The following is a 57,671-nucleotide window of genomic DNA, read 5'->3' on the forward strand; positions in this document are numbered from 1 at the left end:
GAAATGGAAACGCGGATGATGGACTGGTTACGCCACGCCCTTGATCTGCCCGAGGGGTTTGCGGGTGTCATCCAGGATTCCGCCTCGTCCGCCACACTGGCTGCCGTGCTAACGATGCGGGAGAAGGCATTAAAATGGCAAGGCAACAAACAAGGTCTATTCGAGCAAAAGCCCTTGCGCGTCTATTGTTCGGCCGAAGTGCACACTTCGGTTGATCGCGCCATCTGGGTGGCAGGGATCGGGCAAGACAATCTGGTGCGCATTCCGATCAAGGGCGACTGGCGCGGGATGGATCCCGCAGCACTGGAAGCTGCAATTCAGGCTGATTTAGACTCTGGTTTGCGGCCTGCAGGTGTTATTTTGTGCGTGGGCGGCACGGGAACGGGGGCGACTGATCCTGTAGATGAATGCCTGAAGATCGCTCAGAAATACGGGCTTTATTCCCATGTTGATGCCGCCTGGGCCGGGTCGGCGATGATCTGTCCGGAATACCGACATTACTGGCCCGGTGTGGAGCAAGCCGACAGCATCGTTTTTAACCCGCATAAGTGGCTAGGCGTGCAGTTCGATTGCTGCGCACATTTTCTGAAGGATCCGGATGATCTGGTGCAGACATTGGCGATCAGCCCGGAATACCTCAAGACCCATGGCAAGGACGGTATCATCAACTATTCGGAATGGTCTGTTCCACTTGGCCGTCGGTTCCGGGCGCTCAAACTCTGGTTCGTGATCCGGGCATATGGTCTGGAAGGGTTGCGCCAACGCCTGCGCAATCACGTAAACTGGTCCGTGGCGCTGCATGACCGGTTGGCGGCAGAGGCGGACTTCGAAATCGTAACTCAGCCGATGTGGTCGTTGTGGACTTTCCGTTACAATCCGACCGGCCATACGGATCTGGACGATCTGAACCTGCGTTTGGTGAATGCCATTAACGATGATGGCCGCATATATCTGACGCAAACCCGCGTTGATGGCGATCTGGTGATCCGGTTTCAGGCCGGTCAGTTCGAAACCACTGAAGAGGATGTTCAAATGGCTTTTGACGTCATAACTGAAATCGCCCGCTCGCTAAAATAGACAGGAGACCCGACCATGCCAGCCCAGAAAAATAGCTTCAAACAGGCTCTAAAGCAGGGCAACCGGCAAATCGGCTGTTGGATGAGTTTCGCCGAAACCATCACCGCCGAGATTATGGGAACTGCCGGGTTCGACTGGCTGGTCATCGACGGTGAGCATGCGCCGAACGATATCCGCTCGATCCGGAATCAATTGATGGCGCTAGCTGCCAGCGCTTCGCATCCGGTCGTGCGAGTTCCGGTCGGGGACACCGCTTTGATCAAAATGGTGCTGGATGCCGGGGCGCAAACCGTTCTGGTACCGATGGTCGAAACCGTTGATCAGGCGCGGCAACTGGTACGTGACTGTCGTTATCCGCCAACAGGCGTGCGCGGCGTTGGGGCCGGTGCGGCCCGGGCGACAATGTATGGCTCGATCCCCGAGTACATCCAATCCGCCGACGACCAAATCTGCCTGTTGGTTCAGGTAGAAAACCGCGCCGGGATGGAAGCTTTGGATGATATCCTTTTGGTGGAAGGTATTGATGGGGTGTTCATTGGCCCGGCAGATCTGTCGACGGATATGGGATATCAGGGAAACAGCGCGGCTCCAGAAGTGCGCGCCGTCATTTCGGATGCCATAGCTCGTATAAAAACCGCAGGCAAAGCGCCCGGAATTCTGGGTACCAATGACGAGGCATCGCAAGCCTATTTTGACATGGGTGCTCAGTTTCTGGCCGTTGGTATTGATGTGATGTTACTCGCTCAGACATCGCGGGCTCTGGCGGCAAAATGGAAAGCGAAATAGCACTTCAGGCGTGCATGACGGCGGCCGCCTGTGCATAGCCGCCCGAAGCACCATCGACAAAGTGGACGTGATCGTCGCGTGTCGCCGAAGGGACGATGCATGTCATCATCGCCTCGTCCTGGGCATGTAGCCCATAGCGAACCTTGCCCTGCCCCCGCGCCTGTTCAAGCATCATCTTGATTTGTGACAGCGTGGCTGGATCGCAATCCAGCGTCATTTTCAGCCCGTCATCGAATTTTCGATAATCGGCGTTGCGGCTGACCATGCGCTTGTAGTGTTCGGGTTCGAAATTTCCCAACCGCTTGCCGGACGTGAACAACAGCGCGATCAAAAGGTTCTGCCCCAGCAGCTTGATCCGTTGCAGCAGCAGGCTGCGTCCAGCCCTGGACACACGGGCGTCCAGTCCAACATCCGGTGGCGGCCAACTAATTGGTGGGCCATTCTCTGGTACCGGATGTCCCGACCGGTCCAACTCTTCCGAGGCTGACAAAACCGAACGGGCGAGATCGGCAAAGTCGCTCTCGGTTGCGTTTGCTGTGGGCTGAACCACGACCGAGACGATCTGACCGTTGCGTGCTTTGCTGTTGGACCACCGACAGGACAATCCGGTCAGGTCAGGCTGCGCACCGGGATCAGCAGGCGGAACCAAGAAGTTGCCAGCCTTCATCTGCGCCTCGGCCCAGGCCAAACCGCCACCCGAGAACATGGCGTAATCCACCCCGTCAGAAGGCGCATAACGCGCAACCCTCAGGTCTTTTCCCGCCTTGCGAATTTCAGCAACCGGCACCAACGCCGCGCGCAGCGAGATCGAAAACTCTTCGCCCGCCCAGCGCCTGAGGTCCGCCAACACCGCCTTGGCCGTATCAATCTCACTTGCGGGCACGGCAAAACCGGCACCGTCGCCACCGAAAACGTAAGGAAATTCCTTGCCTCGCATCGCGTTGATCATGGCCGAGATCACTGCGGCGCCGACCATGTTCACTGTCTTGTACCGCCCTTTTGAAATCTCACCGGTGGAATCGACGATATCTGCCACGCCCAGCGCCCAGTCACCTGGAACCGCGGAGAACCGCGCCGGATCCACTAGGCGGGTAAAGTCCCGCAACAGCGGAAGACTGTCATAGAACGCGGCCTGAGCGTCTTTCATTGGCACCTCGGATGTTCAATAAGCTCAAGGATAGCCCGAATGTGATCGTTGTCCGGTGAAAACAGTATAGCACACGTGCTTGTGTGTGGCACCGCGACGTGCCAAGCATTTCTCCGCTGGATGGGGAGAGGGTTTTCATGAAAGCAGGTCTGGTGGTGTTGTGCCTGGGCTATGTGCTCAGCCAGTTCTTTCGCGCCTTTCTTGCGGTGCTTAGCGTCGATCTGGGGCGCGACATCGGCGCCACCCCCGAGGATCTGGCCTTTGCTTCGGGCCTTTGGTTTCTGATTTTTGCCGCCATGCAACTACCAGTAGGCTGGGCGTTGGATCGGGTCGGACCGCGCCTGACGGCGGCGGTATTGCTGATGGTTGGGGGGGCCGGCGGAGCCGCGCTGTTCGCTGTGGCCAGCTCACCGTTTCATATTGCCATCGCAATGGGCTTGATCGGGATTGGCTGCTCGCCGGTCCTGATGGCGTCTTACTACATTTTCGCCCGCGAATTCTCACCTGCGCGTTTTGCCACCTTGGCCGCGATCATGCTGGGCGTCGGATCGGTCGGTAATCTGGTAGCTTCGTACCCCACAGCGTTGGCGGTTGAGCTGATGGGATGGCGGGCAACGATGGTGGCACTGGCGGTGTTTTCTGCGGCCATCGCTCTGGGTATCTGGTTCAGCGTGCATGACCCGAACCGCCTTGAGACCGAACACAAGGGATCGGTGCTGGACTTGCTGAAAGAGCCCGCTTTATGGGCGATCCTGCCGCTGATGCTGGTGGCCTATGCCCCGTCGGCAGCAACACGCGGCCTTTGGGCGGGGCCATACCTGAGCGATATCTTCGGCCTTGGCACCACCCAGATCGGGACGGCGACCCTGATCATGGGCGCAGCCATGATTGCCGGAACTTTTGCCTACGGTCCACTGGACAGAATGTTTGGTACACGAAAATGGGTGGTTTTCGGCGGCAACGCGCTGGCTGTGGTGGGTTTGTTCGTGATGTGCCTGTGGGTCGACAACATGGTTTGGCTGTCAGTTGTGCTAATGGCAGCGATCGGGTTCCTGGGGGCCAGCTTTCCGGTCATCATGGCCCATGGTCGTGCCTTTGTGCCGCCACACCTGATCGGGCGCGGCATGACCCTGTTGAATCTGTTCGGCATCGGCGGAGTTGGTCTGGCCCAATTCGTCACCGGGCGCATCCACGCCGCCACGGTGGACATAAGTCCAACCGCGCCCTACACAGCGATATTCGGCTTTTTTGCCATTACGCTAGCCATCGGCTGCGTGATCTATCTGTTCAGCCGCGACAGCGTCGACTGACGCTGGAACCGCCAGGAGTATCTCAGTGTCCGACCCGCGCGTCATTGCCCCCAATCTCAAACGCAGGCTTTCGGGCGTGACAGCAACGATTGCGCGTTTAGTGCCGCTGCAGGTGCAATGGATCGACATCGTCGCGACCGGGCCGGGCTTGCCGGATGACATCCCGCATATCCCGCTGGGCCGACTGCCCTTTCTGTCGCGCAAAACGCTGCGCGTCTGGCACGCGCGTCGCAATACCGAGATGCTGTTGGGACTTGTCTTGCGCAACATCTTCCGGCTGCGCCTGAAACTGCTGTTCACCAGCGCCTCGCAACGGGCTCATTCAGGCTATACGAAATGGCTGATCGACAAGATGGACGCGATTGTCGCGACCTCGCGCAAAACTGCCGGCTATCTTGAGCGAGACGCACAGGTCATCATGCATGGCATCAACCTACAAGATTTCACGCCGCCTGAGGATAAAGCCGCAGTTCGCCAACGTTTGGGTCTACCTGGGGGGCTGCTGCTAGGCTGCTATGGCCGAATCCGCCATCAGAAAGGCACCGATGCCTTTGTCGATGCGATGATCGACCTGTGCGGTCGTTTCGATGATGTGCATGGCATCGTAATGGGCCGTGCCACGGAAAAACACACCGGCTTTCTGACCGAGCTGAAAGATAAGGTCGCCAAGGCGGGCCTGTCTGACCGCATCCTGTTCATGCCCGAAGTCACCGTCGATCAGATCGCCGAGTGGTATCAGGTGCTGGACCTTTTCATCGCCCCCCAACGGTGGGAAGGCTTCGGTCTTACACCCCTCGAGGCGATGGCCTGTGGCGTGCCGGTTGTTGCAACCGATGTAGGCGCGTTTTCCGAGATAGTCACCGACGCCTCGCTGGGTCACGTGGTTAAACCCGGCGACATCCCGGCATTGGCTGATGCGGCCGCAGCCATGCTGGCCGACCGCGAATCCCTTGCGCGTTCCGGCATCGCCGCCCGCAACCATGTCGAGCAGAATTTTGACATCAATGGCGAAGCAAAAACGCTCGTTGCGCTCTATGAACGGCTCCTAAGCGACGCCTGACGCGCCGGACTGCGTAAAATCGGCGTCATTACGGGAATAATGCCCCGAAAACTCTTTTTTCTTCGCCGCAACGCAGCTATGAACGCGCGTCCTTAACTTTGGAGACATGAAATGGGCTATCGCGTCGTAGTCGTCGGCGCCACGGGTAACGTGGGCCGCGAAATGCTGAACATCCTGGCGGAACGCCAGTTCCCCGTCGATGAACTTGCCGTGTTGGCAAGCCGTCGTTCGCTGGGCACAGAGGTAAGCTTTGGCGACACGACACTCACTACCAAGGATCTGGACACGTTCGACTTCACCGGCTGGGACATGGCACTGTTTGCCGTGGGTTCCGAGGCGACCAAAGTGTACGCCCCCAAGGCGGCGGCCGCCGGCTGCGTGGTGATCGATAACTCGTCGCTGTATCGCTATGACCCGGACATTCCGCTGATCGTACCGGAATGTAACCCCGAGGCGATCCACGACTACAAAAACAAGAACATCATCGCCAACCCCAACTGCTCGACCGCGCAGATGGTTGTAGCGCTGAAGCCGCTGCATGACCGCGCCAAGATCAAGCGCGTTGTCGTGTCGACCTACCAATCGGTTTCGGGCGCTGGTAAGGAAGGCATGGATGAGCTGTGGGATCAGACCAAAGCGGTCTACAATCCCACCACGGACGTTCCGCCAAACAAGTTCCAGAAGCAGATCGCTTTCAACGTCATTCCGCAGATCGACGTGTTCATGGAAGACGGCTCGACCAAGGAAGAGTGGAAGATGGTTGTGGAAACCAAAAAGATCGTCGATCCGTCGATCAAGGTCACAGCCACCTGCGTCCGCGTTCCCGTGTTCGTTGGCCACTCTGAAGCCGTGAACATCGAGTTCGAAGAATTCCTGGACGAAGACGAAGCGCGCGACATCCTGCGCGAAGCACCGGGCATCATGGTGATCGACAAACGCGAACCGGGCGGCTACGTCTCGCCGATCGAATGCGCGGGCGACTTTGCCACCTTTATCAGCCGTATCCGTCAGGACTCGACAATTGAGAATGGCATCAACCTGTGGTGCGTCAGCGACAACCTGCGCAAAGGTGCTGCGCTGAACGCAGTGCAGATTGCTGAACTGCTGGGCCGTGAGGTTCTGAAGAAGGGCTAAAACTTTTTCATAGAATTAATCCTCAAAAACCCCGTCATATTGTAGGCGGGGTTTTTTTGTTGAATTTTTCAAGTCACTTAGGCACCAGATACAACGCGCTATGTCGCCTGCGTTCTGTCTGCGAAAGGCCCAATTAACGCCGCATTGTGAAACTATTTTCTCAAAAACGCTAAGAAAGTTCTGGTTTTGGACACATTAAATTCGTTTCTTGAGAGTGTTTTTAGCGCGCCGATCGACCTGAACGTGCGGTATTCTATCTTTTACATCTGCTGCTCTGTGATCATCGCATACTTCATCTGGCGTAGCCGTGGCGGTTCAGAGAGTTTCATAAAGTGGCTGGCCCCTAAACATGTCTATTCGCATCGGTCCAACCTGCTTGATATCAAGCTATTTTTTGCCAGCCGGGCGGTTGCTGCGCTAGGCGTTTTTGGGGCGTTGTTTTTTCCAACAACTATGGCCTATGCGCTGCTCAATTTGCTCGGCGGTTCCAAATTTGAGCCAGCTCAGCCTGGTTGGGCACAAACTGTTCTGGTTACCCTCATAATTGTTGTCTCGAGTGATTTCTGTAAATACTGGGCGCATCGCGCTCACCATGAGATGAAGTTTCTGTGGCCGTTCCACGCAGTACATCACTCGGCGGATGTTCTTACTCCGCTTACAGTTCAGCGGGTACACCCCATTGAGCCCCTATTTCGAAACGTCCTGATTTCAATTGTTGTGGGCATCGTTCAGGGATTGTGCCTTTACGTTTTTGTTGGAGAAATCAATATTTTGACGATCGGTGGCGCCAATGCGCTGTACTTCGTTTTCAACGCACTGAGCGCGAACTTTAGACACAGTCATATCTGGATAAGCTACGGCCGCGTAATCGAGCATATTCTAATTTCACCGGCACAACATCAAATCCATCATTCTGTTGCCGTCAAACACCACGACAAAAACTATGGCTCTATTTTCGCGCTTTGGGATTGGATGTTTGGGACGCTGTACATCCCAACAGAACGGGAAAAGCTCACATTTGGTGTATCGGATGGAACCGGAAAGCCAATCGATCAACCTTATCCCTCGCTGATTGCGGCACTCGTCCTTCCATTCAAAGAGAGTTGGGATGCGATCAAAGGGCGGATTAGTACAGGCACTGGCATGACGCAAACCGTCGCGCCAAACACAGAAGCGATACAGCCAGGTTTTTCCCTATGGTTGGACTTTCTGCGCGCGAGCGCTGCGCTAACCGTCCTGTTTGGCCATATGGCTCACATACGATTCACCCGTGGGGACTATTACTTCTTGCGGGATTGGAACGTTGCCAGCGATGCTGTTGCAGTGTTCTTCGTTCTGTCTGGCGTCGTGATCGCCTATGCGGCAGGTCGGGATCGGACTCTTGGACGATACGCATTCAATCGCCTGACTAGGATTTATTCAGTGCTCATTCCAGCACTTATCCTGACAATTGTTTTTGACGCGATCGGTACGCGGGTCGACATGACCGCATACCCGGATTTGTATTATTCACCTCTGCCATTGGGCGAGTTTTTGTGGCGAGGTTTGACTGTCACTAACCTTTGGACCGGCATCTCTGATTGGGTAAGGTTGGGAACAAACGGACCAATATGGTCTCTGAGTTACGAAGTCGGGTTTTACTTGCTGTTTGGCAGCATCATCTTCCTTAAAGGCCCACTGCGCATTGTCATCGTTGCTTTGATTGCCTTACTGGTTGGAATACCGGTGTTGGCAATGTTCCCAGCTTGGTTGATAGGGGTTTTGGTTTGGAAAATGGCTCCGGACACCCATTCGACTCATGCGCGTTCAAAAGCATGGTCTATGGCCGTTGGCAGCATCCTGTTGTTGATTGCATTGAAGGTGACCAATGTACCCGAGTGGTTAGCAAACTTCACGTTTCAACTGTTTCAGCCACACAACTATCACGCAATACTTGTCTACTCCGATGAAGTACTTTGGAACTCAGTTATAGCCTTCTGTATTGCGGTCCACCTGTACGGTGTCCGCGTGCTTACCGAAGACTTGCCAATGCCAGACGATAGTCTTATCGCCCGCAGTGTCCGCTGGATCGCTGGGGGCAGTTTCTCGCTTTATCTCGTGCATTACCCGACATTGCATCTTCTTGATGCCGTTTTGCCGGAAGAACTGCCCGGATACGATCTCTGGCTACTTGGTCTTACACTGACGATCTGTTTCGGGTTTGCCGCACTTTTCGAGCGACCCCTGAAGCAATACAGGGCAACCTTGAAAAGAGCATGGAGCTGGGTTTCATCCAATCCCTTGTCTCAGTTCAAGACCGCACAACAGTCTCCTCAATCCGCCGAGAACCGGTAATGTCAACTTGTTGCAAAGTAGATTTTCGCAAACAATCTATCCCTGCCCCTCGACCAGTGCCTTGAGGTTGGTCAGACCGCGCTCATAGTCTCCGCCGACCCATTTATCCATCATCAGGCCCATCCAGCGTGACATGGGGTTCATGCCAAGATCGGATTCGAACCCCCAGGTCACCTGAGTCTGTTCTCCCTCAGGCGTCAGATCGAAGGATGCCGACGCAGTCCCCATCGGGCCGAAATCAAGCGCTGTTTTGACAGTCTGGTCCGGAACGCTTTCTACGATTTCCTGTGATCCGGTGCCAACCTGCGGGTGTTCAGATGTCCAGTTCAAGGTGTTGCCGACGCCCGCTTCGGGCCCGCTATAGGACAATTGGGTTTCCGGATCACGCGTGAGCCAAGGCGACCACTTTTCAGTTTCCTGCATCGAATTCACGTATGGAAAGATCGCGTTGGCGGGCGCGTTGATCGTGATGCTGCGGGACAGTTCGGCCTTGCCCGGCAAAAGGTAAGATACGCCAACCAGAATCAGAATGAGAACAAGCAGAGTAACGAGAATACGTTTAATGAATCGCATGACACGCTCCTGATAAAATAACTATGGTTTCGATCATAACAAAAAATGGCGCGAAATCAGAGGCCTGATCCGCGCCATACGATTTCTTTCGACCGCTTGTCAGTGCGATGCTGCGTCTAACCCAACGCTTTCGTCACGGTTGATAAGGCAAGGATGAGTGGTGCAGGACGATAAGCAGCCTGCCTTCGGCGTCTTTCTTGTAGCCGAAACTTTTGTCTACCTGAGTGACGTTACCATCCTTGTCTGTCAGCATGACGGAACCCATCCACATGGCAACGTCGCCTTCAACAAACGAGGCAGCAGTCACGCTTTCCATCGCGCGCCAACCTTTGATACCAAACCCGCCATCAAGCGGATATTCGGCGTCATGGCCTACGAAGTAAGCAAGCGCACCGTGGCGCGTTGGGCGGAAAGTCTGGTCCCCCGACGCCATCGTCGGCTTGAACAACACCGGTCCCAAACCATAGCCATAAGCGGCATCCAGAACGTCTTCGGCAACCGGACGGGCTGCATCGATACCGCCATCTTCATACGCTTTTGAAATGGCAATCAAACCTTCGCCCCAAGCGTTCCGGGCAGCGTTCAGTTCGTCTGTCGTTATCGGCATAGTCCTGTCCTCTTGTATCCGCACTTTCCTGGATGGGTACTTGCAGCAAGTGAGCACCAAAACAAGGGTGGGACATTGAAAGCTGTTCGTGTGTCTGTCGGTTGCTTTAAACTGAATTCACGGAAAATTCGACCCATTTTCAATCACCGACGCAAGGTTTTGCAAAGGATTCCACCATCAATGTGCAGCTATGCCGTGGGGGCGTAGAAAATTGGGGTAGATGTGGTGGATAAAGTGATCACGCTTGAACAAAAGGAAACCGTTCGACTGGATTCGGACCGTTTGAACGCGCTGTACCGCCAACTGGGCGACAAAAACGCACTGGACGTATTGTGCCGTACGGTCGAGGAACTGGCTGTGCGCCTGTCAAATTGCGAGCGGCTCTGGCGGCATCGCGACTGGGGCGGGCTGCGCAAATGCGCGCGGTCTCTGGTGGCGATCGCCGAACAGATCGGCATGACCGCACTCGCCCGTGTCGCTGGTGACGTGGCGCAAAATGTCGATGCAGGGGATGCGGTCGCAACCGGGGCCACCCTGTCGCGCCTTATCCGTGTGGGTGAGAATTCGCTGACTGTGATCTGGGATCAGCAGGATCTTTCCGTCTGACGGGACTTGCGGACGGATCGTGGACGGCTAGGCTGGGGCGCAAATCGAACCAGCCGAGATGTCCATGACCCTGTCCTTCGCTTCGCCCTCTGAGCCCTCTGTTCCGCTGCATGTCATATCACAGCCGGATCTCGAAGATTGGTTGAAGGATCGGCCAACCCACGTGGTGTCATGGGTAAAGGCCAGCGGGTTCACCGGAGCTATGGGGCAGACTTTGCTAATCCCGCAATCAGATGGCACGCCCAAGATTGCCTTGGCGGGATACGGCAAAAGCAGCGGTCGTGCGCGTAAGCGGTTCCCGTTGGCTGCCGCGGTCGAAACCTTACCAAAAGGGTCCTATAACATCGCATCCGGTGTGCCCGCCGAGGTGCTGCACACAGAATGCCTCGGTTGGCTGCTGACCGGATATGCTTTTGATCGATACGCCAAACAATCGCCCGCCAAGACGCAGCTTGTCGCGCCTGAAGGTGTCGATTCCGCGCGGATCGAGGCGCTGGCAAGTGCTGAGGCGCTGACCCGCGATCTGGTCAACACGCCAGCCTCTGACATGGGACCGGATCAGCTTCAGACTGCAGCCGAGGATTTGGCTCAGGAATTTGGCGCGACCTGCACAACGACTCAGGGCGAAGACCTGCTGGAAAAGAATTTCCCGATGATTCACACAGTGGGTCGTGCCGCCGCGCAAGCTCCGCGCCTGATCGAGATGACCTGGGGCAAAGCCGGCCCGAAGCTGACTCTGGTCGGCAAAGGTGTGTGCTTTGACACCGGCGGACTGAACCTGAAGCCGGGGAATTCGATGTCCCTGATGAAAAAGGACATGGGCGGTGCGGCCAATGTATTGGGGTTGGCGCGGATGATCATGTCGCTAAAGCTGTCAGTGCAACTGCGCGTGCTGATCCCGGCAGTCGAAAACTCGGTCGCAGGCAATGCCTTCCGGCCCGGGGATATCCTGACCTCGCGCAAGGGGCTGACGGTGGAGATCAATAACACCGACGCCGAAGGGCGGTTGGTTCTGGCTGATGCACTGGCACTGGCGGATGAGGGCGACCCGGACCTGATCATCTCGATGGCGACCCTAACCGGTGCTGCACGGGTGGCGGTTGGCCCCGATCTGGCGCCCTTCTACACAGATGACGACGACGCGGCCAAAGCGCTGGCCAGTGCTGCCCAACAATCGGCCGATCCGGTCTGGCGGATGCCATTTCATGAACCCTATGAGACGATGATCGAACCCGGTATTGCCGATCTGGACAACGCGCCACTGGGCGGGTTCGCGGGCTCTATCACCGCGGCCCTGTTCCTGCGCCGCTTTGTCGGCGACAGCCGATATATGCATTTCGACATCTATTCCTGGCAGCCCACCAAAGCGCCCGGGCGCAGCAAAGGCGGTCTGGGACAGGGACCACGCGCCTTGTTGACTGCCCTGCCCGAGATTTTGGACCTATGAGTCACGCACGTATCATAAAGCCGGTTGTCGACCTGCTGCGCAGGCCCGATGGCCCACGGGACCGGCAACTTTTGTTTGGCGATAGTGTCAAAATTGTCGAAAACACCGAAGGATGGAGCCGAATTGCCGCTGAAAAAGACGGCTATCCTGGTTGGGTTTTGTCCAACCAACTTGGACCCGAGACAACCGAAACCCACTGGATCACGGCACCTGCTACACATGCTTACGAACAGCCCGACATGAAAAGTCCTGACCGGGTGACGCTGAGTTTCGGCAGCAAACTGAACGTGCTGTCGGAACAGAACCGGTTTCTGAAAACAGAGCTTGGGTTCGTTCCCGCAATTCACGCCAAACTCAGTGCAACGCACCTGACCGATCCAGTTGCTGTGGCCGAACTGTTTCTTGGCACGCCCTATCTTTGGGGTGGCAACAGTCGCTTCGGTATTGATTGTTCAGGCTTGGTTCAGGCTGGATTGCTAGCCTGTGGCATCTTCTGTCCGGGTGACAGCGGAGATCAGGAGCGCACGTTGGGCACCGCGATGCCTGCCGGAACGCAACCAAAACGTGGTGATCTTCTATTTTGGAAAGGTCATGTAGCCTGGGTTTCCAGCGAAAACATGCTGCTGCATGCAAATGCCTACCATATGGACGTGACGTTCGAACCTATGGATCAGGCAATCACACGGATTCTGGAACAGGGTGACGGGCCAGTGACATCGCACGTAAGGCTCTAATCAAGATCGACGGACCGGATCAGCTTGCGTTCCAGTACCCGCAAAACGGTCCGCAGATCATGGCCGCGCTTCAGAATGCGCCCATCCATGCCGATCACCGAATACATCCCCTGCTTTGATCGCAGACGAGGGTGCTTTTCGATCCGGTATATCGGGTGTTCGGCCGTTCGTCGGAAAATGGAAAACACCGCCATATCGCGTAAATTGGAAATTCCGTAATCGCGCCATTCTCCGGCGGCGACCATCCGGCCATAGACAGACAGGATATTGGACATCTCGTGCCGGTTAAACGCGACGGGCATCTGTGCCGAGTTTGCAGAAAACCGGCTGGGAGGCTGCATGTTCATACCCTCAGCCTTGCCGGAAAACGCGTTTGAATCAAGCCTGATGGCCGAAGGCGTGGTATTTTTGGGTTGTTACGCCTTAGCGTCGACCGACCTGCCGGCAGATCAGAATCACCGGCAATAGCCCAACGGCCAGGATCACAAGCGACGGTACGGCCGCTCCCTCCAGCCGCTCGTCCGAGGCCAGACGATAGGCTTGCACCGCCAGTGTATCAAAGTTGAACGGGCGCATGATCAGAGTTGCCGGCAGCTCTTTCATCACGTCGACAAACACGATCAGCAAGGCTGTCAACAACGAAGGTGTCAGGATCGGCAAGTGCACACGGCGCAATGTACCCAGCGGGGATTGTCCCAAAGACCGGGACGCGGCATCCATATTGGCGTGCACCGTACTTTGCCCCCCTTCATATGCACTGAGAGCAGCCGCCAGAAAGCGCACCATATAGGCTGCCACCAGCAGCCAGATCGACCCCGTAACCAGCAGACCTGTTGAGATATCAAACGTTTCGCGCATCCAGGAATCCAGCGCGTTGTCGAATCTGGCAAAGGGCACCATCAGGCCAACGGCTATCACGCCGCCAGGCACCGCATAACCCAACCGCGCCAGATAACCCGCAGTCGACGATCCCCGCCCCGGGCGAAGGCGCTGAAAGAACCCAACACAGATCGCAGCACAGACCGTGACCACGGCGGCCACGCCCGCAAGTGTCAGCGAGTTTTGAATGAACCCGATATATCGCCGCGACAGCAGGTTTTGTTCCGAGGTCAGACCCATCTGGATCAGGATGAAGACTGGCAACAGAAAACCCAAAAGCACAGGTACTAGACATAAGGTGAAAGCCGCCACAGATTGCCAACCCTTTAACTGCGCCGAAGGCAGAGAGGCATGGCTTTTTCCTGCCTGGTAGTATTTCGCCTTGCCGCGTTGCATCCGTTCTGCCACGGCCATGATCAACGCGAAACCCAGCAGGCACAAAGCCAGCTGAGCAGCAGCGGCCCGATCCCCAATCGAGAACCAGCTTGTGTAGATACCCGTGGCAAAGGTCTGAACGCCGAAATAGGCGACAGTGCCGAAATCAGCGATGGTTTCCATGATTGCCAGCAGAACGCCCCCTGCAATTGCCGGGCGGGCCATCGGCAGCGACACATGCCAGAACGCCAGCCATGGGCTTTTGCCCAGCGCACGGGCGGCCAGAAAGGCGGTGGCGCTTTGTTGCAGAAACGCGGCGCGTGCCAGCAGGTAGACATAGGGATAAAGCACAAGGATCAGCATCACTGCCGCACCCTCGGTCGAGCGGATTTCCGGGAACCAATAGTCGCGCGGACCCCAGCCGGTCACCTGCCGCAATGTGGTCTGCACAATACCGGGATGATCCAGAATGAAAGTATAGGCGTAGGCCAGAACATAAGCCGGGAAGGCCAGCGGCAGAACCAGCGCAATTTCAAGAAAGCGAACCCCCGGAAATCGCGTCATCGTCACCAGCCAAGCAGCCCCAACCCCTATCGAGAAGGTGCCGATGGCCACCAAAACGACAAGGATGACAGTTGTTAACGCATAACCGGGTAAAACCGTCTCGACCAGATGCGAGACCGTATCCGTCCCACCTGTCACCGCCGCCAGAACAACCGCGACCATCGGCAGAAGACAAGCCGCCGCCACGAGGTAAGCCACAGCGGCCACCAAACGGGTGCCCAACGCGCCGCGATTGCGCGTTCCGTGTTCTGAATAGTCGATTTCGGCCATGGACCCGGGTTGTAAATGGCGTTGGCTATTGATCAGCCTTTAATCGACCAAAATGCTAAGAAACACCAGTCTGCAGCGAAACAAATCTGCGGCACATACTGCCGCAGACATAGTTTTGGATCACTCGTAGACGCGCTGATCCTCGATCACCAACCCATCCTTGGGAAGCGATCCGGGCGCCACGACCTCAATCGCGCCCTTCAGTTTCAGCACCTCCGCCACGGACTTGGCATAGGCCATGTCGTCTCCGGCCGCGCTTTCGATTTGAACGGTCATCGTATCCATCTCTCCCTGACGGGCGGCGATGACACGGGCTTTGACGATTTCCTCGTGTTTATCGACAAGTGCAGCCACCTGTTCGGGGCGCACGAACATGCCCTTGATCTTAGTGGTTTGGTCGGCACGACCCATCCATCCCTTGATCCGCAGATTGGTCCGGCCGCAAGGAGAGACACCCGGCATGATAGCCGACAGGTCACCGGTGGCGAACCGGATCAGAGGGTAATCAGGATTCAGAGAAGTCACCACAACTTCACCCACTTCACCTATCGCCACCGGTGTCCCGGTGCCCGGGGTGACAACCTCGACAATGACATGCTCGTCGATGATCATCCCCTCCATCGCAGCGCTTTCATAGGCGATGTTGCCCAGATCGGCCGTGGCATAACATTGCAGGCAGGAAATGCCCCGGTCGGCATAGTCCTGACGCAAAGATGGGAATAGCGCGCCACCACCCACAACAGCCTTCGAGAATTCTAGGGCAACGCCCATCTCATCTGCCTTATCCAGAATGATCTTCAGGTAGTCCGGCGTGCCGGCATAAGCCGTACAGCCAACATCGCGCGCTGCGGTCACTTGCAGCTCGGTCTGGCCGGTTCCGGCTGGCAGCACTGCGGCCCCTACCGCCCGTGCGCCGTTTTCAAAGATCATCCCCGCTGGCGTCAGGTGATACCCGAAACAGTTTTGGACGATATCGCCAGGACCTACGCCTGCCGCATGCAGGAACCGCCCCATGCGCCACCAGTCATGATCCGTGCTGCCGGGTTCGTAAATTGGGCCGGGCGACTGGAACACATGATGAAAATGCCGCGCGGGTTTGACGGTGAACCCGCCGAATGGCGGGCGTGACGCTTGGGCGGCTGCCAGATCGGATTTCCGCAATACCGGCAATTTGGCCAGATCTTCGATAGAGTTAACGGCACCAGTATCCGCATCAGCCAGATGCGCTGCAAAGCCGGGGGCCGACAAAGCTCGGGTCATCTGAATACGCAGCGCCTGGGCTTGATCGGCGGCACGTTCGTCGGCTGATCGGGTTTCGAGAGCGTCGTAGTAGGTCATCGCCAGATCCTCCATTCCCTTACAGCCACCTCTTGCGGCGGCGGTAAGATCTCACGTCACGAAAGCTTTTGCGGCCTTCTTCGGACATGCCCAGATAGAACTCTTTCACGTCCGGGTTTTCACGCAGGTCGGCAGCGGGGCCGTCCATCACGACACGCCCGGATTCCAGAATATAGCCGTAATGTGCAAATCTTAGAGCCACATTTGTGTTCTGTTCGGCCAGCAAGAAGGACACACCTTCTTTCTCGTTCAGGTCCTTCACGATGCCGAAAATCTCTTCTACCAACTGCGGCGCAAGACCCATCGAGGGTTCATCCAGCAGGATCGTTTCGGGCCGTGACATCAGGGCCCGACCCATCGCAACCATCTGTTGCTCGCCACCCGAGGTGTAGCCTGCCTGCGACCGACGGCGCTCCTTGAGGCGTGGGAAATACGTGTAGACCAGTTCAAGATCCTGCTGGATCGCGGCCTTGCCATCCTTACGGGTATAGGCGCCCGTCAGCAGATTTTCCTCGACAGTCAGGTGTTCGAAACAATGGCGACCTTCCATCACCTGGATGACGCCTTTTTCCACCAGATCGGCGGGATCGCTTTCATGCACGCTGGTGCCGCGATACTCGATCGTACCTTTGGTGACTTCACCGCGTTCCGAATGCAGCAGGTTCGACACCGCCTTGAGCGTTGTCGTCTTCCCCGCACCGTTACCGCCCAGCAGGGCCGTGATACCACCCTTGGGCACGGTCAGGCTAACGCCTTTCAGGACGAGGATCACGTGATTGTAGATCACCTCGATATTGTTGACCTCAAGCAGGGTTTCCGCCTTGACGTCAGTGGTTTGAGCCGCATCCAGCATCTGCGCGTGTCCTTAAGCGAGTGTGGGCTTCGGGGCGGCGGTCTGCCGCCGCCCCGTTAGTTCAAAGCGCTGTATCAGCAGCGCCCTTCAATGTTGTTTTCCGACGCGTATGCGCTCGAGTCCTCGTCGATCAGCGCGCCGATCACCTCACCATCGGTTGGTTTAAAGTCCGAGATGAGCGTCCAGGTCTTGTTCGCCGCATCCCACTGGGTCACGCCAACCAAAGCGTCACCGCCGTGGTTTTCGCAGGAGACCGAGAAGGTCGGACCGAAGTTCGCCAGGCCCAGTTCGGCCATCTTCTCTTCTGTCATCTCCAGTGCTTCCATACCGGCACGCATCTCAGACGGGGTGATTTCCGCATTGCCCGAGATTTCCTGGGCTTTCTTGATGGCTTCGGCAGCCAGAACAGCCGCATAGAGACCACGATTATACAGAACTGTGCCCACCTGATCGCCCGCACCTGCAGCCTTGCCTGCATCGACAACGTGTTTCTGCAGATCGTCAAAGACCGGGAAGTCCGTGCCAACGTTGTGGAAGGTCAGTGCCTTATAGCCATTGGCGGCTTCGCCCGCAGGCAGCACGTCGTTTTCAGAACCGGACCACCAGATGCCGATGAAGTTTTCCATCGGGAAGCGGATGTTTGCAGCCTCTTGTACCGCAACCTGGTTCATCACACCCCAGCCCCACATCAGGACATAGTCGGGACGATCACGGCGGATTTGCAGCCACTGCGACTTCTGTTCCTGACCCGGGTGATCGACCGGCAAGGCGACCAGTTCAAAGCCGTGCTTTTTGGACAGCTCTTCCAGTGTACGGATCGGTTCCTTACCATAGGCTGAGTTGTGGTAGACCAGCGCAATTTTCTTGCCACTCAGATCACCACCGTTCTCCTCGAGCAGATAGTTTACCGCACCCGATGCTCCGTCCCAGTAGTTGGCGGGATAGTTGAAGGTGTGGCTGAACACATCGCCGTTCTTGGCCGAGGTTCGACCATATCCCATCGTGTGCAGCGGAATGTCGTCTGCAGTGACTTTTGGGATCAGCTGGTACGTAATACCTGTGGACAGCGGCTGATAAACCAAAGCGCCTTCGCCCTTGGTGGATTCATAGCATTCAACGCCTTTTTCGGTGTTGTAACCGGTTTCGCATTCGACCATGCGGATCGGAACACCACCAATGCCGCCATCGCGCTCATTCAACAGGGTGAAATAGTCGTTATAGCCATCCGAGAACGGAATACCGCCAGCGGCGTAAGGCCCGGTGCGATAGCTCAGATCGGGGATCACAAGATCCGCCAAAGCCGGACCTGCGGCCATCAGGGCGCTCAGCGCCACGGTTGCCAGTTTCAATTTCATCGGGTGTCTCCTCCCTTGGTTAGTCCGATGTTGCATTCAGGCTTGTGCCGCCTGTTTTTTCATTGGGCCGACCCCTTAGTGCGGGAACGGCCATAGTCTGAGTTTTTCTTTCGCCACACGCCACAGCTGCGCCAGCCCGTGCGGTTCCAGGATCAGGAACATGATGATCAGTGCGCCAACGATCACTAACTGCAGATGCGCCACGATATCCGTGGGCCAGCCAAGAACGTCGACACCAACAACCTTCAGGACCACCGGCAGCAGAACAAGGAAAGCGGCCCCGGCGAAAGATCCAAAAATAGACCCTAACCCGCCGATAATGATCATGAACAGGACTAGGAACGATTTCTGGATTCCGAAGACTTCGCCAACCTCGACCGCGCCAAGATAGACTGCAAAAAACAGCGCTCCTGCGACGCCGATGAAGAACGAGCTGACGGCAAAGGCGCTCATCTTGGCCTTTAGCGGGTTTACCCCGATGATCTCGGCCGCGATGTCCATGTCACGGATCGCCATCCATGTCCGGCCCGTCGTACCGCGCGTCAGGTTGCGCGCGATCAGGGCACTGACGGCCAGGAAAATCAGGCAGAACATATAGGTGGCCCAAGCAGGGGCATTTGGGCCGGTGATGATGATGCCAAACACATCCCGTTCCGGTGCGTTGATCTGACCCGAGGCCGAATAGTTGTAGAACCACGGCACCCGGTTGAACAGCCACACAAGGAAGAACTGCGCCGCCAACGTGGCCACCGCAAGATAGAACCCCTTGATCCGAAGGCTCGGCAGGCCAAACAGCACCCCGACAATGGCCGTTATGCCGCCGGCAAGAATGACATGGATGAACATGCTGACATCAGGGAAAGAGGTCATTAGCTTGTAGCAGGCATAGGCACCCACAGCCATGAAACCACCGGTACCCAAGGATACCTGCCCGCAATAACCCACCAGAATGTTCAGCCCGATCGCCGCGATGGCGTAGATCAAGAAAGGCAGCAGCAGCGCATTGGCCCAGTAGTCATTGATGACGAACGGGATGATCCCGAAGGCCACCGCCAATACGGCATAGTACCGGTACCGGTCGAATTTGATCGGAAAGGTCTGGCTGTCATCTGTGTAGGAGACTTTGAAATCCCCGGCCTCACGATAGAACATTTCTTACTTTCCCCATTCTTCCTGCGCCCGGTTGCGGGCTGCGGCGTCCAACTGTTTGGAGCCTTTTGCATATCCGCTCGCCTCTGAGGCGCGCACTAGTTTCATGTAAGCCAGGATGCCCATGACCAGTCCGGCAAACGCCAGGATCGCCGCAATCACCAATTGTCCATCGGTCAGATCGTCCGAGGTGAACGCAATGTACCCAAAAGACCAGAAGCCGGCCCACGCGATCACGTTGATGATGGCGATCAGCTTGGTCACGTCCTACACCCTCTCAATGATCTTCTCACCGAACAAGCCCTGCGGCCGGAACACGAGGAAGATCAGCGCCAGAACATAGGCGAACCAGTTCTCGGTCGCGCCGCCGACCAGTGGGCCGATGGCAAACTCGAACAGTTTTTCGCCCACACCGATGATCAACCCGCCGACGATGGCACCGGGAATCGAGGTGAACCCGCCCAGCATCAGCACTGGCAGCGCTTTGAGCGCGATCAGTGACAGCGAGAACTGAACGCCCGACTTGGTGCCCCACATTATGCCAGCGACCAGCGCGACAAAGCCCGCAACCGACCACACCATGATCCAGATGAAGTTCAGCGAGATTCCGACAGACAGCGCCGCCTGATGGTCATCGGCCACCGCGCGCATGGCCCGGCCCTGCTTGGTGTATTGGCTGAACGCGACCAGCGCGGTCACCAGCAACGCGGCAATCACCGTCGCAACTATGTCCAGATTGTCGATGAAGAAGCCGTAGCCGAAGATGTTGAACGTGCTCTCATCGATCCACAGGTTGATGCCCTGCGGCAGGCCGACATCCAGCGTCTTGATCTCGGATCCCCACATCAGGTCGGCTACGCCTTCAAGGAAGTACGCCAGACCAATGGTCGCCATGAACAGAATAATCGGCTCCTGTCCGACCAGGTGCCGCATGACAAAGCGCTGCACCGCCCAGGCCAGCAGAACCATGACACCCATAGTCAGGATAATCGCCAGAAATGCCGGCACGTTCCATCCGAACTTGTGGATATGAGTTCCAAAGGTCGCGTTGATCAGGTGGGCAAACGGCACCTGCCCGTTCATGATGCCCACCAGAGTCATGGCGGCAAACAGAGCCATAACCCCCTGAGCATAGTTGAAGATTCCGGACGCTTTGTAGATCAGCACAAAGCCCAGTGCGACCAGAGCGTACAAAACACCCGCCATAAGGCCGTTGAGGAAGACCTCCATCGCGAAAATCAGCTGATCAGGCATGTGCGCCCCCTCTCATGTCTGTCAGTTGCTCAGTCATGGCTCACCCCCAGATAGGCGTCGATGACTTCCTGATTGCTGCGCACCTCATCCGGGGTGCCGTCGCCGATCTTTTTGCCGTAATCCATCACGACCACCCGGTCGCTCAGGTCCATCACAACGCCCATGTCGTGCTCGATCAGGGCGATGGTGGTGCCAAACTCGTCATTCACGTCGAGGATAAAGCGACTCATGTCCTCTTTCTCTTCAACGTTCATGCCGGCCATCGGTTCGTCCAGCAGCAGCAGTTTGGGCTCCGCCGCCAGCGCGCGGGCCAGTTCCACCCGCTTTTTCAGACCGTATGGCAGACGCGATACCGGAGTTTTGCGGATGTGCTGAATCTCAAGAAAATCGATGATCTTCTCGACCGCTTCGCGGTTATCGACCTCTTCCGCCTCAGCCTTGCCCTTCCACATGGCCTGCTGAAAGATGTTGGTCTTCATGTAGTTCAGGCGCCCGGTCATGACGTTGTCCAGCACGCTCATACCTTCGAATAGGGCGATGTTTTGAAACGTCCGGGCAATGCCCTGCCGCGCAACTTCGTAGGGGCGCATCTGCGGGCGCTTTGATCCATGAAACCAAACCTCACCCTCCTGCGGGATATAAAACCCGGAAATCACGTTCAGCATTGAGGATTTACCGGCCCCGTTCGGGCCGATGATGGCGCGGATCTCACCCTCTCGGATATCGAAAGAGATATCCTTGATCGCCACCACACCGCCAAAGCGCAGGGTGATGTTCTTCATCTCCATCACCACGCCGCCGATCTTGCGGCCGTCTTCGGTGACATATCCTTCGGAGTTATCCAGCATCAGTCACTCCTAGACTTGCAGAAATACGGGACGGCGGGCGGGGTGATGACCGCAGGTCGAGCGGCGCACGACCGGCCCTCATTCCGCCGCCACCTTGTGCTGCGCAACCGGAACAACCGGCGCATCGACAATCTCAAGCGTGGCACTGATTGACCCCTTGCGACCGTCTTCATAGGTCACTTCAGTTGTGGTCGAGACCTGCTTGGACCCATCATAAAGCGCATCGATGATGTCGCTGAACTTGTCTTCGACAAACCCGCGACGCACTTTTCGCGTACGAGTCATCTCACCGTCATCCGCATCCAATTCCTTGTGCAGCACCACAAAGCGATGCACCTGGCAGCCCGACAACATTTCGTCAGCGGCCACAGACTTGTTCACCTCTTCCACGTGGCTTCGAATCGTCTCTAACACACGAGGATTTGCTGTCAGTTCCTGATAAGACGCATAGGCTACGTTGTTGCGTTCCGCCCAGTTGCCCACTGCTGTCAGGTCGATGTTGATAAAGGCCACGCAGCGGTCCTTGCCGTTTCCGAACAAAACAACTTCAAGGATATCGGGATAGAATTTCAGTTTGTTCTCGACGTATTTCGGCGCAAACATCGACCCATCGGCCATCTTGCCCACATCCTTTGCGCGGTCAATTATCCGCAAGTGTCCCGAGTTTTCTTCGATGAAACCGGCATCGCCAGTTGCAACCCATCCCTCGGCATCCTTGGTCGAGGCCGTGGAATCCGGGTTGTTATAGTACTCGACAAACACACCGGGCGAGCGGTAGTGGATTTCGCCCTTGTCGTCGATCTTCAGTTCAACGTCCGGGGCGGGCACACCAACCGTATCCGCGCGGACCTCGCCATCCGGCTGCACGGTGATGAACACGGTCGCCTCGGTCTGGCCATAGAGCTGCTTCAGATTGATGCCCAGCGAGCGGTAAAAGTCGAAAATCTCCGGCCCGATCGCCTCCCCCGCCGTATAGCCCACACGGAACCGGCCATAGCCCAGCGTATCCTTGAGCGGCCCATAGACCAGCAAATTGCCCAGCGCGTATTTCACGCGGTCGCCGAACCCCACCGGCTTACCGTCCAGCAACAGCCCGCCAACTTTCTTGGCATGCGCCATAAAGTGATGGAACATCCGCTGCTTCAACTTACCGGCGTCCTCCATCCGGATCATCACATTGGTCAGCTGAGTTTCAAACACTCGTGGTGGGGCGAAGAAATAAGTCGGCCCGATCTCGCGCAGGTCCGTCATCATCGTGTCGGCGCTTTCGGGGCAGTTGACGCAGAAACCACACCAATAGGCCTGACCGATGGAAAAGATGAAATCGCCAACCCATGCCATCGGCAGGTAAGACAGGATGTCCTCATTCCGGGTCAGGTGGTCAAATTCGGCCGAGTTCTTGGCACTTTCGATTACATTACGGTTCGACAGCACCACACCCTTGGGTTTGCCCGTGGTGCCCGATGTATACAGCATGACGCAGGTGCCGTCGTAGTCGATCTCAGCAATCCGACGATCCAGTTCCGCGTCAAAGCGCGCGTGACCCGCGCTGCCCTCAGCCATCAGATCGTCCAGCGCGTTCATCTGGGAGTGATCGTATTTCCGCATCCCCCGCTTGTCGGTATAGAGGATGTGTTTGACCTGATGCAGGTTCTCCTGAATCTCGATAACCTTGTCGACCTGCTCCTGATCACCGCAGACGACGAATTTCGCGCCGCAATGATCCATCACGTAGGCCATCTCTTCGGCGACCGCGTCCTGATACAAAGGCACAGGAACCGCGCCCACCATTTGCGCTGCAACCATCGACCAGTAATGCGCCGGACGGTTGCGTCCGATCACGGCGATGTGGTCGCCTTTTTCTACGCCAAGTTCCAGAAAACCCAAGGCAATCGCGCGGATTTCCCTGGCCGCTTCGGCCCAGGTCCAGCATTGCCAGATCCCAAATTCCTTTTCCCGGTAAGCCGGGGCGTCCCCGAACTGGGTCGCATTGCGGTGTAGCAGCGCCGGAAGAGAGTGCATCCCTTCAGCGCCCGACTGCGTCTGAGCCAATCTCTTTCTCCTCCCCATCCGACCCCTCCTCCGGGCCGGAAATGGCAGACCCGGAGGTCAACCCCGGACGCCAATGCCCCGATAAGGGACGCAGGCAAGATCAGCGTCAACTTTTTCCTGATGTTTTCTCAATTCTTACGAATTGTAACAGCCCTGACCCGGAAATTTTTCAGCCCGATCAAACTGACGAAAGCACCGCTAAACCCAATCCAGTAAAAACGCGAAACGAGGGCTTGCCTTGGCCTGCACGCCATTCGTCAAATCCAAGGACACGTAACAGTCAGGCCCGGAAAGCTGATTTTTTCACACCTTTTTCAGGCCGGCCGAAATAACACAGCGCGTTAGGCTGCAAAAGCGGTCTCAGAAAACCAGATATTGATGGAACCCAACTACAATGAATGCCGACACTGCGACAACAAGTACAGACGCGTAGTACCCGATGTTATGTCGCTGTTTTTTGGGCTGCATACTCCATTTGGCCCACTTTTCATGCATTGCGTTGTCCGCTGAACCCACGTAGCGCTTCATATTAACCCCACTCCGATTGGTACCGTTTAAACGGCTAAATCCCACCTCGCCCGGTCCTTTGAGCAAATTTGTGAGAACCGGTGTGTCGGCGCATTTACCACAATGCGACTCTCGATGAGCGGTTCGAGCTTGCATCATCAACATTGAACCCAATGGGAACACATTGTTCATGTTGTGTTAACATTTCCGTCGTGAAGAGCAGAGCTCGCGACGGATGGACCTATTCTGCTGCAAACGCGGCCAACTGCCCCGGATGGGTTCTGGGAACTCAGTGAGTTGGCCCGGTGAGAACTGTGCGCCAATGATCCTTAAACCTGACAACAGAGTGTTACAGCCAGTCGCGCAATATTGGGATCAGCGGTACATCAGCTGCAGGCATAGGGTAATTGCGTAGGTCATTCGCACGCACCCATTTCAGCGCCTGACCTTCCTTGGATTGCGGAATGCCCTCCCATTTGCGGCAGGCGAACAGCGGCATCAGCAGGTGGAAATCATCATAGCTGTGGCTGGCAAAGGTCAGCGGGGCGAGGCATGAGGCCCAGGTGTCGATACCCAGTTCCTCATGCAATTCGCGGATTAGAGCGACCTCGGGGGTTTCGCCCGGTTCGATCTTGCCGCCGGGGAATTCCCAGAGACCGGCCATAGATTTGCCCTCGGGTCGTTGGGCCAGTAGCACCCGGCCCTCAATGTCGATCAGGGCAACGGCAGACACTAATACAGTTTTCACGAGCGATAATCCGCGTTGATCTCAATATAGCCGTGGGTCAGGTCACAGGTCCAAACGGTGGACTTGCCTTCACCCAGTCCCAGATCGACCGCGATCACCAGATCCTGACTTTTCATGTAGGCGGCGGCGTCATCCTCACGGTAATCCGGGCTGACCCAGCCCTTTTCGGCAACCAGAATATCGCCGAAGAAAATACTCAGCAGATCGCGGTCCGCAGCGGCTCCGGATTTGCCGATGGCCATGACGATGCGGCCCCAATTCGGGTCTTCACCAGCAATGGCCGTTTTCACTAGCGGAGAGTTTGCGATGGCCAGCCCATGCACCTTGGCGTCTTCGTCCGAGGCGGCGCCGGTCACACGGATTTCCACGAATTTCGTGGCGCCCTCACCATCGCGCACCACCTGTTGCGCCAGATCCAACATCACGCTTTCCAGTGCCTCGGCAAACGCCGGGTTGCCGGTTGCATCTACGCCCGAAGCTCCGGTCGCACAGAGCAACAGGCTGTCCGAAGTCGAAGTGTCGCTGTCCACGGTAATGCAGTTGAACGTCCGGTCGGTCTGCGCGCCCAGCATGGCCTGCAAGGCAGGCTGTTCGACCTGTGCATCGGTAAATATGTAGACCAGCATGGTCGCCATATCTGGCGCGATCATGCCGGAACCCTTGGCAATCCCCGCAATTGAGACTGTTTTGCCTTCAATCTCAACCTGCGCACTGGCCCCTTTCGGGAACGTGTCGGTGGTCATGATCGCCCGCGCCGCGTCTTCGATTGCGTGGCGGCTGAGACCTGCCTTCAACGTCTCAAGCTGCGAAACGATGCGGTCATGGGGCAACGGTTCGCCAATCACACCGGTGGAAGAGGTAAAGACCCGCTCTACCGCGACACCGGTGGCTTTGGAGACGGCCTGCGTCACCTCGGCCACCGAGGTCTGACCATAATGGCCTGTAAAGGCGTTGGCATTGCCCGAGTTCACCAAAATCGCCGCGGGTCCCTCGCTGGAGCCACCTATTTTCTCCTGACAATCCAGCACCGGGGCCGCGCGTGTGGCCGAGCGAGTAAACACTCCGGCCACAGAAGTGCCCGGATCCAGAACGGCCAACATCACGTCGGTCCGGCCCTGATAGCGTACACCTGCTTCGACAGTGGCAAAACGCACCCCATCAATAGCAGGCAGATCGGGAAAATCCGCCGGCGCAAGCGGCGATACCTTGGTGATGGTGGCCACTGTAGCTACTCCTGAATCAGGTCGATCTGACGGATGACCTCAGGGCCAACGCCGTCCAGTGCAGGGCGTTCGATCTGCGCCTGCTGCGTCAGCTCGTCGATCTTGGCTTGAATTGCTTCCTGCTGAATGGACTGAGCCAGCTGTTCACGCACGGCATCCAGCGCCGGAGCTTCCGTCTTTCGCGTGTCGTTGAGGCTGATAAGGTGCCAGCCGAACTGTGTTTGCACTGGTTCCGAGATTTGACCCTTTTCCATCGCAACTACGGCATTCTCAAACTCAGGCACCATCTGGCCCTTGCCGAACCAGCCCAGCGCACCGCCGTTCGGCCCGGACGGACCAGTCGATTTTTCCTTAGCCATCTCGGCAAAGTCAGCACCATCGTCCAGCAGGGATTTGATTTCCTTGGCCTCGTCTTCGGTTGCTACAAGAATATGGCTGGCGTCGAACTCATCTTCGCCCTGAAAATTGCCGAATTCCGCATCATAAGCCTTCTGGATCGCCTCATCGGTCACCACATCGCCCAGGAATGCATTCACCGTCTGCACCGCCCGCATGGATCGACCTTCGTTTTCCAGACCCAGCTGGTTCAACCTGTTCAGGTCGTCCTGCTGCTGCGCCAGCAATTGCTGCTGGATCAATTGTTCGATGACGAATTCGTACAGAACATCATCTTCGATCTCGGCGTAATTCGGAGGCAGAGCTGCAACAGATGCGATAACGTGACCCAATGTGATTTCATCCCCGTTCACATTGGCGACAACCGTATCCGCGTCCGGCTTGGTTTCGGCGGCAAGCGGCATCGCCATCACGGCAGCCAAAGCCAGTGATGGCAGAAAAGTGAGGCCTTTGGGCATGGAATCATCCTATTTCTTTGCCGCGACAGGGCGTGGCGTTGACACTCTGGGACCTGCCGCTTACATCGCTTTGAAGCCTTGGACAGGGCCGCCTTTCATTCCCCGTATCTATGGGTTGCAAGCAAGGTGGGCAAGCCTGTCGCAACCAAGACAAGAACAGATCCGCTGGAGTGAACATGCTGGGACTCGGAACGCTCGCCAAAAAGGTGTTCGGAACACCGAACGACCGCAAGATCAAGGCGACCCGCCCGCTGGTCGAAAAGATCAATGCGTTGGAACCTGAGTTCGAAAAACTGTCCGATGAGGGCCTGATCGAAAAGACCGCCGAACTGCGCAAGCGTGCGCTGGATGGTGAGGCGCTGGACGACCTGCTGCCCGAAGCCTTTGCAAACGTCCGCGAAGGCGCCAAGCGCGCGCTGGGTCTGCGGGCCTTTGATGTGCAGTTGATGGGCGGTGCCTTCCTGCATCAGGGCAACATCTCGGAAATGAAGACCGGTGAGGGCAAGACGCTGGTTGCCACCTTCCCGGCCTATCTAAACGCTCTGACCGGCAAGGGCGTACACGTGGTCACGGTGAACGAATACCTGGCCAAGCGTGACGCCGAGTGGATGGGTAAAGTGTTCGGAGCCCTTGGTATGACGACCGGCGTAATCTGGTCGGGTCAGCCGGATGCCGACAAAAAAGCCGCGTACGCCTGTGACGTCACCTATGCCACCAACAATGAACTGGGCTTTGACTATCTGCGCGATAACATGAAGGCGGATCTGGATCAGATTTACCAGAAGTACCACAATTTCGCGATTGTCGATGAAGTCGATTCGATCCTGATTGACGAGGCTAGAACCCCGCTGATCATCTCGGGCCCGTCCGAGGACCGCTCGGACCTGTATACCAGGATCGACGCCCTGATCCCCTCGCTAAGCGATGATCACTTTACGCTGGATGAAAAGTCCCGGAACGTGACGTTTACGGATGAGGGCAACGAGTTCCTGGAACAACAGCTGATTGCCAACGGTCTGATCCCCGAAGGCCATTCGCTGTATGATCCGGAAAGCACCACGGTGGTACACCACGTCAACCAAGGTCTGCGCGCACACAAGCTGTTTACACGTGACAAAGACTACATCGTCCGTGACGGAAACGTCGTTCTGATTGACGAGTTTACAGGCCGGATGATGCCGGGACGCCGTCTGTCCGAAGGTCTGCATCAGGCCATCGAAGCCAAAGAAGGCGTACAGATTCAGCCAGAAAACGTGACGCTGGCCAGTGTGACCTTCCAGAACTATTTCCGCCTGTATGACAAGCTGGGCGGCATGACCGGCACCGCGCTGACCGAAGCCGAGGAATTCCAGGAAATCTATGGTCTGGGCGTGGTCGAAGTTCCGACCAACAAGCCAATCGCGCGTCTGGACGAAGACGATCAGGTCTATCGCACAGCCGGTGAAAAATACGGCGCGATGATCAGTGAGACTAAAGAAGCGCAGGAAAAGGGTCAGCCGGTTCTGCTGGGAACGACCTCGATCGAGAAATCTGAACTGCTGAGCCAGATGCTGCAAAAAGAAGGCATCGAACACAACGTTCTGAACGCCCGCCAGCACGAGCAAGAGGCGCAGATCGTGGCCGATGCGGGACGTTTGGGTGCGGTAACCATCGCCACCAACATGGCTGGTCGCGGTACCGACATTCAGCTTGGCGGCAATGTCGAGATGAAGGTGCTGCAGGCACTGGCCGAAAACCCCGAAGCCGACCCAGCCGAGTTGCGCGCGGCAGAAGAGGCACGCCACGCCGAAGAAAAGGAAAAGGTACTGACTGCCGGTGGCCTGTACGTTATGGCATCTGAGCGTCACGAAAGCCGCCGCATCGACAATCAGCTGCGCGGTCGTTCGGGTCGTCAGGGTGATCCGGGCCGGACCGTGTTCTACCTGAGCCTCGAAGACGACCTGATGCGCATCTTCGGCTCGGAACGTTTGGACAAGGTTTTGACCACGCTGGGCATGAAAGAGGGCGAGGCAATCGTCCACCCTTGGGTGAACAAGTCACTGGAACGCGCGCAGTCCAAAGTCGAAGGCCGCAACTTTGACATGCGCAAAAACGTCCTGAAATTCGACGACGTGATGAACGACCAGCGTAAGGTGGTGTTCAGCCAACGACGCGAGATCATGTCGACGGATGACCTGTCCGAGATCGTCTCAGACATGCGCGAACAAGTAATCGACGACCTGATCGACGAATACATGCCGCCGAAATCCTATGCCGATCAGTGGGACACGGACGGCCTGCACGAGGCGATCAAGGAAAAGCTGACCATCGATGCACCCGTACAGGACTGGGCCGCCGAGGAAGGCGTCGATGATGAACAGGTTCGCGAACGTCTGGTCAATGCCGCCGACGAGATGATGGCGCAGAAGGCAGCCGCCTTCGGTCCCGAAAACATGCGCAACATCGAAAAGCAGGTTCTGCTGCAGACCATCGACAGTAAATGGCGCGAGCACTTGCTGACGCTGGAACATCTGCGCTCGGTCGTAGGCTTCCGCGGTTACGCCCAGCGCGATCCGCTGAACGAATACAAAAACGAGAGCTTCCAGCTGTTCGAAGGGATGTTGGACAGTCTGCGCGAAACCGTGACACAGCAATTGTCGCGCGTCCGCCCGCTGACCGAAGAAGAACAGCGTGAGATGCTGGCTCAGATGCAGGCGCAACAAGCACAGGCGCAAAAGGCGGTGGATCAAGCCGCCGGCAAGGCCGAAGCACTGGCCGAAGCTCAGGCTTCGGGCGATGCGCGCCCCGGCTTTGTCGAAGACGATCCCTCAACCTGGGGGAACCCGTCGCGCAATGATTTGTGCCCGTGTGGATCGGGCAAGAAATTCAAACACTGCCACGGCCGACTGACCTAAGGTCACATCGTTCAGACACAATGAGTCCGTCTCACGGCCACATATTGGCCGTGATTCGACATCACATTGCGAGTCGCTCCTTCAACTGGGGAGGGTGTCTTGTTTGTAATAAAGAATTACGTGACCACCGGCGGCACAGTCGCTTGTGCCTTGGCCATTGGTTACCTGATGCAATACGGATCGCCAGCGCAACCTGACGGCGCGCAGGCTTCTGAATCTGTAGCTGCTGCCAATCAGTCCTCGGTGATTGCCGGACTGGAAGGAATTGTTCTGACCTCCTCGCTTCCGGCAGATGAAAAAACAACAGATATCGAGACATCACAGCGAGCTCTGCGGCCCAACCGGTCAACCTCTTCTGACCGAGCAAACTGCGCCCTCAGTGCCCGCGCCAAAGCCGTTTCCGGCGCTGCAGCACGCCTTACCGTCAAAGCCCCTTGCCATGGGAACGAGCGGATCGAGATCCACCACAGCGGACTGACGGTTACTCAGAGAACGGACAAGAACGGCGCCTTGGATCTGACGATCCCGGCCCTGTCGGAATATGCGATCTTCCTGATCTCAGTAAATGATCAGACCGGGACCGTAGCCACCACTCACATCCCCGACTTGGCCAACTACAACCGCATCGCCCTGCAGTGGCAGGGCGAGACGGACCTGCAAATCCATGCGCTGGAATTTGGGGCCAGCTATGGCACAGCGGGGCATGTCTCGTCGGATCCTGACACACAAGGCACGGGGAACGTCACGCATCTGGGCCATACGGCATTTGGCGACGCACAGAATATCGAAATTTACTCGTTCCCTGCGGACGCAGCAAACCAGACCGGTACGATCGAACTGACAGTCGAGGCCGAAGTGACCAAAGCAAATTGCGGCCATGATTTGGCTGTGCAATCACTTGAACTGCGCGAGGATCGCCGTCTGCGGTCGCGCGATTTAACGCTGCCCATGCCCGATTGTGCACAGGTCGGTGATTTTCTGGTGTTGAATAATCTGCTCCAAGACCTGACAATCGCGGCAAACTAAACCGCAGGCAGGTTCAACTTCCTATGACAGTCTTTCGTGTGGCAGCGGCCACACTGATTTCGGTGACATTGGCGTCACAAGTGCAGGCACAGGATATTTCGCTGACGTCGCAGGACGGCAAAGTCGAGGTTACCGGCAACCTGCTGAGCTTTGATGGTGAATTCTATCGCGTCGATACGCAATTCGGCGAGCTGACAGTGGACGGGTCGGGTGTTACCTGCGAAGGTCCCGCCTGTCCAAGCCTCACAGATTTTGTCGCCGAGGTCCGGTTTTCCGGCTCATCCGTCATGGCCGAAAAGGTACTACCAGCCCTGATCGTCGGATTCGCCCAACAAGAGGGCATGTCCGCAACACCGCAGCGCTTGGAATCTGGCGCGTTCACCTATGAGCTGCACCAGACCGGACGCGCGGCCCCGTTGGGGCGGTTCTTTTTTGACCCGAGCAATACGGGCGGTGGCTTTGCGGATCTAGTCGCCGATCAGGCCGATATCGTAATGGCGCTGCGTGAAATTCGTCCGTCAGAGCAAGAAGCCGCACAAAGCGCGGGACTGGGCGATCTGGCAAAGGCTCGGAGGTCGCGCGTCATCGCGTTGGATGCGTTGGTCCCAATTGTGGCGCAGGGGAATCCACTGCGGCAGATATCGCCGGCCGAATTAGTGCGCGTTTTTTCTGGAGAGATAACGAACTGGTCTGAGCTTGGAGGACCAGATGCGCCCATTTCCCTACACTTGCCGGACACCGGTTCAGGTTTGGCGCAAGGGGTTGAGGATCGGTTGCTGGCTCCTGCTCAGTCGGCGTTGGCCGAAGATGTTACCCGCTACCGCCGGAGCAGCGACATGGTGCGCGCCGTTGCCATTGATCCTTTTGCGATCGGTATTGCCAGCCATGCCGAGGTCGGATCTGCGCGGAGTCTGCCCCTGACCGGCGGTTGCGGGCATGCGTTGGTCGCCACGCGGCAATCCATCAAGACCGAAGATTACCCGCTCACTTCGCCCATGTTCCTGTACTTGCCGGAAATCCGCCTGCCCCGCATCGCGCGGCAATTCCTGGCCTATTCGCAAAGCTCCGAGGCACAGATGGCAATCCGTGATGCCGGGTTTGTGGATCAATCACCGGAAACACTGCGGATCGGGTTGCAAGGGGATCGTCTGGCCAACGCAGTGGTTTCAGGTGGCGCCGAGGTCGGGTTGGAAGAGTTACAGCGCATGATCGACACGCTGCGCCCGCAATCGCGCCTGTCGCTGTCGTTCAGGTTCGAGGCAGGTTCCTCAAGACCCGATGCGCAGTCACGCTCGAACATCCGACAACTGGCGCAGGCTCTGGAAACCGGGACTATCGACGCCCAAAAACTAACCTTTATCGGTTTCAGTGATGGCGACGGCGCAGCCTCAGCCAATGCGCGGATTGCTTTGTTGCGGGCGAAGACTGTGCGCAATGCGGTGCTGTCGGCTGTGGAAACAGCCATTCCCGATCGCGTCGAGATTGCCGTGGACGCTTTTGGTGAAGCGATGCCCATGGCCTGCGATGACACAGACTGGGGTCGTAAGGTCAATCGCAGGGTCGAGGTCTGGGTGCAGTAAGCGTCACAAATAACCTTCCGACCGAAAACTCAACTCATTCGATTTACCGATGATCAAATGGTCATGCAGCGTCAGGCCCAGCGCGACGCAGGCATCCTGAATCCGGTTGGTCATGTCGATATCAGATTGCGAGGGGGTGGGATCACCCGAAGGGTGATTGTGCACCAAGATCAGCGCCGAGGCGTTCAGCTCCAACGCGCGCTTGGCGACCTCGCGCGGATAGACGGGCACGTGATCGACAGTGCCCTTGGCCTGCTCCTCATCCGCGATCAGCACGTTTTTCCGGTCCAGGTAGAACACGCGAAACTGCTCGGTTTCGCGATGGGCCATCGTCGTGTGGCAATAATCCAGCAGCGCGTCCCAGCCCGAGATCACATGTCGCTGCATCACCCGCGCGCGGGCCATACGGTGGGCGCAGGCTTCAAGGATCTTCAGATCAGTAATCACTGTATCCCCAACGCCTTTGATCTGCCGCAGTCGTTCCTCGGGCGCGGTCAAAACACGGTTAAAATCGCCAAACGTATCCATCAGCGCGCGGGCTAACGGTTTGACGTCCTGTCGGGGGATCGAGCGAAACAGGACAAGTTCCAGCAACTCGTAATCCGGAATTGCGGCCGACCCACCCGACATGAACCGTTCGCGCAGGCGTTTTCGATGATCTTTGATATACGATGGCAACCGACCAGTCGGCAGCGGCTGCACCGGGGCTTCGTCGGTTTCAAACAGCATCGGGGCTTCGGCAAAGGCGTCCTGAGTCATAGCACCACCGTGACGCAGAATCGGTTTCCGAATCGTTAACGTGTTTCTCCCGCCATACGCGCCGTTGCCAATCTGACAACCAGGTGCAGTAGGATCGAGAACACTCCCAACGTCAGCATCGCGGCAAACATCAGATCGGTCTTTGCCCGACCATTGGCAAGCAGCATCAGGTATCCCAACCCCCGTGATGACCCGACCCACTCACCGATCACGGCCCCGATCGGGGCATAAACCGCCGCCAACCGCATCCCAGATGCCAGCGAAGGCAAGGCTGCCGGTATGCGAATGTGCCACAGCACGGCGCGCGGGCTGGCCTGCATGGTCCGCGCCAGATCGAGATATCCGGCCGGCGTTCGCATTAGCCCATCGAAAAAGGACGAGGTGATCGGGAAGTAGATGATCAGCACCGCCATAGCGACCTTGGACCACAAGCCATAGCCCAACCAAAGGGTCAGCAAAGGCGCCAGCGCGAAGACCGGCAATGCCTGCGTAAACACCAGCATCGGCTGCACCAACACCCGCGCAACCCGGGAATTGGCCAGTTGCAGCGCGGTAACGACCCCCAAAACCGTACCGCAGGCCAGGCCGATGACGACCTCCATGGCGGTGACCCAAGTGTGTTCTGCGATAACCCAACGATTCTGCCACCATGTCTCGGCCACCAAGGCCGGGCCCGGAAGAATGAACTTCGGAAGGCCGGTCAGGGAAACGATTCCCTGCCAGATCGCCAGCGCGAACAGCGTCGCAGCAAAGACCGACAGCAGTTTCATGCCGCATCCTCACGCAACAGGCGCAGTAGCGCGCCCTGCGTTTCCAGCGTTTCCAGATCGTCGACCTTGCGCGGGGCCAGAGCATGCGGCGGACGGCAAGGCGTAATACCGTCCTGCGTCATGACAACGATGGCCTGCCCCAAGCGGGCGGCCTCGCCCGGGTCATGGGTGACCAGCAGAACGGTTCGACCCTGTAACGCTTCGGCCGCAAGGTCTTGCATATCCGCACGGGTGCGGGCGTCTAGGGCCGAGAACGGCTCATCCAACAGAACAATGGGGCGATCCTCCATCAACGTGCGGGCCAAGGCCACGCGTTGACGTTGGCCGCCCGACAGTTCCCCGGGTTTTTTGTTCATGTGACCCTGCAGGTGCATCCGTTCGATCAACCGATCGCGGCGGTTCAAGTCTGGCTTTTGTCGGCGCAACCGTGCGCCCAGCAAGACATTCTGCGCAACGGTCGCCCAAGGTAGCAGCAGATCATCCTGCGCCATATAGGCGACCCGGTCTTGCACGGAATGCCCGTCACTGGCGGTGATCTGACCGATGAATTCTGCGCCGGTTTCCAAGCCTGCAATCAGGCGCAGAATTGTGGTTTTACCTACTCCCGATCCGCCCAACAGGCAGGTCCAACGCCCTGCGCCAAGGGTGAGGGTTAACGGCGCGAACAAAGGCGCGCCGCTGATGGTGGCAGACCCATTGATGACCAGTTCGGGAGCCGGGGTCACGGCGTCAGGCCCATTTGCCAGAAATTGATCTCAAGCTCAGTCGCTGTTCGGAAAGTTTGGCACAGGCGGTTCCAGCGCGGGGATGTTTCAAAATCCGCACCGATACGCTTTGTTAGAGCCGAATCCAAAAATTTTCCAACCGCCTCGCAACCGCGCTGATAGTCATCGCTGGCATAGGTTGCGATCCAATCGCGATAGGTCTCGGACGTCGCCTCGGCAGCCAGCCGTGTGCCAATCTCACCATAGCCCATCACGCAAGGTGCAAGGGCTGCCAGCAGGTCAAGCAGATCGCCGCTATACCCGGCCTCAAGCACGTACCGCGTATAGGCAAGGTTCTCAGCGCGCTCCGGCGTAGAGAACAATTGGCCCTGCGGGATGCCTTCGGCCTCGCAGATCCCGATATGCAACTTCATCTCTTCGCTGACCAGCCCGTTCACTGTGCGCGCCGCAGCCTGCATTTCCGTGTGCGTTTCCGATTTCACAACCGCCAGCGCCCAGGCGCGCGAGAAATGAATCAGGAACACGTAATCTTGCCGCAGATAGTGAAGAAACGCCGCGCGAGGGAGCGTTCCGTCCTTCATGCCTTCGACAAAGGCGTGGCGGGTATAGTCCTGCCACGGCCCCTTTGCGGCCCCGCGCATCAAGGCGAATGCTTTGCCATAGTCGCTCATTGCACGGTCACATCTACTGAGATGTCGCTGACCGGGTTGATGCTGTCGATCATACCGCTGTCTTTCAGAAATGCCTCAAACCGGGCATAACGACCCGCATCAAATCCCGCCGGGCGCAGCGCGAAGCGGGGCAACGTGTCTACCCAGGCGCGGGCATTCAACTCGTCCTGCAATTCAGGCGAAGTACCAGCGAAGATTTCCCAGCTTTTTTCGGGGTTGTTGACGATGAATTGGGTGGCCTTCTCGGTCGCGGCCAGAAAGCGAGCGACTTTGTCCGCATCCATCGTATCGGGGTTGGCGACATAGATCAGCTCGTCATATGACGGCACACCTTCTTCTTCGATGTAAAAACAACGGCCCGCGACGCCTTCGATGTCCATCTGGTTCAGCTCAAAGTTCCGGAAGGCCCCTATGACCGCATCTACCTGACCTGTCATCAGCGAAGGTGACAGCGAGAAATTGACGTTAACCATCTCAATATCGTCCAGCGCGACATCATGAGCGTTCAGCATGGCGCCCAGTACGGCCTCTTCGACACCCGCGACCGAAAAACCTACCTTTTTGCCCTTCAGGTCGGCGAGTGTTTTGATCGGACCGTCTTTTAGCACCAGCAGACAGTTCAACGGTGTGGCAACCAGAGTACCGACACGCTTAAGCGGCAGGCCCTCATGGATTTGCAGATGCAGCTGCGGCTGGTAGGATACAGCCAGATCGGCCTGCCCGGCAGCAACCAGACGCGGCGGTGCGGATGGGTCGGCGGGTGGCACAATTTCAATCTCTAGCCCTTCATCGGCGAAGTACCCGTTTTCCTGCGCCACGATGATGGGTCCGTGGTCGGGGTTGACGAACCAGTCCAGCAGAACGGTCATCTTGTCCTCTGCCCATGCCGGAGCGGCAGCCAGAAGGGCAATCGCTGTAATCAACTTTTTCATGTCTCGCGTTTCCTTTTCATTCACGAGGTTGCGGCTGCGACGAGAACGATCTCGCCCGGCCAATCCGGTTTCAATTTTTCCGCGGCGCGCCATGCTCGCAGCCCAGTGGCACAGCAAAAAGCCAGTCGTTTTCTTTTGTTAGGCTCTAAACGAAGCATTTCATGAGTTCGGCGGTGCGCTTTGGGATGAATAGGTTCAGGCGCTTCGTCTGGCGTGCGCAATTCGATGATCAGGTCATCCGGGGTCAACTGGCAGGCCGATACGAATGGAAAATGATGGGTAGGCTCAGGTGCTTCGTCAAAGCGGAATGCTATACTGCGCATCGTACGGGCGTCGAACTGAACCATTTGCCCCAAAGGCGAAGGCTCAACGCCCAGGATCACTCCAAGCGCCAGTTGCGCCTGCATCGCCCCAATCATTCCAACAACCGGGCCCAGCACTCCCGCTGTGGCGCAACTTGCCCCGCTGTCCGGCGCATCGGGAAAAAGCGCCCGCAAGGATGGGGCACCACCGCAAAAGCCGCCAGCATAGCCCGACAACCCCAACACGGACGCACTTATCAGTGGTTTGCCCAGCGCACTGCACGTATCCGATAACGTGTAACTTGCAGCATAACTGTCCGCGCAATCGAGAATAACATCGGCCTGTGAGACGAACTCTGGAGAATTGAGGCTTGTTAGAGCCTTTTTTTCACCCACAACTGTGATTTCTGCGTTTTGAGCCCGACACCGCTCGGCCGCGACTTCCGCTTTTGGGCGACCGCAATTGCGTTCGGTAAACAAAGTTTGGCGATGCAGGTTCGACAGGGCTATTTCGTCCCGATCCATGATCGTCAGATGCCCGACCCCGGAACCGGCCAGCAACGGCAAGACGGGCGCTGCCAAACCCCCGGCTCCAACAACCAGAACCCGCGCGTTAGACAGGCGGGCTTGGCCATGCGCGCCGACCTCAGGCAGGATCATCTGGCGGGCATAGCGGTTCATCTGGTGGCCTCGATCCACGCGCGAACACGCGCCTCGGGGTCTGTATTAAGGGTGATGTCAGTAACGGCCGAGACGATATCAGCACCGGCCTGTAGCACGCCCGGCGCGCGCTCAACGCTCATCCCGCCGATACCAACGAGCGGGATTTCACCTAAACGCGTTTTCCATTCGGTGACGCGGGGAAGACCCTGCTGTTCCCACTTCATCTTCTTCAGGATCGTAGGGTAGACCGGTCCCAGCGCGACATAGTCTGGGTGCATTACCAGAACACGCTCAAGCTCGTCATCGTCATGGGTCGAGACGCCCAATTTCAATCCAGCGCTTCGGATGGCTTTCAGATCCGCGTCATCAAGATCCTCCTGCCCGAGGTGAATCCAGTCACAACCGGCCTCAATTGCGATCTGCCAATGATCGTTCACCACCAGAACAGCCCCATGTGCACGGCACAGATCGCGTGAAATCTTGACCTGTTCCCGCACAACCGCGTCTGGCTGGTCCTTGATCCGCAACTGAACCAGCTTCACACCCAGGGGCAACATCCGGTGTAACCAGTCGGAATGATCAAAGATTGGGTAGAACCGATCGATGGTCATGACAAAAACGCCTTTCCGATAACTGGGGTCGAAGGTTCGGCCATGTCGCGGGCCTCGATGGGATCAGCCTGATGGGCCAATTGTCCGGCCGCGATCGCCTGCATCATTGCTTTGGCCATGACTGCCGGGTCACCGGCCCGCGCAACGGCCGTGTTCAGCAGCACGGCATCAAATCCCAATTCCATCGCATGCGCGGCATGGCTGGGCAGGCCGATTCCAGCGTCGATCACGAGCGGAACATCCGGAAACTCGGACCGCATCGCACGCAAGGCGTATTCGTTGTTCAGCCCACGACCCGAACCAATTGGGGCGCCCCAAGGCATCAGAACCTGGCACCCGGCGCTCAGCAATCGCTCACCCACAATCAGGTCGTCCGTGGTGTAGGGGAAAACCTCGAACCCGTCCTCGGTCAGAATCTGCGCGGCTTCGACTAGTTGGAACACGTCAGGCTGCAAACTGTCGGTTTGGCCGATCAGTTCCAGCTTGATCCATTTGGTATCAAATACTTCTCGCGCCATATGGGCGGTGGTCACGGCCTCTTTCACCGTGTGGCAACCCGCTGTGTTCGGAAGGACCAGGACGTTCAGATCGCGGATCATCTGCCAAAAGGTCTGGCCCGCGCCAGCTTCGCGCCGCAAGGACACGGTGGCAACGCCAGCCCCGCTTTGCCGAAACGCCTGTTCCAGAATTGCAGGACTGGGATATTGTGCAGTGCCCAACATCAGAGGGTTCGGGAGCGCTGTGCCATAAAAGGTCGTCATCCTTCAGCCCCCCTGCATCGGGGCTATGACCTCAACCCGGTCGCCGTCACTCAGCTTGTGGGATGTGCGCAGGCTTGAAGGCACGAATTCCTCGTTCACAGCCGTGGCCACCCGCCCTGAAAACCCGAGTTCCTGCAAAAGATCGGCAAGAGTCTTCGCCCGCACCCGGTGCAACTCGCCATTAAGTACGATCTTCATCGACCATCTCCGAATGTATGTTGTTCAACGCCAGATCAGCCACGCCCTTTGCCAGCGCAGGGGCCAACAAATAGCCGTGGCGATAGAGACCATTAGCGAAAATTGTCCGGCCAAGCCGCCGAATACGCGGCAGGTTGTCTGGGAAAGCGGGGCGCAAATCGACACCGATTTCCAAAACTTCGGCCTCACCAAAGGCGGGGTTCAGGGCATACGCAGCGCTGAGAAGCTCCAGCATCGAGCGCGCCGTAATACGGCTGCTGTCTTCGGATTCGACCATCGTTGCGCCCAACATGTAAACGCCGTCTCCGCGTGGAACGATGTATAGTGGCATTCGTGGGTGAAGCAGGCGAACAGGCCGGTTCAGGATCACGTCCGGGCACCTGATCACCAGCATCTCACCCTTCACGCCGCGCAGATCAGTCAGGTGATCACGGGCGTGCAAGCCTCGGCAATCAATTGCGTTATCCAACTGTGCCGGCGCGCGCTTTTTATGGAATACAACGCCATCTTCCTGAAGCTGGCGAGTCAGGTCGAGCAAGGCCTGGCGTGGTTCCAGATGGGCCTCGGCATCAAAGTAGAGGCCCCTTCCGAAATTGTGTAGATCAGGCTCTAAACTATAGATTTCTCTACCATCGATCTCGGAAAAGCCATCCGTACGGCGGGCAAAACGGCGCAGGTCCGGCAGGTCTCGCTGGTTAGCTACTACCAATGTGCCGCGCCTATGAATCTGCGTCCGCTGTGCCCACCAATCAATTGCCGTTTGACCAAGGCGCAAAACGGGTTCTTCGGCATTTTCGTACTCACACCAGGGGGCCAGCATTCCGCCCGCCCACCAGGAACAGCCATGAGGTCCCGGTAGACCGCCGGGATCAAATACCTGCACCTTCGCCCCGCGCGAGACAAGCTCGGACGCGATGGCCAAACCGGCCACGCCGGCCCCTATGACGGACCAGACGGTCATGCAGACCAAACCTGATGGAAGTGGTGTACAGGCCCGTGGCCCTGCCCGATTTTCAAGCCATCGGCCTGGGAAATAGCGCCCTGCAGATAGTCATGCGCTTGGGCTACGGCGTCAGTCAGCGAAAGATCTTTAGCCAGTCCGGCAGCGATGGATGAGGACAGGGTGCACCCTGTTCCGTGGGTGTTGCGTGTCTGTCGGCGTGGCGCTTGAAACCGTTCAATCACGCCAGAGTCTGAGACCAGAATGTCGTGGCAGATGTCACCTTTCCCATGACCGCCCTTCATCAGGACCGCACTCGCACCCATTGTGCACAACTCGCGCCCTTGTTTGATCATCTGTTCGAGGCTGTCCGCTGGTTCAGCGCCCAGCAAACAGGCTGCTTCTGGCAGGTTTGGTGTCAACACAGTCGCGCGCGGCAGCAACACGTCGCGCAGGGTTTGCACGGCCTCTTGCGCCAGCAACGCATCGCCGGATTTGGCGATCATGACCGGATCCAGAACCACTGGCCCGTCAAAACCCGCAATACCGTTCGCGACGCTGAGGATAATCTCAGGGGTTGCCAGCATTCCGATCTTGATCGCGCCGACTTCCAAATCTGTCAGAACGGCCTCGATCTGGGCCACGACAACGTCCGACGGGATCCCATGTACGGCTGTCACGGCCTGCGTGTTCTGAGCCGTCACCGCGGTAATCACACTGGCCCCGTAGACCCCCAGCGCCGACATCGCCTTGAGGTCCGCCTGAATTCCGGCCCCTCCGCCACTGTCAGATCCTGCGATTGTTAAGGCAATGGGTGCCATGTCGTTGCTCCAGTTCAAAATGGGCAACGGGGCATGGAAAACGTCTAAGCACTATAAGACCGTTCCCTACGCCGGTATTGCCCGGATCAGGTTCGATGGGTTAGCGCATTCACGCCTCTCAGCCCCAAGCAGGGCACCCCAACGGTTGGGCGGACAATCTCAGGGGATCAAAAAGGAATCAAGGGCCAATTTTGTGGCAGATCGCGGCCAAACTGGACTTATGAAATGCAAAAGCCGGCCTCGATGGGCCGGCTTGTGACAGAAGTTCACGAAGTGCTGGTTCAGCCCTTCATACCGTCCCAAAAGGATTTGACGGATGAAAAAAAGCTTTTTGATTCCGGATGGTTGTCTTCGCCCAGATCGTCGAACTCACGCAGCAATTCTTTCTGGCGGCTGGTCAAATTGACCGGAGTTTCCACTGCCAGTTCAATGAACATGTCGCCAATTCCACCGCCGCGAAGGGCGGGCATGCCCTTACCGCGCAAACGCATCTGACGGCCCGACTGGCTGCCGGCCGGGATTTGCACGCGGCCACGGCCACCGTCGATTGTGGGCACTTCAATCGAACCACCCAGCGCGGCTTTCCCCATGCTGACCGGAACACGGCAATACAGGTTTACGCTGTCGCGTTCGAACAGCTTGTGGTCCGAAACTTCGACAAAAATATACAGGTCGCCCGGAGGGCCACCGCGCATCCCGGCCTCCCCTTCACCGGCAAGACGGATGCGAGTGCCGGTTTCCACACCAGCCGGAATGTTAACCGACAGCGCGCGTTCTTTTTCGACGCGCCCGGCGCCCCCGCAGGCTTTACAAGGATTCTTGATGATCTGACCCAGTCCCGAACAGGTCGGGCAGGACCGTTCGACTGTGAAAAAACCCTGTTGCGCCCGAACTTTTCCCATACCGGAACAGGTCGGGCAGGTCGTGGGCTCGACCCCACCTTCCGCACCTGATCCGTCACATGCCGAGCAGGCCACGGCGGCAGGTACACTAATCGTCTTTTGCAGCCCCGAGAACGCCTCTTCCAACGTCACCCTCAGGTTATACCGCAGGTCCGAGCCGCGCGCGGCACGCCGGCCACCGCTTGTTGCACCGCGCTGACCACCCATGAAGTCGCCGAACAGGTCATCGAACACATCCGAGAATGCGCTGGAGAAGTCGCCCTGCCCGCCAAATCCGCCGCCAGGGCGGCCACCGCCGCCCATACCATTCTCGAAAGCAGCGTGGCCAAAGCGGTCGTAAGCCGCTTTTTTGTCGCCGTCGCGCAGGACATCATAGGCCTCATTCGCCTCTTTGAACTGCGCTTCTGCGTCGGGATTGTCCTTATTGCGATCTGGATGCAGTTCTTTGGCCTTCTTGCGAAAGCCTTTCTTGATCTCATCCGCCGAAGCGCCCTTGGACACGCCGAGCACTTCGTAATAGTCGCGTTTGGACATCAGTATTTCCTTCTGCCTCAACGTAATCGGGCCGGCCCGGCAACCGGACCGGCCCGAATTGGCCCGGTTACCCGTTAGTTACGCTTGTCGTTGTCCAGATCTTCGAACTCGGCATCGACGATGTCATCATCACCAGCCGGAGCTTCATCAGCTGCAGCAGGCTCATCCTCGGCTTCCTCGGACTGCGCCTTGTAGATGGCTTCGCCCAGCTTCATGGCCGCTTCGGTCACGTTCTGAATGCCGGACTTGATCTTGTCGGCATTCTCAGTTTCCAGCTCGTCCTTCAGCGCAGCGATTGCCAGTTCGATGGCTTCGATGGTGGTCGGGTCAACTTTGTCGGCATGCTCTTCCATCGACTTCTCGGTCGAATGGATGAGGCTTTCCGCCTGGTTCTTGGCGTCGACCAGTTCGCGGCGTTCCTTGTCGGCTTCCGCGTTCTCTTCGGCGTCCTTGACCATCTTGTCGATATCCTCGTCGGACAGACCGCCCGATGCCTGGATGGTGATCTTCTGCTCTTTGCCGGTGCCTTTGTCCTTGGCCGAAACCGAGACAATGCCGTTGGCGTCGATATCAAAAGTCACCTCGATCTGAGGCATGCCACGCGGTGCGGGCGGGATATCTTCCAGATTGAACTGACCTAGGATCTTGTTGTCCGCAGCCATTTCGCGCTCACCCTGGAAACAGCGGATGGTCACGGCGTTCTGATTATCCTCGGCGGTCGAGAAGACCTGAGACTTTTTGGTCGGGATCGTGGTGTTGCGGTCGATCAGACGAGTGAACACGCCACCCAGCGTTTCGATGCCCAGCGAAAGCGGGGTCACGTCCAGCAGAACCACGTCTTTGACGTCGCCCTGCAGAACACCAGCCTGAATGGCGGCGCCCATGGCAACAACTTCGTCCGGGTTCACACCCTTGTGCGGCTCTTTACCGAAGAATTTGGTGACCTCTTCGATGACTTTCGGCATCCGGGTCATACCACCGACCAGAACAACCTCGTCCACGTCTCCGGCCGACAGGCCTGCGTCTTTCAGAGCAGCCTGGCAAGGCTTCATCGACTTCTTGATCAGGTCGCCAACCAGCGATTCCAGCTTGGCACGGGTCAGTTTCATGACCATGTGCAGCGGCTGACCGTTTGCACCCATCGAGATGAACGGCTGGTTGATTTCGGTTTGCGAGGTCGAGCTGAGCTCGATCTTGGCTTTTTCAGCGGCTTCCTTCAGGCGCTGCAGGGCCATCTTGTCCTGAGACAGATCGACACCGTGTTCTTTTTTGAACTCGTCCGCCAGGTAGTTGACGATGCGCATGTCAAAGTCTTCACCACCCAGGAAGGTGTCGCCGTTGGTCGACTTAACCTCGAACAGGCCGTCGTCGATTTCCAAAATGGTTACGTCGAAGGTACCACCACCAAGGTCATAAACCGCGATGGTTTGGGTTTCTTCTTTGTCCAGACCATAGGCCAGCGCGGCTGCTGTCGGCTCGTTGATGATCCGCAGCACTTCCAGACCGGCAATTTTACCGGCGTCTTTGGTGGCCTGACGCTGAGCGTCGTTGAAGTATGCCGGAACGGTGATAACCGCCTGCGTGACGTCCTCACCCAGATAGCTCTCGGCGGTTTCCTTCATCTTACCCAGAGTGAAGGCCGAGATCTGGCTTGGGGAGTATTTCTCACCGCGGGCTTCAACCCACGCGTCGCCATTGCCGCCATCAACGATGGCGTACGGCACCATTTTCTTGTCTTTTTCGACTTCTGCATCATCCACACGACGGCCGATCAGACGCTTGACGCCAAAGATCGTGTTGTCGGGGTTGGTGACCGCCTGACGTTTTGCAGGCTGACCGACCAGTCGCTCATCTTCGGTGAAGGCGACGATCGAGGGCGTGGTCCGCGCCCCTTCTGCGTTTTCGATGACCTTCGGCTGAGAGCCGTCCATGATGGCCACACAAGAGTTGGTGGTCCCGAGGTCAATACCGATTACTTTTCCCATATGTTCAATCCCTTTCTCTTCAAGGCGATGTCTCGAGGTCCGGACCCGTTATGGCATCCGGCCCCGATCTGGTTTGCACGAACAGCACTACACCATCGCGCGTCCCGGCGTATATAAGGGCGAGATCAGAGGCCTGCAAGCGGTGTAAAAGGCAGGTTTTCAGGAATCTGTGGCCTTTTTTGGCAAGGTTTTGGCAAGGATTGGGGAATCTTCAATGGCGCGGCTGCTCTTGCGCGGATTTGACATCAGAAAAGCCCATCTGGACGTTGCGGCACAAACGCAACTGATCGAGGTACTGCGCCCGATTCTCAAATCTGCGCCGCTGTTTCGGCCTGTCACGCCTTCGGACAAGGAAATGTCGGTGCGAATGACCTCGGCCGGGACGCTTGGCTGGGTCACTGACAACCGCGGGTACAGATATCAAGCGCAGCACCCAAAGGGGATGGTGTGGCCCGGCATTCCCGATACGATTCTGGGTATCTGGCGCGATCTTGTCGGCACGCAACGCGACCCAGATTGCTGTTTGATCAACTATTACAGCGAAGGCGCGCGCATGGGACTGCATCAGGACAAGGACGAAGCCGATTTCTCATGGCCCGTCCTGTCGGTATCCTTAGGCGATGATGCCCTTTTCCGCATCGGAAACGAAACCCGGGGGGGCAAGACCGAGTCCATATGGTTAAGCTCGGGTGATGTTGTCATCATGGGCGGCCCGGCACGCCTGACCTATCATGGGGTCGATCGCATCCGTTTCGGTTCTTCTAAGCTGCTGCCTAAAGGCGGGCGAATCAACCTGACCTTGCGCGTCGCAACTTAGCTGCGCGCACCCCAGCTGGCCGAGACATGCTTACGGGTGTAAAAAATCCCCAATAGTCCGATCATCAACAAAGCCAATCCAACCCACAGCGCATACTCCCAGCTGCTGTTGCGCGGGAAATAGTTACGAAAGACAAAACCGCGGCACTGATCAATCACGTGGAACAATGGGTTCCAGGCAAAAAAACTCAGCAAGAAGCCGCCCAGCGCATTCCCAACAACCATCTTGCCGGAAAATATCATATTCATACGTCGGTACAGGTTTTTTAGAATTTCAGCGGTGCCAGGAAACCACGGCTTTAGCGCCATAAGGACAACACCCACTGCACATCCCGTAAACCAGGCCAGGATCAACATGTAGAAAGCCCCGCCAGGCTCTTGAATCTCTAGGGGCTCAACAAGAACGCTATAGGCAAAAAGGATTACTAGGATTGAGACCAATTGTGTGTAAAGCGACCCAAAGGCTGTCGCAAGTAGCACCACCATCATGTTCATCGGAGAATGCAACATCATCGGGTTGTTCCCGGTGCCGACACCGGCGACAGTTCCCACAGCTTTGATATGGGTCAGAAACAGAAAAACACCTGACAACAAAAACAGGATGAAGTTTCCTCTGATCTTGGCGACCCGAGTACCCAACATTGACAAGATCAGATAAAATACAGTCACGAGTGCGAGAATTTGTATGATATTCACGACGATCGCGATCACTGCATTTGAGTGCCTGGAACGTATCCCATGCACCACCGCATGGTAAATAAGCTCCGTGGTTGTGAAAGCGCTACCCAGAAGCGTCTGATTTCGCTTAAAATAAAACACTCAGTTCACTCTTTCCCGCTGAATTGCCTGCAATCTGCCACGAATTTCTTGCCGTTCCGTAACCGGCACAGCATAAGACCCACAGGGATTTCTATCAACAAACCACAACAACGGAGCATTTTTGTGACCTACGACGCCCTTATTCCCATAATCAGACGTCTGGCGCTGGAAGCCGGGGACACAATCATGCAGATCTATGAAGCGGACGATTTTGACGTCAAAGTCAAATCTGACTCCAGCCCAGTTACTGAGGCAGATGAAGCTGCCGATGCCCTGATTTCGGCGGGCTTACGTGCTGCGTTCCCGGAGATTCTGTTGGTGACCGAGGAGCAGGCTGCCTCACATTTGGAAAAAGGCGACACGTTTCTGATCGTCGATCCTCTGGACGGGACCAAGGAATTCATCAACCGGCGTGGTGACTTCACGGTGAATATCGCGTTGGTCGAAAATGGTGTTCCAACCCGCGGCGTTGTTTATGCACCGGCAAAAGGGCGCATGTTCTACACCCAAGCGGACGGTCAATCGGTCGAAGAAACCGGCGCGCTTGACAAGGCGCAAGCCGGCGACGTGACCGTGATATCAGTGTCTGAACCAGACAATTCAGCGTTGATGATCGTCGCCTCAAAATCTCACCGCGATCAGGCGACCGAGGATTACATCAACAAATATCAGGTCAAAGACAGCAAAAGCGCGGGCTCGTCGCTGAAATTCTGTCTGGTCGCCACTGGCGAGGCGGACCTTTATCCCCGCGTCGGGCGCACGATGGAGTGGGATACAGCCGCTGGTCACGCCGTTTTGGCCGGTGCCGGTGGCAAGGTTGTTCGGTTCGATGACCACACGCCGCTGACCTATGGCAAGGACGACTATGCAAACCCGTTCTTTATCGCCTACGCTCCGGGCGTTGACCTGAAGGAGGCCTGATGTCTGTTCTGATTGCGATCCCTGCACGCTATGCCTCGACCCGTTACCCAGGAAAGCCGCTGGTTCCGCTGACCGGGGCGAATGGCAATGCGATGACCCTGATAGAACGATCCTGGCGCGCCGCCTGTTCCGTATCGGGTGTGGACAAAGTGGTTGTCGCCACCGATGACGACCGCATTCGCGACGTGGCCGAAGGGTTCGGGGCAGAAGTGGTGATGACATCCGAGGCCTGTGGCAATGGCACGGAACGCTGCGCCGAAGCCCACGCTGCGCTGGGTGCGGGCTACGAGATCGTAGTGAACCTGCAAGGGGATGCGCCGCTGACGCCTCATTGGTTTGTAGAAGACCTGATTGCCGGTCTGCGTGCCGCGCCCGAGGCCGGCGTCGCCACACCGGTACTCCGCTGTGACGGCGACGCTCTGAACAGCCTGCTGAACGATCGCAAACACGGGCGCGTTGGAGGCACAACCGCTGTGTTCGCAGCCGACCACAGCGCGATGTATTTCTCGAAAGAGGTCGTGCCTTTTACCGCAGAAACGTTTTCTGGCGACAAGCCGACCCCGGTGTTCCACCATGTCGGCGTCTACGCGTATCGACCGGATGCCCTTGCCGCCTATCCCGCCTGGCCTGTCGGACCGTTGGAACAGCTGGAAGGGTTGGAACAGCTGCGGTTTATGGAAAACGGTCGAAAGGTTCTGTGCGTCGAGGTCGAGGCCAAGGGGCGTCAGTTCTGGGAGTTGAACAATCCGCAGGATGTGCCGAAACTCGAAGAGATGATGGCCGCGATGGGGTTGGATTGAACCTTTTTCCCCTGAAATTTCGTCCAAGACATCGTCTAACTGAGCGCGGTACTACAATTCGGAACGAATTATGAAAAACATTCTTGTCACCGGTGGCGCCGGGTACATTGGATCTCATGCATGCAAAGCGCTGTCTCGGGCCGGTTACATACCGGTCACTTTCGACAACCTGGCAACTGGTTGGCAGGAAGCGGTAAAATTCGGGCCGTTTGAACAGGGCGATCTGTTGGATCGCGCCCGGTTGGATGAAGTGTTCGCCAAATACGAACCCGTGGCCGTTATGCACTTTGCGGCCCTCAGCCAGGTGGGCGAGGCGATGTCCGAGCCCGGCAAATACTGGTCGAACAACGTGACCGGTTCGCTGACTTTGATTGAAGCCGCAGTGGCCGCCGGCTGTCTCAATTTTGTCTTCTCATCCACCTGTGCCACCTATGGTGAGCACGACAATGTAGTGCTGGATGAAGACACGCCGCAACTGCCGCTGAACGCCTATGGGGCCTCAAAACGTGCCATCGAGGATATACTGCGCGATTTCCAGGCGGCGCACGGCCTGAATCATGTGATCTTTCGATATTTCAACGTGGCGGGTGCCGACCCGGATGGCGAAGTTGGCGAGTTTCACCGACCCGAAACGCACCTTGTGCCTTTGATGCTGGACGCCATCGACGGCAAGCGCGACGGGCTGACCGTATTCGGGACGGATTATGACACCCCTGACGGCACCTGCATTCGCGACTACGTGCATGTTTGCGACCTGGTTGACGCCCATGTTTTGGGATTGAACTGGTTGGAACAAGGCAAAGACAGCCGCGTTTTCAACCTCGGAACCGGGTCAGGATTTTCGGTGATGGAAGTGATCAGCCACTCAAAGGCCGTGACCAACCGCGATGTACCCTATACGACCGGACCGCGCCGGGCGGGGGATTGCACCAAGCTGGTCTCTGGCTCAGTCCGCGCTAACGAGGAACTGGGTTGGACCCCAAACAGATCCACGTTAGAGACGATGGTTGCCGATGCCTGGCGGTGGCATCAGAATGGCCATTACGATAAATGAGCCCATCGTGACCGCTATCGGGGAAGACACGCTTCCGCCCATCTCATGGGCGCAAAAGTACCGGTTACGATTGAAACGACAGCGGCTGTTGTGGCGATCTTTTCGCAGCCGTCATCAATTGTCTGGATTGATCAACCGTACCGCGACCATCAAACCTGGCGACGTACTGGCTTTCACCACGGTCCGCAACGAAATCGCGCGCCTACCTTGGTTCCTGCACCACTATCGTACATTGGGCGTCGATCACTTTCTGATCGTCGACAACGATAGCGATGACGGCTCGGTACCCTTTCTCCAAGAGCAAGCTGACGTGTCGCTGTGGCAGACACAAGACAGCTATCGCACGTCGCGCTATGGGCTGGATTGGTTGACTTGGCTGCAATTGCGCTATGGCCACAACCACTGGACCCTGATGGTCGATGCGGATGAGTTACTGGTCTACCCTGATCACGACACCCACCCGTTGCACGACTTGACGAAATGGCTTGATGATCAAGGGCGAGCCGCGTTTGGCGCATTAATGCTGGATCTTTATCCCAAAGGCCCTCTGGGGGAACAAAACTACGAACCTGAGACCGACCCGACCGACGTTCTGGGGTGGTTTGATGCCGCTCCCTATCGTGCGCGACGGCAAAGCCCGCTGGGAAACCTGTGGGTGCAGGGCGGCGCGCGCGAACGTATGTTTTTTGCGGATAATCCGCGTCGATCTCCAACGCTGAATAAAATTCCACTGGTCCGATGGTCACGGCGCTATGCATATGTGAATTCGTGCCATTCCGCCTTGCCCCGCCATTTGAACGCCGTCTACGAAGGTCCTGGAGGCACTGCGCCTTCCGGCGTTTTGTTGCACACAAAGTTCCTGCCCGAAGTTGTGGAAAAATCAAAGATCGAGAAAAGACGCCGGCAGCATTTTCACGACCCTGAACAGTTTGCCGGATACTATGACGGCATCATGGAACGCCCAGTCGTATGGGTGCCGGACTCAGCGCTATACGACGGTTGGAGATATTTGCAGCAATTGGGCCTGATGGGAGAAATCGACTGGGAAGGTCACAACTCAAACTAACGGTTTTTAAAGTCGTTGCTTCGAAATAGGGAAAAATGGCATAAAACGGCAATTGCCCGGTACCACTCTGGCTTGTACAGGCTCTGGGCACGCTCGCGTAATTAACAAAGGTTGGGCAGTCGCGTGGGCCTATTGGATTCATACCGGATGAGATTGCGGCGCAAGCGCCGTATCTTGCGCTGTCTTCGAAAACGGCGCGACCTTGTTCCGGTTTTCGTAAACACAAATTCAATAGGACGAACTGACATTCTTCTGGTCAGCGTCATACGCAATGAGAAAATCCGCCTTCCGTATTTTCTGGACTACTACCGACAGCTGGGCATTAACCATTTTCTGTTCGTTGACAATGCCAGCGACGACGGGTCACTCGAGTACCTGTCGGAGCAACCCGATGTGTCGGTCTGGCGCGCCGATGCAAGCTATAGGCGCGCGTCATTTGGGGTGGACTGGACAAACTACCTGCTGCGAAAGTTTGCACACCGGCACTGGGTTCTGACAGTCGATCCGGACGAGTTCTTCATCTACCCGTTTTGCGACACACGCCCAATTCGCGCCCTGACCGACTGGTTGGACGGCTGCGCCGTGCGCAGCTTCAGCGCGATGCTGATCGACATGTATCCTGAAGGGCCAGTCGAGGACGCCGTTTATACCGAGGGTCAAAACCCGTTCGAAATCGCCAAATGGTTTGATGCGGGCAACTACTCGATCACGAAAAATCCGACTTACGGGAACCTGTGGATCCAAGGCGGTCCCCGCGCCCGTGTTTTCTTTAAGGACGAGCCCAAAAAAGCGCCTGCATTAAACAAGATACCGTTGGTGAAATGGGATAAGCGCTATGTCTATGTCAGCTCAACCCACTCGCTGCTGCCACGTGGGTTGAACCAGGTTTTTGATGAATGGGGTGGTGAAAAGACAAGCGGCGCGCTGTTGCACGCCAAACTCATCAGCACCCTGAGCGAGAAGGCCCGGGAAGAAATGGAGCGCGGACAGCATTACCGCAGCTCTGGCGAGTATCGCGCCTATGCCGAACATCTGGCGGATATACCCGAGTTCTGGTGCGATAAGTCCGAAGCCTACATCAACTGGCGACAGCTTGAAATTCTGGGTCTCATGTCAAAAGGAAACTGGGCATGAGCGATCTGGGCATTGTCATGCTGGTGCACACAGCACTGAACCGGGCCGGGCAAGTGGCACGCCACTGGACGGCTTCGGGATGCCCGGTGGTGATCCATGTGGATCGCAAGGTGCCAACCAAGGCCTACGCGGACTTTGTTGCCGCCTGTTCAGATGACCCGCTAATCCGGTTTTCTGACCGTCACGTTTGTAATTGGGGCGGTTGGGGTATCGTTGCAGCCTCGCAATCTGCCGCCGCACTGATGCTTAAGACGTTCCCGGATGTGCGCCATGTTTTTCTGACTTCGGGGGCTTGTCTTCCCTTGCGACCAGTAGATGAGCTGGTCAACTACCTCGCGGACCGGCCGCGTGTGGATTTTATCGAAAGCGCTACAACCTCTGATGTCAGCTGGACTATGGGGGGGCTGGATCAGGAACGCTTTACCCTGAGATTTCCGTTTTCGTGGCGCAAAAATCGCAGGTTGTTCGATGCCTATGTGAAACTGCAACGCGCATTGCGTATTCGCCGAAACATACCCGAAGGACTGGTGCCACATATGGGTAGCCAGTGGTGGTGCCTGACCCGCCAAACCTTGTCGGCCATTTTGCAGGATCCAAAACGCGAGACCTATGATCGGTATTTTCGGCATGTCTGGATACCTGACGAAAGCTACTTCCAGACGCTGGCGCGCCTGTATTCCACCCATATTGAAAGCCGGTCGCTGACCCTGTCCAAGTTCGACTACCAGGGCCGTCCGCATATTTTCTACGATGATCACCTGCAACTGCTGCGCAGGTCCGATTGTTTTGTTGCCCGCAAAATCTGGCCCAACGCGGATCGCCTGTATCAGGCCTTTCTGACCGATCAGGCCGGCGCCATGAAGCCCGCTGAACCTAACCCAAGCAAAATCGACCGGGTTTTTTCCAAAGCTGTCGAACGGCGCACACGCGGGCGTGACGGACTGTATATGCAAAGCCGTTTTCCTCGGCACGGCAATGAAAACGGACTGACTTCTGCTCCGTATTCGGTGTTTCAGGGCTTTAGCGAAGTGTTCGAAGATTTTGAGCCTTGGTTGACCAACATCACAGGCGCACGTGTCCACGGGCATCTGTTTGGTCCGCAACGCGCTGAATTCGCCGGCGGTGAGACCATCATCAACGGTTGCCTCAGTGATTGCGCAACGCTGCGGGACTACAACCCGACAGCGTTCATTTCCGACCTGATCTGGAATACGCGCGGTGAAAAACAGTGCTTTCAGTTCGGTCCCGCTGACACGCAAAAGATCAACTGGTTCCTGGCCCGGGACAAAAATGCACAAATTTCAGTCATAACGGGGGCGTGGGCTATTCCGCTGTTTCGTTCCAATTTGAACTTTGCAGATATCCGGGCCGAGGCCGCCCGGCTGCAGCAGATCGAGACCAAGCAATTGGAAATTCTGTCTTCGGTCTGGACCAAAGCGCGCGTACGCAAGTGGACATTGGCGGAATTCGTTGAATCTCCGGTCGAGCCCTTGCAAACCGTAATCGAAGATACCGGAACCATCCAAACCAGCCACCTGACCGAAGCGCCAAAAATGGTGGACCTCACCGGTTTTGGCCAGTTCCTGCAAAACCTCAAGAACCAGGGCATGCATCCCTATCTGATGGGCGACTTCCCACCGGATGACAGTTTGGCCAATCGGGTCCGGCCGTACCGAAAACCCTATCTGGTGCAGTAAGCCTTTATGACGCCCCAATTCGACTATTTCATAATTCTTGCGGCCATGCGGACCGGCTCCAACCTGCTTGAGGCAAATCTGAACGCCATCGAAGGGGTTACGTGCCATGGCGAGGCTTTCAATCCCCATTTCATCGGCCGGCTTAAATCCGACGCGCTACTAGGCGTCTCGTTAGAGGAACGGGATCACGAACCGTCCTTTTTGCTTGAGGCGATCCGACAAGCGCCCGGAGAACTGAACGGGTTTCGCTTTTTTCAAGGGCATGATCCGCGCGTGTTAGAGCCTGCATTAAGTGATCCGCGCTGCGCCAAGATCATTTTGACACGAAATCTGCTGGACAGTTTCATCTCACTAAAGATCGCGCGCGAAACAAAGCAGTGGCAACTGAAGAACATCAAGCGTCGCCGCGAAGCCCGGGTTGAGTTCGACGCCGAAGCGTTCATGAAATACCTAAACCGGCAGCATGAATTCCACTTGTTGTTGTCGCAGCGTTTGCAACAAAGCGGCCAGACCCCGTTTTACATTGCCTATGAAGACCTGAACCAGCTGCCCATTCTGAACGGGCTTGCCGCTTGGTTGGGTGTGTCCGGCAGGCTGTCGGCAATCAACGAAACGCTCAAACCGCAAAACCCGGAACCAGCACTGTCCAAGGTGACGAACCCCGATGAGATGGAGCAGGCATTGTCGCAGATCGACAGCTACAACCTGCACAGCACTCCGAATTTCGAACCACGCCGGCGCCCTTTGGTGGCAAACTACATTGCCGCACCAAAAACGCCCCTGATGTACATGCCGATCCGCGGCGGAATGGAACAACCCGTGGCAAAGTGGATGGCCACGCTGGATCATGTTGAAATCGACCAATTACTGACCAATCAAAACAGAAAGCAGACGCGACAGTGGTTTCAATCCAATCCCGGGCATCGAAAATTCACCGTGCTGCAACATCCTTTGACGCGGGCGCATCGCGCCTATTGCAAGCATATCTTAAACACGGGTCCCGGTGGGTATCCCAAGATACGTCATGTGCTGCGCAACCGGCTAAAAATTCCTATCCCCGGACAGTTGCGCGAAGGCAATTACCCGATTGAACAACATTATGAGGCATTTTCGGCATTCCTGACTTTCCTGCGCCAAAACCTTGCCCAGCAGACAGCCATACGCATTGACGCGGCATGGTGCAGCCAGTCGCAGGCCCTTGAAGGAATGGCACCTTTTGCTTTGCCCGACCTGATCCTGCGGGAAGACGAAGTCACAACTGCACTGCCCGATCTGGCGCGCCGGATGGGGCACGATACACCACCTTCACCCGAACTCAGCGAGCCAGATGCACCCTTCTCGTTGGCCGAGATTTATGACTATAACTTGGAGGCGCTGTCCGCACAGGCGTACCAACGCGACTATATGCAGTTCGGATTTGGGCCCTGGAAACCGCTTAGGGACGCAGAGTAATCAGCGTGCCCCGGTTTACCATTGAATAGATCTCTTCGATCTCGTCGTTCTTGACGGCGATGCAGCCCGCGGTCCAATCCGACGTCTTTTTAGCGCGCTTACGCTCTTTGCGACGGTTCGGCTGTCCGTGGATAAAGATATCTCCGCCTGGATCGACACCCATGGCCTTCGCTTTCGCGACGTCTTCAGAGTTCGGGTACGAAATCCCTAGCGACAGATGATAGCGGCTATTGGGATTGCGACGATCAATCAGATAGCTGCCTTCCGGTGTGCGTCCATCGCCCCGCTTTGCTTTGGTGCCGTTGGGCGCAAATCCAAGATCAACCTTGTATTCTTTCAGGATCTTATCATTGTGCAAAAGATATAGTTTACGCGCACTCTTGTTTATGACCAGAGAGGTCACTTCGGGTCCGTTGTAGGTCAGAATTCTGGGGCTGGCCGAAGCACACGCTGAAAGACTCAGCGTTGCCATTGCGCCCAATCCAAATGCTCGACGATCCATGTTCACTGCCTGCTGCTCTTTTTTTGTGTATTATGCCAGAAATCGAAAAAACTGAAATCACTTTTTGATGTTCTGTTGCTCAGTCAGGCGACGCTCGATGCTTTCCAACCGCTCTAGCACTTCATCACGATAGGCATCGGTTTTGACTTCGTCCTCTGCATGATGCGCATCCTGCATCGAATTTACGATCAGACCAACCAGCAGGTTCACCACTGCAAAGGTGGTCACCATAATGAACGGCACAAAGAACAGCCAGGCGTAAGGATAGATCTCCATTACCGGGCGCACGATACCCATCGACCAGCTTTCCAGCGTCATGATCTGAAACAGTGTGTATGCCGAAAGGCCCAGGTCACCAAACCAGCCCGGGAAGGTCTGCGAGAACAGTTTGGTCGAGATCACCGCGCCGATGTAAAACAAGATCGCCATCAGAAGGAAAACGCTGGCCATACCCGGCAGAGCCGAGATGAACCCTTCGACCACGCGACGAAGGCGCGGCGCGACCGAAATTACACGCAAAACCCGCAGAATTCGCAAAGCCCGCAGCACCGACAGGCCGGAACCACCCGGCACCAGAGCGATACCTACAATCACAAAATCAAACACGTTCCAACCATTGGTGAAAAACCTGCGCCCAGTTGCCAGTAGTTTCATCCCGATCTCGGCTACGAAAATGGCCAGGCAAAGGCTGTCCAGTGTCACAATCAACGGGCCTGCAACGCCCATCAGTGTGGGTGATGTCTCCATCCCCAGCAGAATCGCGTTAAAGATGATGACACCGGTAATGAACTTCCCGAAAGCTGGTGCTTCGATAAGGGTCAGCAGGCGTTGGGTGATCCCCATTCGGGTGTTCTCCTGTAAGTCTTAAGGGTTCAGGGTGAACCGGGCGGCAAGTTCGGTGTGTGACGACCATCGAAATTGGTCAACGACCTGTACCCATTCAAGGGTGTAGCCTGCATTAACAAGCATTTTCGCATCGCGGGCGAAGGTCACCGGGTTGCAGGACACATAAGAAATCACCGGGCGCAGGGCATGCGCCAACTCGACCATTTGCGCTTCGGCCCCGGCGCGTGGTGGGTCAATCACAACTGCATCAAAGGACTTCAATTCATCCGGCATCAGCGGTCGCCGAAAAAGGTCACGGGCCTCGGTCGTAACCCGTTTGAGGCCCTGCGCTTTGCGCCAACCCTGATCCAGCGCTTGCGTCATCGCAGGCTCACCTTCAACAGCGTGAACCTCTGCTTCTTCGGCCAAAGGCAAGGAGAATGTGCCGCTGCCAGCGAACAGATCTAAAATACGCTTTGATCCAGCCACAGATTCGGAAACAGCCTTTAACAGAGCCTGTTCTCCGTCTTTTGTCGCCTGTAGAAACGCGCCAGGCGGTGGGATGACACCCGCCAAGCCAAAGCGCTGGACCGGCGGCTGGCGCATGGCAATAACTTCACCATCCCAGCTAAGCCGGGCCAGACCGTATTTCTCGGTCGCCTGCGCCAGGGCCAACTCAAGTGGGCCGTCCAGCGGTTTGCCGCCACTTACCGCCACATCCAGCCCGACTTCGGACAGGGTTAACGTCACAGCCAGCACACCCTTACGGCTGCCGCCCAGAATCGCCAATGCTTCGGCAACTGGAATGGCCTTAATCAGGGCCGGATCCAGCAGATGACAATCCGGGATCTCGGTGATCGTATCTGACGCGCGGCCGTGGAACCCGGCCAATGTGCCCTTTTTGGTCCGTCGAACCGCGATCGTTGCGCGACGGCGGGACCGTTCTGGCGACGTATGGATCGGGCGCATCACGGCCTCCAACCCCTGTGCGGATAACGCGGTGCGCACCACGTCAACCTTCCAGTCAGCAACGAACCCATCCGCCGCGTGCTGCAGCTGGCATCCGCCACACGACTTGTAGTGCCGACAGGGAGCTTTAACCCGTTGGTCCGAGGGCGTTTCGACGCGAATATTTGTCAGGAACTGGCCCAGCAACGTGCCGCTAACCACCTCACCTGGCAAAGTGCGCGGAGCGTAAATGGGGCCATCAGCGATGCCGTCGCCCTGATGGCCAAGGCGGGAAATGGTGTAGGTTTGCGTCATGAGCGCCTGATACCGGGGCTTGGCCCGCAACAAAACCCTTATTCCGCAGCTTCCGCCTGAATGAACCCGCCCGACTGACGATGCCAGAACCGCGCATATAGCCCGCCCTGATCCAACAAGGCGTCATGAGTGCCGGTTTCAACGATACGCCCCTGATCCAGAACTATGATCCGGTCCATTTCGCTGAGCGTCGACAGACGATGCGCAATTGCCAGTACCGTCTTGCCATGCATCACCCGGTGCAAAGCTGTCTGGATCGAGGCCTCAACTTCGGAATCGAGCGCCGAGGTCGCCTCATCCAGTACTAGAATAGGCGCATCCTTGAGGATGGCGCGCGCCAACGCAATCCGCTGACGCTGACCACCGCTAAGCTTCACTCCGCGCTCGCCCAGATGCGCGTCATAGCCGGTGCGGCCGTGGGCATCCTGAAGGCTGAGGATGAATTCATGTGCCTCGGCCTTTTTGGCCGCCTCGATCATTTCCTCTTCCGAGGCGTCAGGGCGGCCGTAAAGAATATTCTCCCGCGCAGATCGATTGAACATCGCCGTTTCCTGCGTGACCATGCCGATCTGGCGACGCAAACTGTCCTGCGTCACCTTGGATACGTCCTGGCCATCAATCAGGATCGCACCCTTTTCGCCGTCATACAGGCGTAACAACAACGAAACCAAGGTTGATTTCCCTGCGCCCGAAGCGCCGACAATGCCCAACTTTTCGCCAGGGTGGACGGTCATATTCACGTCCGATACGCCGCCAATATCGCGACCATAGGCAAAGCTGACTTGGTCAAAAGTGATCTGACCTTCAGGCACGGACAGGTTCGCCGCACCATCCTGATCCTCGACCCGTTCACGCTTGGCCAGCGTTTTCATACCGTTCTCGATCTCACCCACATTGGCATAAAGCCCCATCAGTGTGAAACTGACCCAGCCGGTCATCTGGGCAATGCGGATGGAGATGGCCCCAGCGGCCACGATGTCGCCGGCGGTTGCAGCCCCCGCTTGCCATAACCATAGAGTTGCGCCGATCAGCAAAACCGGCAGAACCCCGGCCAACAGCATCAAGATAAAACGGAAGCTGGCTGACAGGCTCCCGAAAGCCAGCATCTTTTCTCGCAGATCGACCATGGAATTCCGCGCGGCCTGATCTTCGAATTCCGAATGA

The 57,671-nt window shown here is 57.0% G+C and carries 54 protein-coding genes and 1 riboswitch (2 of these 55 only partly in view); of the genes, 20 read left to right on the forward strand and 34 right to left on the reverse strand.

From position 1 onward, the window contains the following. Positions 1-1,077 carry the 3' portion of a pyridoxal phosphate-dependent decarboxylase family protein gene (locus tag ACR0AK_RS20575; RefSeq protein WP_480794790.1) on the forward strand. The gene continues 336 nt to the left of window position 1, outside the view, so 1,077 of the gene's 1,413 nt are visible here — the last part of the coding sequence; its start codon lies off the left edge, out of view; it ends in the stop codon at positions 1,075-1,077. Positions 1,078-1,092: 15 nt separating this feature from the next. Then, positions 1,093-1,863, forward strand: coding sequence for an aldolase/citrate lyase family protein (locus ACR0AK_RS20580; protein WP_170564249.1), 771 nt, complete (start codon positions 1,093-1,095; stop codon positions 1,861-1,863). A gap of 4 nt (positions 1,864-1,867) precedes the next feature. Here ACR0AK_RS20580 and ACR0AK_RS20585 read toward each other — a convergent pair whose 3' ends face one another. After that, positions 1,868-3,010: a DUF3095 domain-containing protein gene (locus ACR0AK_RS20585; RefSeq protein WP_480794791.1), complete on the reverse strand. Its 1,143-nt coding sequence runs from the start codon at positions 3,008-3,010 to the stop codon at positions 1,868-1,870. Positions 3,011-3,147: 137 nt separating this feature from the next. Between ACR0AK_RS20585 and ACR0AK_RS20590 the strand changes: the two genes are divergently transcribed. The 4 genes from ACR0AK_RS20590 to ACR0AK_RS20605 all read left to right on the forward strand — a co-directional run bounded on the left by ACR0AK_RS20590 (position 3,148) and on the right by ACR0AK_RS20605 (position 8,848). Beyond that, positions 3,148-4,320 (forward strand): MFS transporter, encoded by a 1,173-nt coding sequence (locus tag ACR0AK_RS20590; RefSeq protein WP_480794792.1) that lies wholly within the window; start codon positions 3,148-3,150, stop codon positions 4,318-4,320. A 25-nt stretch (positions 4,321-4,345) separates the two neighbouring features. Continuing rightward, positions 4,346-5,380, forward strand: a complete 1,035-nt coding sequence (locus tag ACR0AK_RS20595) for a glycosyltransferase family 4 protein (RefSeq protein ID WP_480794793.1) — start codon at positions 4,346-4,348, stop codon at positions 5,378-5,380. A gap of 111 nt (positions 5,381-5,491) precedes the next feature. Continuing rightward, positions 5,492-6,514, forward strand: a complete 1,023-nt coding sequence (locus tag ACR0AK_RS20600) for an aspartate-semialdehyde dehydrogenase (RefSeq protein WP_480794794.1) — start codon at positions 5,492-5,494, stop codon at positions 6,512-6,514. A 186-nt stretch (positions 6,515-6,700) separates the two neighbouring features. Continuing rightward, complete coding sequence (locus ACR0AK_RS20605) at positions 6,701-8,848, forward strand: sterol desaturase family protein (RefSeq protein WP_480794795.1); 2,148 nt, start codon at positions 6,701-6,703, stop codon at positions 8,846-8,848. A 36-nt stretch (positions 8,849-8,884) separates the two neighbouring features. Here ACR0AK_RS20605 and ACR0AK_RS20610 read toward each other — a convergent pair whose 3' ends face one another. After that, positions 8,885-9,421, reverse strand: a complete 537-nt coding sequence (locus ACR0AK_RS20610; RefSeq protein ID WP_480794796.1) for an SRPBCC family protein — start codon at positions 9,419-9,421, stop codon at positions 8,885-8,887. Positions 9,422-9,554: 133 nt separating this feature from the next. Beyond that, positions 9,555-10,028: a phosphoribosyl-AMP cyclohydrolase gene (locus ACR0AK_RS20615; RefSeq protein ID WP_480794797.1), complete on the reverse strand. Its 474-nt coding sequence runs from the start codon at positions 10,026-10,028 to the stop codon at positions 9,555-9,557. 222 nt (positions 10,029-10,250) lie between these two features. Between ACR0AK_RS20615 and ACR0AK_RS20620 the strand changes: the two genes are divergently transcribed. From ACR0AK_RS20620 to ACR0AK_RS20630, 3 genes are all read left to right on the forward strand, one after another. Next, entirely contained in the window at positions 10,251-10,634 is a 384-nt protein-coding gene (locus ACR0AK_RS20620; RefSeq protein WP_480794798.1) for a hypothetical protein, read from the forward strand. 64 nt (positions 10,635-10,698) lie between these two features. Then, entirely contained in the window at positions 10,699-12,081 is a 1,383-nt protein-coding gene (locus ACR0AK_RS20625; protein ID WP_480794799.1) for a leucyl aminopeptidase family protein, read from the forward strand. After that, complete coding sequence (locus tag ACR0AK_RS20630; protein ID WP_480794800.1) at positions 12,078-12,815, forward strand: C40 family peptidase; 738 nt, start codon at positions 12,078-12,080, stop codon at positions 12,813-12,815. Before ACR0AK_RS20625 ends, ACR0AK_RS20630 begins: the two co-directional genes overlap by 4 nt. On the opposite strand, the gene ACR0AK_RS20635 is transcribed toward ACR0AK_RS20630, so the two are convergent. The 13 genes from ACR0AK_RS20635 to ACR0AK_RS20695 all read right to left on the reverse strand — a co-directional run bounded on the left by ACR0AK_RS20635 (position 12,812) and on the right by ACR0AK_RS20695 (position 27,084). Then, the gene (locus tag ACR0AK_RS20635; RefSeq protein WP_170564217.1) at positions 12,812-13,162 is read right to left on the reverse strand and encodes a DUF2794 domain-containing protein; all 351 of its coding nucleotides are present in this window, start codon (positions 13,160-13,162) and stop codon (positions 12,812-12,814) included. The genes ACR0AK_RS20630 and ACR0AK_RS20635 overlap by 4 nt on opposite strands. A gap of 76 nt (positions 13,163-13,238) precedes the next feature. Further along, positions 13,239-14,903, reverse strand: a complete 1,665-nt coding sequence (locus ACR0AK_RS20640) for an ABC transporter permease (protein ID WP_480794801.1) — start codon at positions 14,901-14,903, stop codon at positions 13,239-13,241. Between the two features lie 120 nt (positions 14,904-15,023). After that, entirely contained in the window at positions 15,024-16,241 is a 1,218-nt protein-coding gene (locus tag ACR0AK_RS20645; RefSeq protein WP_480794802.1) for a phenylacetate--CoA ligase family protein, read from the reverse strand. A 19-nt stretch (positions 16,242-16,260) separates the two neighbouring features. Then, positions 16,261-17,094, reverse strand: a complete 834-nt coding sequence (locus ACR0AK_RS20650; protein ID WP_170564209.1) for an ABC transporter ATP-binding protein — start codon at positions 17,092-17,094, stop codon at positions 16,261-16,263. Between the two features lie 74 nt (positions 17,095-17,168). After that, entirely contained in the window at positions 17,169-18,449 is a 1,281-nt protein-coding gene (locus tag ACR0AK_RS20655; protein WP_170564206.1) for an ABC transporter substrate-binding protein, read from the reverse strand. A 75-nt stretch (positions 18,450-18,524) separates the two neighbouring features. Then, positions 18,525-19,601, reverse strand: coding sequence for a branched-chain amino acid ABC transporter permease (locus ACR0AK_RS20660; RefSeq protein WP_170564203.1), 1,077 nt, complete (start codon positions 19,599-19,601; stop codon positions 18,525-18,527). A 3-nt stretch (positions 19,602-19,604) separates the two neighbouring features. After that, positions 19,605-19,862 (reverse strand): hypothetical protein, encoded by a 258-nt coding sequence (locus ACR0AK_RS20665; RefSeq protein ID WP_480794803.1) that lies wholly within the window; start codon positions 19,860-19,862, stop codon positions 19,605-19,607. Positions 19,863-19,865: 3 nt separating this feature from the next. Then, a complete protein-coding gene (locus tag ACR0AK_RS20670) occupies positions 19,866-20,852 on the reverse strand; it encodes a branched-chain amino acid ABC transporter permease (protein WP_480794804.1) in 987 nt (328 codons plus the stop codon). A gap of 29 nt (positions 20,853-20,881) precedes the next feature. Beyond that, complete coding sequence (locus ACR0AK_RS20675) at positions 20,882-21,700, reverse strand: ABC transporter ATP-binding protein (protein ID WP_480794805.1); 819 nt, start codon at positions 21,698-21,700, stop codon at positions 20,882-20,884. 78 nt (positions 21,701-21,778) lie between these two features. Continuing rightward, on the reverse strand, positions 21,779-23,722 hold the full coding sequence (locus ACR0AK_RS20680; protein ID WP_480794877.1) for an AMP-binding protein: 1,944 nt from the start codon (positions 23,720-23,722) through the stop codon (positions 21,779-21,781). Positions 23,723-24,608: 886 nt separating this feature from the next. After that, positions 24,609-25,007, reverse strand: a complete 399-nt coding sequence (gene mutT / locus ACR0AK_RS20685) for an 8-oxo-dGTP diphosphatase MutT (RefSeq protein ID WP_170564187.1) — start codon at positions 25,005-25,007, stop codon at positions 24,609-24,611. Continuing rightward, positions 25,004-26,230 (reverse strand): bifunctional glutamate N-acetyltransferase/amino-acid acetyltransferase ArgJ, encoded by a 1,227-nt coding sequence (gene argJ, locus ACR0AK_RS20690; RefSeq protein ID WP_480794806.1) that lies wholly within the window; start codon positions 26,228-26,230, stop codon positions 25,004-25,006. The genes mutT and argJ overlap by 4 nt, the downstream gene beginning before the upstream one ends. 5 nt (positions 26,231-26,235) lie before the next feature. Continuing rightward, the gene (locus ACR0AK_RS20695) at positions 26,236-27,084 is read right to left on the reverse strand and encodes a peptidylprolyl isomerase (RefSeq protein WP_480794807.1); all 849 of its coding nucleotides are present in this window, start codon (positions 27,082-27,084) and stop codon (positions 26,236-26,238) included. Positions 27,085-27,260: 176 nt separating this feature from the next. Here ACR0AK_RS20695 and secA point away from each other — a divergent pair, with 176 nt between their 5' ends. The 3 genes from secA to ACR0AK_RS20710 all read left to right on the forward strand — a co-directional run bounded on the left by secA (position 27,261) and on the right by ACR0AK_RS20710 (position 32,584). Then, positions 27,261-29,978, forward strand: a complete 2,718-nt coding sequence (gene secA, locus ACR0AK_RS20700; protein WP_480794808.1) for a preprotein translocase subunit SecA — start codon at positions 27,261-27,263, stop codon at positions 29,976-29,978. A gap of 99 nt (positions 29,979-30,077) precedes the next feature. Next, the gene (locus ACR0AK_RS20705) at positions 30,078-31,004 is read left to right on the forward strand and encodes a hypothetical protein (RefSeq protein WP_480794809.1); all 927 of its coding nucleotides are present in this window, start codon (positions 30,078-30,080) and stop codon (positions 31,002-31,004) included. 23 nt (positions 31,005-31,027) lie between these two features. Next, a complete protein-coding gene (locus ACR0AK_RS20710; protein ID WP_480794810.1) occupies positions 31,028-32,584 on the forward strand; it encodes a phosphate ABC transporter substrate-binding/OmpA family protein in 1,557 nt (518 codons plus the stop codon). A 3-nt stretch (positions 32,585-32,587) separates the two neighbouring features. Here ACR0AK_RS20710 and radC read toward each other — a convergent pair whose 3' ends face one another. From radC to dnaK, 13 genes are all read right to left on the reverse strand, one after another. After that, positions 32,588-33,343 carry a RadC family protein gene (gene radC / locus ACR0AK_RS20715; RefSeq protein ID WP_170564172.1) on the reverse strand — a complete coding sequence of 252 codons (756 nt, stop codon included), beginning with the start codon at positions 33,341-33,343 and terminating at the stop codon, positions 32,588-32,590. Positions 33,344-33,378: 35 nt separating this feature from the next. After that, positions 33,379-34,113, reverse strand: coding sequence for an ABC transporter permease (locus ACR0AK_RS20720; RefSeq protein WP_480794811.1), 735 nt, complete (start codon positions 34,111-34,113; stop codon positions 33,379-33,381). Further along, the gene (locus ACR0AK_RS20725) at positions 34,110-34,838 is read right to left on the reverse strand and encodes an ABC transporter ATP-binding protein (protein ID WP_480794812.1); all 729 of its coding nucleotides are present in this window, start codon (positions 34,836-34,838) and stop codon (positions 34,110-34,112) included. The genes ACR0AK_RS20720 and ACR0AK_RS20725 overlap by 4 nt, the downstream gene beginning before the upstream one ends. After that, positions 34,835-35,509, reverse strand: a complete 675-nt coding sequence (gene tenA / locus ACR0AK_RS20730) for a thiaminase II (protein ID WP_480794813.1) — start codon at positions 35,507-35,509, stop codon at positions 34,835-34,837. The genes ACR0AK_RS20725 and tenA overlap by 4 nt, the downstream gene beginning before the upstream one ends. Beyond that, entirely contained in the window at positions 35,506-36,441 is a 936-nt protein-coding gene (locus ACR0AK_RS20735; RefSeq protein ID WP_480794814.1) for an ABC transporter substrate-binding protein, read from the reverse strand. Before ACR0AK_RS20735 ends, tenA begins: the two co-directional genes overlap by 4 nt. A gap of 20 nt (positions 36,442-36,461) precedes the next feature. Next, positions 36,462-37,424: a ThiF family adenylyltransferase gene (locus tag ACR0AK_RS20740; RefSeq protein WP_480794815.1), complete on the reverse strand. Its 963-nt coding sequence runs from the start codon at positions 37,422-37,424 to the stop codon at positions 36,462-36,464. Beyond that, positions 37,421-38,017, reverse strand: coding sequence for a thiamine phosphate synthase (locus ACR0AK_RS20745; RefSeq protein ID WP_480794816.1), 597 nt, complete (start codon positions 38,015-38,017; stop codon positions 37,421-37,423). The genes ACR0AK_RS20740 and ACR0AK_RS20745 overlap by 4 nt, the downstream gene beginning before the upstream one ends. Further along, complete coding sequence (locus ACR0AK_RS20750) at positions 38,014-38,778, reverse strand: thiazole synthase (protein WP_480794817.1); 765 nt, start codon at positions 38,776-38,778, stop codon at positions 38,014-38,016. Before ACR0AK_RS20750 ends, ACR0AK_RS20745 begins: the two co-directional genes overlap by 4 nt. 3 nt (positions 38,779-38,781) lie before the next feature. Further along, positions 38,782-38,976, reverse strand: coding sequence for a sulfur carrier protein ThiS (thiS, locus tag ACR0AK_RS20755; RefSeq protein WP_480794818.1), 195 nt, complete (start codon positions 38,974-38,976; stop codon positions 38,782-38,784). Then, positions 38,960-39,937 carry an FAD-dependent oxidoreductase gene (locus ACR0AK_RS20760; protein ID WP_480794819.1) on the reverse strand — a complete coding sequence of 326 codons (978 nt, stop codon included), beginning with the start codon at positions 39,935-39,937 and terminating at the stop codon, positions 38,960-38,962. Before ACR0AK_RS20760 ends, thiS begins: the two co-directional genes overlap by 17 nt. After that, positions 39,934-40,737: a bifunctional hydroxymethylpyrimidine kinase/phosphomethylpyrimidine kinase gene (gene thiD, locus ACR0AK_RS20765; protein ID WP_480794820.1), complete on the reverse strand. Its 804-nt coding sequence runs from the start codon at positions 40,735-40,737 to the stop codon at positions 39,934-39,936. Before thiD ends, ACR0AK_RS20760 begins: the two co-directional genes overlap by 4 nt. 46 nt (positions 40,738-40,783) lie before the next feature. Continuing rightward, positions 40,784-40,888: riboswitch (TPP riboswitch) on the reverse strand. A 130-nt stretch (positions 40,889-41,018) separates the two neighbouring features. Further along, positions 41,019-42,173 (reverse strand): molecular chaperone DnaJ, encoded by a 1,155-nt coding sequence (dnaJ, locus tag ACR0AK_RS20770; protein WP_170564141.1) that lies wholly within the window; start codon positions 42,171-42,173, stop codon positions 41,019-41,021. 74 nt (positions 42,174-42,247) lie between these two features. After that, positions 42,248-44,158 (reverse strand): molecular chaperone DnaK, encoded by a 1,911-nt coding sequence (dnaK, locus tag ACR0AK_RS20775; protein WP_170564138.1) that lies wholly within the window; start codon positions 44,156-44,158, stop codon positions 42,248-42,250. Positions 44,159-44,372: 214 nt separating this feature from the next. Here dnaK and ACR0AK_RS20780 point away from each other — a divergent pair, with 214 nt between their 5' ends. Further along, entirely contained in the window at positions 44,373-44,975 is a 603-nt protein-coding gene (locus ACR0AK_RS20780) for an alpha-ketoglutarate-dependent dioxygenase AlkB family protein (RefSeq protein WP_480794821.1), read from the forward strand. Here the strand turns inward: ACR0AK_RS20780 and ACR0AK_RS20785 are convergent. Then, a complete protein-coding gene (locus ACR0AK_RS20785) occupies positions 44,972-45,793 on the reverse strand; it encodes an ABC-2 transporter permease (protein WP_170564133.1) in 822 nt (273 codons plus the stop codon). The genes ACR0AK_RS20780 and ACR0AK_RS20785 overlap by 4 nt on opposite strands. A gap of 123 nt (positions 45,794-45,916) precedes the next feature. Here ACR0AK_RS20785 and cysQ point away from each other — a divergent pair, with 123 nt between their 5' ends. The 7 genes from cysQ (at position 45,917) to ACR0AK_RS20820 (ending at position 53,917) form a co-directional block, all read left to right on the forward strand. Further along, a complete protein-coding gene (gene cysQ, locus ACR0AK_RS20790) occupies positions 45,917-46,714 on the forward strand; it encodes a 3'(2'),5'-bisphosphate nucleotidase CysQ (RefSeq protein ID WP_170564131.1) in 798 nt (265 codons plus the stop codon). Continuing rightward, the gene (locus ACR0AK_RS20795) at positions 46,714-47,514 is read left to right on the forward strand and encodes a 3-deoxy-manno-octulosonate cytidylyltransferase family protein (RefSeq protein WP_170564128.1); all 801 of its coding nucleotides are present in this window, start codon (positions 46,714-46,716) and stop codon (positions 47,512-47,514) included. Before cysQ ends, ACR0AK_RS20795 begins: the two co-directional genes overlap by 1 nt. Positions 47,515-47,584: 70 nt before the next feature. Next, complete coding sequence (gene galE / locus ACR0AK_RS20800; RefSeq protein WP_170564125.1) at positions 47,585-48,568, forward strand: UDP-glucose 4-epimerase GalE; 984 nt, start codon at positions 47,585-47,587, stop codon at positions 48,566-48,568. Further along, the gene (locus tag ACR0AK_RS20805; protein ID WP_170564122.1) at positions 48,549-49,634 is read left to right on the forward strand and encodes a glycosyltransferase family 2 protein; all 1,086 of its coding nucleotides are present in this window, start codon (positions 48,549-48,551) and stop codon (positions 49,632-49,634) included. The genes galE and ACR0AK_RS20805 overlap by 20 nt, the downstream gene beginning before the upstream one ends. 147 nt (positions 49,635-49,781) lie before the next feature. Then, complete coding sequence (locus tag ACR0AK_RS20810) at positions 49,782-50,768, forward strand: glycosyltransferase family 2 protein (RefSeq protein WP_480794822.1); 987 nt, start codon at positions 49,782-49,784, stop codon at positions 50,766-50,768. Beyond that, positions 50,765-52,465 (forward strand): DUF5927 domain-containing protein, encoded by a 1,701-nt coding sequence (locus ACR0AK_RS20815; protein ID WP_480794823.1) that lies wholly within the window; start codon positions 50,765-50,767, stop codon positions 52,463-52,465. Before ACR0AK_RS20810 ends, ACR0AK_RS20815 begins: the two co-directional genes overlap by 4 nt. A 6-nt stretch (positions 52,466-52,471) precedes the next feature. Next, the gene (locus ACR0AK_RS20820) at positions 52,472-53,917 is read left to right on the forward strand and encodes a nodulation protein NodH (protein ID WP_480794824.1); all 1,446 of its coding nucleotides are present in this window, start codon (positions 52,472-52,474) and stop codon (positions 53,915-53,917) included. Here ACR0AK_RS20820 and ACR0AK_RS20825 read toward each other — a convergent pair. The 4 genes in view from ACR0AK_RS20825 to ACR0AK_RS20840 are tightly spaced (at most 57 nt apart) and all read right to left on the reverse strand, a layout consistent with a single transcriptional unit that may run on beyond the window. Continuing rightward, positions 53,901-54,419, reverse strand: a complete 519-nt coding sequence (locus ACR0AK_RS20825; RefSeq protein ID WP_170564109.1) for a L,D-transpeptidase family protein — start codon at positions 54,417-54,419, stop codon at positions 53,901-53,903. The genes ACR0AK_RS20820 and ACR0AK_RS20825 overlap by 17 nt on opposite strands. Before the next feature lie 57 nt (positions 54,420-54,476). Then, positions 54,477-55,262, reverse strand: coding sequence for an ion transporter (locus ACR0AK_RS20830; protein WP_480794825.1), 786 nt, complete (start codon positions 55,260-55,262; stop codon positions 54,477-54,479). A gap of 21 nt (positions 55,263-55,283) precedes the next feature. Further along, positions 55,284-56,507, reverse strand: coding sequence for a class I SAM-dependent RNA methyltransferase (locus ACR0AK_RS20835; protein ID WP_480794826.1), 1,224 nt, complete (start codon positions 56,505-56,507; stop codon positions 55,284-55,286). Positions 56,508-56,545: 38 nt separating this feature from the next. Continuing rightward, a protein-coding gene (locus tag ACR0AK_RS20840) for an ABC transporter ATP-binding protein (RefSeq protein ID WP_480794827.1) crosses the window boundary here: on the reverse strand, positions 56,546-57,671 show its 3' portion. Its footprint extends 707 nt past the window's final position; only the last 1,126 of its 1,833 coding nucleotides appear in the window; its start codon lies beyond the right edge, outside the window; it ends in the stop codon at positions 56,546-56,548.

This window comes from Ruegeria sp. BI12 (assembly GCF_056537985.1).

Bases quoted from the DNA above. Each gene is read 5' to 3' on its own strand.
- ACR0AK_RS20750 (WP_480794817.1), bottom strand. From the start codon at position 38,778: ATGACGACCTTTTATGGCACAGCGCTCCCGAACCCTCTGATGTTGGGC.
- ACR0AK_RS20600 (WP_480794794.1), top strand. From the start codon at position 5,492: ATGGGCTATCGCGTCGTAGTCGTCGGCGCCACGGGTAACGTGGGCCGC.
- ACR0AK_RS20635 (WP_170564217.1), bottom strand. From the start codon at position 13,162: ATGAACATGCAGCCTCCCAGCCGGTTTTCTGCAAACTCGGCACAGATG.
- radC (WP_170564172.1), bottom strand. From the start codon at position 33,343: ATGACTCAGGACGCCTTTGCCGAAGCCCCGATGCTGTTTGAAACCGAC.
- ACR0AK_RS20795 (WP_170564128.1), top strand. From the start codon at position 46,714: ATGTCTGTTCTGATTGCGATCCCTGCACGCTATGCCTCGACCCGTTAC.
- ACR0AK_RS20660 (WP_170564203.1), bottom strand. From the start codon at position 19,601: ATGTTCTATCGTGAGGCCGGGGATTTCAAAGTCTCCTACACAGATGAC.
- thiD (WP_480794820.1), bottom strand. From the start codon at position 40,737: ATGGCACCCATTGCCTTAACAATCGCAGGATCTGACAGTGGCGGAGGG.
- galE (WP_170564125.1), top strand. From the start codon at position 47,585: ATGAAAAACATTCTTGTCACCGGTGGCGCCGGGTACATTGGATCTCAT.
- ACR0AK_RS20655 (WP_170564206.1), bottom strand. From the start codon at position 18,449: ATGAAATTGAAACTGGCAACCGTGGCGCTGAGCGCCCTGATGGCCGCA.
- ACR0AK_RS20805 (WP_170564122.1), top strand. From the start codon at position 48,549: ATGGCCATTACGATAAATGAGCCCATCGTGACCGCTATCGGGGAAGAC.
- ACR0AK_RS20745 (WP_480794816.1), bottom strand. From the start codon at position 38,017: ATGACCATCGATCGGTTCTACCCAATCTTTGATCATTCCGACTGGTTA.
- thiS (WP_480794818.1), bottom strand. From the start codon at position 38,976: ATGAAGATCGTACTTAATGGCGAGTTGCACCGGGTGCGGGCGAAGACT.
- dnaJ (WP_170564141.1), bottom strand. From the start codon at position 42,173: ATGTCCAAACGCGACTATTACGAAGTGCTCGGCGTGTCCAAGGGCGCT.
- ACR0AK_RS20645 (WP_480794802.1), bottom strand. From the start codon at position 16,241: ATGACCTACTACGACGCTCTCGAAACCCGATCAGCCGACGAACGTGCC.
- ACR0AK_RS20670 (WP_480794804.1), bottom strand. From the start codon at position 20,852: ATGCCTGATCAGCTGATTTTCGCGATGGAGGTCTTCCTCAACGGCCTT.
- dnaK (WP_170564138.1), bottom strand. From the start codon at position 44,158: ATGGGAAAAGTAATCGGTATTGACCTCGGGACCACCAACTCTTGTGTG.
- ACR0AK_RS20650 (WP_170564209.1), bottom strand. From the start codon at position 17,094: ATGCTGGATGCGGCTCAAACCACTGACGTCAAGGCGGAAACCCTGCTT.
- ACR0AK_RS20630 (WP_480794800.1), top strand. From the start codon at position 12,078: ATGAGTCACGCACGTATCATAAAGCCGGTTGTCGACCTGCTGCGCAGG.
- ACR0AK_RS20760 (WP_480794819.1), bottom strand. From the start codon at position 39,937: ATGACCGTCTGGTCCGTCATAGGGGCCGGCGTGGCCGGTTTGGCCATC.
- ACR0AK_RS20740 (WP_480794815.1), bottom strand. From the start codon at position 37,424: ATGAACCGCTATGCCCGCCAGATGATCCTGCCTGAGGTCGGCGCGCAT.
- ACR0AK_RS20830 (WP_480794825.1), bottom strand. From the start codon at position 55,262: ATGGGGATCACCCAACGCCTGCTGACCCTTATCGAAGCACCAGCTTTC.
- ACR0AK_RS20615 (WP_480794797.1), bottom strand. From the start codon at position 10,028: ATGCCGATAACGACAGACGAACTGAACGCTGCCCGGAACGCTTGGGGC.
- ACR0AK_RS20610 (WP_480794796.1), bottom strand. From the start codon at position 9,421: ATGCGATTCATTAAACGTATTCTCGTTACTCTGCTTGTTCTCATTCTG.
- ACR0AK_RS20585 (WP_480794791.1), bottom strand. From the start codon at position 3,010: ATGAAAGACGCTCAGGCCGCGTTCTATGACAGTCTTCCGCTGTTGCGG.
- ACR0AK_RS20710 (WP_480794810.1), top strand. From the start codon at position 31,028: ATGACAGTCTTTCGTGTGGCAGCGGCCACACTGATTTCGGTGACATTG.
- ACR0AK_RS20780 (WP_480794821.1), top strand. From the start codon at position 44,373: ATGGCGCGGCTGCTCTTGCGCGGATTTGACATCAGAAAAGCCCATCTG.
- ACR0AK_RS20820 (WP_480794824.1), top strand. From the start codon at position 52,472: ATGACGCCCCAATTCGACTATTTCATAATTCTTGCGGCCATGCGGACC.
- ACR0AK_RS20680 (WP_480794877.1), bottom strand. From the start codon at position 23,722: ATGCACTCTCTTCCGGCGCTGCTACACCGCAATGCGACCCAGTTCGGG.
- ACR0AK_RS20695 (WP_480794807.1), bottom strand. From the start codon at position 27,084: ATGCCCAAAGGCCTCACTTTTCTGCCATCACTGGCTTTGGCTGCCGTG.
- ACR0AK_RS20720 (WP_480794811.1), bottom strand. From the start codon at position 34,113: ATGAAACTGCTGTCGGTCTTTGCTGCGACGCTGTTCGCGCTGGCGATC.
- ACR0AK_RS20735 (WP_480794814.1), bottom strand. From the start codon at position 36,441: ATGAAAAAGTTGATTACAGCGATTGCCCTTCTGGCTGCCGCTCCGGCA.
- ACR0AK_RS20580 (WP_170564249.1), top strand. From the start codon at position 1,093: ATGCCAGCCCAGAAAAATAGCTTCAAACAGGCTCTAAAGCAGGGCAAC.
- ACR0AK_RS20815 (WP_480794823.1), top strand. From the start codon at position 50,765: ATGAGCGATCTGGGCATTGTCATGCTGGTGCACACAGCACTGAACCGG.
- ACR0AK_RS20640 (WP_480794801.1), bottom strand. From the start codon at position 14,903: ATGGCCGAAATCGACTATTCAGAACACGGAACGCGCAATCGCGGCGCG.
- ACR0AK_RS20625 (WP_480794799.1), top strand. From the start codon at position 10,699: ATGACCCTGTCCTTCGCTTCGCCCTCTGAGCCCTCTGTTCCGCTGCAT.
- tenA (WP_480794813.1), bottom strand. From the start codon at position 35,509: ATGAGCGACTATGGCAAAGCATTCGCCTTGATGCGCGGGGCCGCAAAG.
- secA (WP_480794808.1), top strand. From the start codon at position 27,261: ATGCTGGGACTCGGAACGCTCGCCAAAAAGGTGTTCGGAACACCGAAC.
- ACR0AK_RS20810 (WP_480794822.1), top strand. From the start codon at position 49,782: ATGAGATTGCGGCGCAAGCGCCGTATCTTGCGCTGTCTTCGAAAACGG.
- ACR0AK_RS20825 (WP_170564109.1), bottom strand. From the start codon at position 54,419: ATGGATCGTCGAGCATTTGGATTGGGCGCAATGGCAACGCTGAGTCTT.
- ACR0AK_RS20590 (WP_480794792.1), top strand. From the start codon at position 3,148: ATGAAAGCAGGTCTGGTGGTGTTGTGCCTGGGCTATGTGCTCAGCCAG.
- ACR0AK_RS20675 (WP_480794805.1), bottom strand. From the start codon at position 21,700: ATGCTGGATAACTCCGAAGGATATGTCACCGAAGACGGCCGCAAGATC.
- ACR0AK_RS20835 (WP_480794826.1), bottom strand. From the start codon at position 56,507: ATGACGCAAACCTACACCATTTCCCGCCTTGGCCATCAGGGCGACGGC.